The sequence below is a fragment of the Aeromicrobium sp. EU05-FHT14F07 genome (genome assembly GCF_058790455.1).
In genome coordinates this window covers 1-56,959 of record NZ_JBYTCR010000012.1, presented here as the reverse complement: position 1 = coordinate 56,959, position 56,959 = coordinate 1, and the positions used below count along the sequence as shown (strand labels likewise).

General features: G+C 71.8%; 52 protein-coding genes and 1 pseudogene. 30 read left to right on the top strand and 23 right to left on the bottom strand.

The window, feature by feature from the left end; translation table 11 throughout:
* Positions 1 to 159: 159 nt before the first annotated feature.
* Both AC3WRM_RS11775 and AC3WRM_RS11770 read right to left on the bottom strand, forming a co-directional pair.
* A complete protein-coding gene (locus AC3WRM_RS11775) occupies positions 160 to 1,650 on the bottom strand; it encodes a vWA domain-containing protein (RefSeq protein ID WP_492248611.1) in 1,491 nt (496 codons plus the stop codon).
* 8 nt (positions 1,651 to 1,658) lie between these two features.
* On the bottom strand, positions 1,659 to 2,534 hold the full coding sequence (locus AC3WRM_RS11770) for an AAA family ATPase (protein WP_492248612.1): 876 nt from the start codon (positions 2,532 to 2,534) through the stop codon (positions 1,659 to 1,661).
* Positions 2,535 to 2,570: 36 nt separating this feature from the next.
* Between AC3WRM_RS11770 and AC3WRM_RS11765 the strand changes: the two genes are divergently transcribed.
* Both AC3WRM_RS11765 and AC3WRM_RS11760 read left to right on the top strand, forming a co-directional pair.
* Complete coding sequence (locus AC3WRM_RS11765) at positions 2,571 to 2,969, top strand: SRPBCC family protein (protein ID WP_492248613.1); 399 nt, start codon at positions 2,571 to 2,573, stop codon at positions 2,967 to 2,969.
* 9 nt (positions 2,970 to 2,978) lie between these two features.
* Positions 2,979 to 4,289, top strand: coding sequence for a M20/M25/M40 family metallo-hydrolase (locus AC3WRM_RS11760; protein ID WP_492248614.1), 1,311 nt, complete (start codon positions 2,979 to 2,981; stop codon positions 4,287 to 4,289).
* A 26-nt stretch (positions 4,290 to 4,315) separates the two neighbouring features.
* On the opposite strand, the gene AC3WRM_RS11755 is transcribed toward AC3WRM_RS11760, so the two are convergent.
* Positions 4,316 to 4,513: a DUF5703 family protein gene (locus tag AC3WRM_RS11755; RefSeq protein WP_253024734.1), complete on the bottom strand. Its 198-nt coding sequence runs from the start codon at positions 4,511 to 4,513 to the stop codon at positions 4,316 to 4,318.
* 2 nt (positions 4,514 to 4,515) lie between these two features.
* A complete protein-coding gene (locus AC3WRM_RS11750; protein ID WP_492248615.1) occupies positions 4,516 to 5,481 on the bottom strand; it encodes an aldo/keto reductase in 966 nt (321 codons plus the stop codon).
* Positions 5,482 to 5,529: 48 nt separating this feature from the next.
* On the opposite strand from AC3WRM_RS11750, the gene AC3WRM_RS11745 reads away from it, so the two are divergent.
* A complete protein-coding gene (locus AC3WRM_RS11745) occupies positions 5,530 to 6,369 on the top strand; it encodes an undecaprenyl-diphosphate phosphatase (RefSeq protein ID WP_492248616.1) in 840 nt (279 codons plus the stop codon).
* 218 nt (positions 6,370 to 6,587) lie between these two features.
* Here AC3WRM_RS11745 and AC3WRM_RS11740 read toward each other — a convergent pair whose 3' ends face one another.
* The gene (locus AC3WRM_RS11740; protein ID WP_492248617.1) at positions 6,588 to 7,385 is read right to left on the bottom strand and encodes an AraC family transcriptional regulator; all 798 of its coding nucleotides are present in this window, start codon (positions 7,383 to 7,385) and stop codon (positions 6,588 to 6,590) included.
* A 74-nt stretch (positions 7,386 to 7,459) separates the two neighbouring features.
* On the opposite strand from AC3WRM_RS11740, the gene AC3WRM_RS11735 reads away from it, so the two are divergent.
* The 4 genes and pseudogenes from AC3WRM_RS11735 (at position 7,460) to AC3WRM_RS11720 (ending at position 10,270) form a co-directional block, all read left to right on the top strand.
* Complete coding sequence (locus AC3WRM_RS11735) at positions 7,460 to 7,981, top strand: VOC family protein (RefSeq protein ID WP_492248618.1); 522 nt, start codon at positions 7,460 to 7,462, stop codon at positions 7,979 to 7,981.
* Between the two features lie 126 nt (positions 7,982 to 8,107).
* Positions 8,108 to 8,512 (top strand): annotated as a pseudogene (locus AC3WRM_RS11730) (YdeI/OmpD-associated family protein); the annotation flags it as partial.
* Between the two features lie 130 nt (positions 8,513 to 8,642).
* Positions 8,643 to 8,879, top strand: a complete 237-nt coding sequence (locus AC3WRM_RS11725; RefSeq protein WP_492248664.1) for a hypothetical protein — start codon at positions 8,643 to 8,645, stop codon at positions 8,877 to 8,879.
* 698 nt (positions 8,880 to 9,577) lie between these two features.
* A complete protein-coding gene (locus AC3WRM_RS11720; RefSeq protein ID WP_492248619.1) occupies positions 9,578 to 10,270 on the top strand; it encodes an SDR family oxidoreductase in 693 nt (230 codons plus the stop codon).
* 618 nt (positions 10,271 to 10,888) lie between these two features.
* Here AC3WRM_RS11720 and corA read toward each other — a convergent pair.
* On the bottom strand, positions 10,889 to 11,848 hold the full coding sequence (corA, locus tag AC3WRM_RS11715) for a magnesium/cobalt transporter CorA (protein WP_492248620.1): 960 nt from the start codon (positions 11,846 to 11,848) through the stop codon (positions 10,889 to 10,891).
* Between the two features lie 106 nt (positions 11,849 to 11,954).
* On the opposite strand from corA, the gene mshC reads away from it, so the two are divergent.
* Positions 11,955 to 13,169: a cysteine--1-D-myo-inosityl 2-amino-2-deoxy-alpha-D-glucopyranoside ligase gene (gene mshC / locus AC3WRM_RS11710; RefSeq protein ID WP_492248621.1), complete on the top strand. Its 1,215-nt coding sequence runs from the start codon at positions 11,955 to 11,957 to the stop codon at positions 13,167 to 13,169.
* Between the two features lie 19 nt (positions 13,170 to 13,188).
* Here mshC and AC3WRM_RS11705 read toward each other — a convergent pair whose 3' ends face one another.
* The 4 genes from AC3WRM_RS11705 to AC3WRM_RS11690 all read right to left on the bottom strand — a co-directional run bounded on the left by AC3WRM_RS11705 (position 13,189) and on the right by AC3WRM_RS11690 (position 20,083).
* A complete protein-coding gene (locus AC3WRM_RS11705; protein ID WP_492248622.1) occupies positions 13,189 to 13,890 on the bottom strand; it encodes a DUF2786 domain-containing protein in 702 nt (233 codons plus the stop codon).
* Positions 13,887 to 14,732 (bottom strand): PAC2 family protein, encoded by an 846-nt coding sequence (locus tag AC3WRM_RS11700; protein ID WP_492248623.1) that lies wholly within the window; start codon positions 14,730 to 14,732, stop codon positions 13,887 to 13,889. Before AC3WRM_RS11700 ends, AC3WRM_RS11705 begins: the two co-directional genes overlap by 4 nt.
* Positions 14,733 to 14,845: 113 nt before the next feature.
* The gene (metH, locus tag AC3WRM_RS11695) at positions 14,846 to 18,514 is read right to left on the bottom strand and encodes a methionine synthase (RefSeq protein ID WP_492248661.1); all 3,669 of its coding nucleotides are present in this window, start codon (positions 18,512 to 18,514) and stop codon (positions 14,846 to 14,848) included.
* Between the two features lie 273 nt (positions 18,515 to 18,787).
* Positions 18,788 to 20,083, bottom strand: a complete 1,296-nt coding sequence (locus AC3WRM_RS11690; protein WP_492248624.1) for an MFS transporter — start codon at positions 20,081 to 20,083, stop codon at positions 18,788 to 18,790.
* A gap of 74 nt (positions 20,084 to 20,157) precedes the next feature.
* On the opposite strand from AC3WRM_RS11690, the gene AC3WRM_RS11685 reads away from it, so the two are divergent.
* The 5 genes from AC3WRM_RS11685 (at position 20,158) to AC3WRM_RS11665 (ending at position 25,090) form a co-directional block, all read left to right on the top strand.
* Positions 20,158 to 20,805: an HAD family hydrolase gene (locus AC3WRM_RS11685; protein ID WP_492248625.1), complete on the top strand. Its 648-nt coding sequence runs from the start codon at positions 20,158 to 20,160 to the stop codon at positions 20,803 to 20,805.
* A 37-nt stretch (positions 20,806 to 20,842) separates the two neighbouring features.
* On the top strand, positions 20,843 to 21,796 hold the full coding sequence (locus AC3WRM_RS11680; protein ID WP_492248626.1) for a site-2 protease family protein: 954 nt from the start codon (positions 20,843 to 20,845) through the stop codon (positions 21,794 to 21,796).
* Complete coding sequence (locus AC3WRM_RS11675) at positions 21,793 to 22,680, top strand: tRNA (adenine-N1)-methyltransferase (protein ID WP_492248627.1); 888 nt, start codon at positions 21,793 to 21,795, stop codon at positions 22,678 to 22,680. The genes AC3WRM_RS11680 and AC3WRM_RS11675 overlap by 4 nt, the downstream gene beginning before the upstream one ends.
* A gap of 173 nt (positions 22,681 to 22,853) precedes the next feature.
* A complete protein-coding gene (gene arc / locus AC3WRM_RS11670) occupies positions 22,854 to 24,566 on the top strand; it encodes a proteasome ATPase (RefSeq protein WP_492248628.1) in 1,713 nt (570 codons plus the stop codon).
* A gap of 95 nt (positions 24,567 to 24,661) precedes the next feature.
* Entirely contained in the window at positions 24,662 to 25,090 is a 429-nt protein-coding gene (locus AC3WRM_RS11665) for a GNAT family N-acetyltransferase (RefSeq protein ID WP_492248629.1), read from the top strand.
* Between the two features lie 24 nt (positions 25,091 to 25,114).
* On the opposite strand, the gene AC3WRM_RS11660 is transcribed toward AC3WRM_RS11665, so the two are convergent.
* A complete protein-coding gene (locus AC3WRM_RS11660) occupies positions 25,115 to 26,290 on the bottom strand; it encodes a glycosyltransferase family 4 protein (protein ID WP_492248630.1) in 1,176 nt (391 codons plus the stop codon).
* Between the two features lie 141 nt (positions 26,291 to 26,431).
* Between AC3WRM_RS11660 and dop the strand changes: the two genes are divergently transcribed.
* From dop to prcA, 4 genes are all read left to right on the top strand, one after another.
* Complete coding sequence (gene dop / locus AC3WRM_RS11655; protein ID WP_492248631.1) at positions 26,432 to 27,934, top strand: depupylase/deamidase Dop; 1,503 nt, start codon at positions 26,432 to 26,434, stop codon at positions 27,932 to 27,934.
* Positions 27,935 to 28,862: 928 nt separating this feature from the next.
* Positions 28,863 to 29,063 carry a ubiquitin-like protein Pup gene (locus tag AC3WRM_RS11650; protein ID WP_492248632.1) on the top strand — a complete coding sequence of 67 codons (201 nt, stop codon included), beginning with the start codon at positions 28,863 to 28,865 and terminating at the stop codon, positions 29,061 to 29,063.
* Positions 29,064 to 29,074: 11 nt separating this feature from the next.
* A complete protein-coding gene (prcB, locus tag AC3WRM_RS11645; RefSeq protein ID WP_492248662.1) occupies positions 29,075 to 29,890 on the top strand; it encodes a proteasome subunit beta in 816 nt (271 codons plus the stop codon).
* 11 nt (positions 29,891 to 29,901) lie between these two features.
* Complete coding sequence (gene prcA, locus AC3WRM_RS11640; RefSeq protein ID WP_492248633.1) at positions 29,902 to 30,597, top strand: proteasome subunit alpha; 696 nt, start codon at positions 29,902 to 29,904, stop codon at positions 30,595 to 30,597.
* Positions 30,598 to 30,625: 28 nt separating this feature from the next.
* Here prcA and AC3WRM_RS11635 read toward each other — a convergent pair whose 3' ends face one another.
* Positions 30,626 to 31,606, bottom strand: coding sequence for an aldo/keto reductase (locus tag AC3WRM_RS11635; RefSeq protein WP_492248634.1), 981 nt, complete (start codon positions 31,604 to 31,606; stop codon positions 30,626 to 30,628).
* Positions 31,607 to 31,683: 77 nt separating this feature from the next.
* Here AC3WRM_RS11635 and pafA point away from each other — a divergent pair, with 77 nt between their 5' ends.
* The 8 genes from pafA to AC3WRM_RS11595 all read left to right on the top strand — a co-directional run bounded on the left by pafA (position 31,684) and on the right by AC3WRM_RS11595 (position 40,881).
* A complete protein-coding gene (gene pafA / locus AC3WRM_RS11630; protein ID WP_492248635.1) occupies positions 31,684 to 33,045 on the top strand; it encodes a Pup--protein ligase in 1,362 nt (453 codons plus the stop codon).
* A 108-nt stretch (positions 33,046 to 33,153) separates the two neighbouring features.
* Positions 33,154 to 34,077, top strand: coding sequence for an FKBP-type peptidyl-prolyl cis-trans isomerase (locus tag AC3WRM_RS11625; protein ID WP_492248636.1), 924 nt, complete (start codon positions 33,154 to 33,156; stop codon positions 34,075 to 34,077).
* Positions 34,078 to 34,097: 20 nt separating this feature from the next.
* The gene (locus tag AC3WRM_RS11620; protein ID WP_492248637.1) at positions 34,098 to 35,069 is read left to right on the top strand and encodes a helix-turn-helix transcriptional regulator; all 972 of its coding nucleotides are present in this window, start codon (positions 34,098 to 34,100) and stop codon (positions 35,067 to 35,069) included.
* Positions 35,066 to 36,031, top strand: a complete 966-nt coding sequence (locus tag AC3WRM_RS11615; protein WP_492248638.1) for a helix-turn-helix transcriptional regulator — start codon at positions 35,066 to 35,068, stop codon at positions 36,029 to 36,031. Before AC3WRM_RS11620 ends, AC3WRM_RS11615 begins: the two co-directional genes overlap by 4 nt.
* Before the next feature lie 25 nt (positions 36,032 to 36,056).
* Positions 36,057 to 36,320, top strand: a complete 264-nt coding sequence (gene tatA / locus AC3WRM_RS11610; RefSeq protein ID WP_492248639.1) for a twin-arginine translocase TatA/TatE family subunit — start codon at positions 36,057 to 36,059, stop codon at positions 36,318 to 36,320.
* Between the two features lie 3 nt (positions 36,321 to 36,323).
* Positions 36,324 to 37,181 (top strand): twin-arginine translocase subunit TatC, encoded by an 858-nt coding sequence (gene tatC, locus AC3WRM_RS11605; RefSeq protein WP_492248640.1) that lies wholly within the window; start codon positions 36,324 to 36,326, stop codon positions 37,179 to 37,181.
* 33 nt (positions 37,182 to 37,214) lie between these two features.
* A complete protein-coding gene (locus tag AC3WRM_RS11600; protein WP_492248641.1) occupies positions 37,215 to 38,084 on the top strand; it encodes a YegS/Rv2252/BmrU family lipid kinase in 870 nt (289 codons plus the stop codon).
* 19 nt (positions 38,085 to 38,103) lie between these two features.
* Entirely contained in the window at positions 38,104 to 40,881 is a 2,778-nt protein-coding gene (locus tag AC3WRM_RS11595) for a DEAD/DEAH box helicase (RefSeq protein ID WP_492248642.1), read from the top strand.
* On the opposite strand, the gene AC3WRM_RS11590 is transcribed toward AC3WRM_RS11595, so the two are convergent.
* Together AC3WRM_RS11590 and AC3WRM_RS11585 are read right to left on the bottom strand one after the other, a co-directional pair.
* Positions 40,871 to 41,818, bottom strand: a complete 948-nt coding sequence (locus AC3WRM_RS11590; protein ID WP_492248643.1) for a 5'-3' exonuclease — start codon at positions 41,816 to 41,818, stop codon at positions 40,871 to 40,873. The genes AC3WRM_RS11595 and AC3WRM_RS11590 overlap by 11 nt on opposite strands.
* An 89-nt stretch (positions 41,819 to 41,907) precedes the next feature.
* Entirely contained in the window at positions 41,908 to 43,461 is a 1,554-nt protein-coding gene (locus tag AC3WRM_RS11585; RefSeq protein WP_492248644.1) for a M20/M25/M40 family metallo-hydrolase, read from the bottom strand.
* Between the two features lie 106 nt (positions 43,462 to 43,567).
* Between AC3WRM_RS11585 and AC3WRM_RS11580 the strand changes: the two genes are divergently transcribed.
* From AC3WRM_RS11580 to AC3WRM_RS11570, 3 genes are read left to right on the top strand one after another with little or no spacing between them, the layout of a single operon-like run.
* On the top strand, positions 43,568 to 44,644 hold the full coding sequence (locus tag AC3WRM_RS11580) for a M24 family metallopeptidase (protein ID WP_492248645.1): 1,077 nt from the start codon (positions 43,568 to 43,570) through the stop codon (positions 44,642 to 44,644).
* 13 nt (positions 44,645 to 44,657) lie between these two features.
* On the top strand, positions 44,658 to 46,157 hold the full coding sequence (lnt, locus tag AC3WRM_RS11575; RefSeq protein WP_492248646.1) for an apolipoprotein N-acyltransferase: 1,500 nt from the start codon (positions 44,658 to 44,660) through the stop codon (positions 46,155 to 46,157).
* A 14-nt stretch (positions 46,158 to 46,171) separates the two neighbouring features.
* On the top strand, positions 46,172 to 46,963 hold the full coding sequence (locus AC3WRM_RS11570; RefSeq protein WP_492248663.1) for a polyprenol monophosphomannose synthase: 792 nt from the start codon (positions 46,172 to 46,174) through the stop codon (positions 46,961 to 46,963).
* 1 nt (position 46,964) lies between these two features.
* On the opposite strand, the gene AC3WRM_RS11565 is transcribed toward AC3WRM_RS11570, so the two are convergent.
* From AC3WRM_RS11565 to AC3WRM_RS11540, 6 genes are all read right to left on the bottom strand, one after another.
* Complete coding sequence (locus tag AC3WRM_RS11565; RefSeq protein WP_067857424.1) at positions 46,965 to 47,339, bottom strand: RNA polymerase-binding protein RbpA; 375 nt, start codon at positions 47,337 to 47,339, stop codon at positions 46,965 to 46,967.
* 62 nt (positions 47,340 to 47,401) lie between these two features.
* Positions 47,402 to 48,727: an MFS transporter gene (locus AC3WRM_RS11560; protein ID WP_492248647.1), complete on the bottom strand. Its 1,326-nt coding sequence runs from the start codon at positions 48,725 to 48,727 to the stop codon at positions 47,402 to 47,404.
* Positions 48,714 to 49,499 carry a glycerophosphodiester phosphodiesterase family protein gene (locus AC3WRM_RS11555; RefSeq protein WP_492248648.1) on the bottom strand — a complete coding sequence of 262 codons (786 nt, stop codon included), beginning with the start codon at positions 49,497 to 49,499 and terminating at the stop codon, positions 48,714 to 48,716. Before AC3WRM_RS11555 ends, AC3WRM_RS11560 begins: the two co-directional genes overlap by 14 nt.
* A 64-nt stretch (positions 49,500 to 49,563) precedes the next feature.
* Positions 49,564 to 51,099: a UDP-N-acetylglucosamine 1-carboxyvinyltransferase gene (locus AC3WRM_RS11550; RefSeq protein WP_492248649.1), complete on the bottom strand. Its 1,536-nt coding sequence runs from the start codon at positions 51,097 to 51,099 to the stop codon at positions 49,564 to 49,566.
* Between the two features lie 38 nt (positions 51,100 to 51,137).
* Entirely contained in the window at positions 51,138 to 52,106 is a 969-nt protein-coding gene (locus AC3WRM_RS11545) for a DMT family transporter (protein ID WP_492248650.1), read from the bottom strand.
* Between the two features lies 1 nt (position 52,107).
* Positions 52,108 to 52,767 (bottom strand): MBL fold metallo-hydrolase, encoded by a 660-nt coding sequence (locus AC3WRM_RS11540; protein ID WP_492248651.1) that lies wholly within the window; start codon positions 52,765 to 52,767, stop codon positions 52,108 to 52,110.
* Positions 52,768 to 52,834: 67 nt separating this feature from the next.
* Between AC3WRM_RS11540 and AC3WRM_RS11535 the strand changes: the two genes are divergently transcribed.
* Both AC3WRM_RS11535 and AC3WRM_RS11530 read left to right on the top strand, forming a co-directional pair.
* Positions 52,835 to 53,728: an alpha/beta hydrolase gene (locus AC3WRM_RS11535; protein ID WP_492248652.1), complete on the top strand. Its 894-nt coding sequence runs from the start codon at positions 52,835 to 52,837 to the stop codon at positions 53,726 to 53,728.
* A 41-nt stretch (positions 53,729 to 53,769) separates the two neighbouring features.
* A complete protein-coding gene (locus tag AC3WRM_RS11530; protein WP_492248653.1) occupies positions 53,770 to 54,564 on the top strand; it encodes an alpha/beta fold hydrolase in 795 nt (264 codons plus the stop codon).
* 19 nt (positions 54,565 to 54,583) lie between these two features.
* Here AC3WRM_RS11530 and AC3WRM_RS11525 read toward each other — a convergent pair whose 3' ends face one another.
* Genes AC3WRM_RS11525 through AC3WRM_RS11515 form a run of 3 tightly spaced genes read right to left on the bottom strand, consistent with a single transcriptional unit; the run spans position 54,584 to position 56,562 of the window.
* Positions 54,584 to 54,970 carry a low affinity iron permease family protein gene (locus tag AC3WRM_RS11525; RefSeq protein WP_492248654.1) on the bottom strand — a complete coding sequence of 129 codons (387 nt, stop codon included), beginning with the start codon at positions 54,968 to 54,970 and terminating at the stop codon, positions 54,584 to 54,586.
* A 9-nt stretch (positions 54,971 to 54,979) separates the two neighbouring features.
* On the bottom strand, positions 54,980 to 56,143 hold the full coding sequence (locus tag AC3WRM_RS11520) for an MFS transporter (RefSeq protein ID WP_492248655.1): 1,164 nt from the start codon (positions 56,141 to 56,143) through the stop codon (positions 54,980 to 54,982).
* Positions 56,140 to 56,562, bottom strand: a complete 423-nt coding sequence (locus AC3WRM_RS11515; protein WP_492248656.1) for a DoxX family protein — start codon at positions 56,560 to 56,562, stop codon at positions 56,140 to 56,142. Before AC3WRM_RS11515 ends, AC3WRM_RS11520 begins: the two co-directional genes overlap by 4 nt.
* Between the last annotated feature and the right edge of the window lie 397 nt (positions 56,563 to 56,959).

Here is a 56,959-nt window from a genome sequence, read left to right as displayed (position 1 = left end):
CTTCTCCCTGGCACAGCACGCGGTCTCCCGTCCGCGATGCTGCTCGTGGGACGAACTCAACCACAGGTTGGGACTTTGGTCCTGATTTAAATTGAGAATCTTTGGGACAACGTCCTGGCCCGGACCGGGATCGCGGCAGGACCCCTCCGGGACCGGCGGTCAGGCGGGCAGCAGACGGCCGACGAAGGCCTCGAGCTGGGCGATGGTGCTGCACGCGTGCATCGGCACCACCTGCGCGTACTCCGGCGCGACGGAGTCGCCGAGGCCCCACCGGGTCGGGTGCTCGGGGTTGAGCCAGAACGTGCGACGTGCGCGGTCCGCCACCGCCGCCAGCGCGGGCAGGCCGAGAGGCTGGTTGTTGTTCCGGGCGTCGCCCAGCACCAGCACGCTCGTCCGGGGCCCCACGGCGTCGAGGTGGTGCTCCGCGAAGTCCGCGAAGGCCTCGCCGTAGTCGCTCGAGGTGTGCCAGGAGGTCACGCGCGCCTCGGCCGCGATGCGCTCCGCCAGGTCGCCACCGTCCTTGACGATGTCGGTCACCTCCGCGGTGGCGTTGACGAAGGCGAACACGCGCACCTTGCTGAACTGGTCGCTGAGTGCACGGACGAGCAGCATCGTGAACGCCGAGAAGCCCGCGACCGACCCCGACACGTCGCACAGCAGCACCAGCTCGGGCCGGCCGGGGTGGGGGCGGGCGTGGACGGGCACGATCGGGACGCCGCCGGTCGACAACGCCCTGCGCATGGTCCGGCGCACGTCGATCCGACCGCGCTGCGAGGCGCGTCGCCGTGCCGACAGCCGGGTCGCGAGCCGTCGCGAGAGGGGTCCGACCGCCACCCGCAGCTCCTCGAGCTGCTGACGGTTCGCGCTCAGGAAGTCGACGTGCTCGTTCGTGCTCCGCACCGCGTGGCGCAGGATCACGTCGCGTCCGCGCGACTCCGCCGTCCGCCGCCTTGCCTCGGACGCCACCATCTGGCGGAAGGCCTCCACGAGCCGACGGATCTCGTCCCGCTCGAGACGGTCCGTGAAGGGGGTGTCGGCATCTCCGTCTCCGGCTCCGCCGACTGCTGGGGCGGCGGCACTCCGCCCCCCGCCGGGTGCTCGACCCGACCCCGACCCGCCGCGGCCCTGGCCCGCCGCCCCGTCACCCCCGGCTCCTCGCAGCGCGAGGGCGCCGGCGATCGCCGTCTGCGGTGCCATCCGGTCGAGGGTCTGGAACGCCGACCAGCCCGTGCTGCCGGTGCCGGGCGTCCCCACCGTGCCCAGGGCGTCGACCGCCAGCTCGGCGATCTGCTCGAGCGTGCGCAGGTCGCCGTCCGCGAGTGCCATGACCAGCAGGTCGCGCAGGTCCTCGGTGTCGAGGGGCCCGTCGTGCTCGGCGACGCTCGCCGAGGCGCCGACGCCGGAGGGGAAGAACAGGTCGAAGGTCATGTCGAAGACCTCCCGCTGACCACCGCGGCGCACCAGCGCTGCGGCCAGGCCCTCGCGCAGGAGGGTCCGGTCCTCGAGGCCGAGCACGGTCGCCACCTGTCCCGCGTCGACGACCTCGCTGGTGCCCACGCGCATCCCTTTGGAGCGCAGGGCGGTCGCGAACGCGACGAGCCGGCCGGCGAGGTCCTCGCCGGTCGCAGCCTGCCCGCTGTCGTCGTCCACGGAGCCGCTCAGACCTCGAGCGCGGCGCCGACGTCGAGCGTCTCGCGGGCCTTCGTGATGTCCTCGTGGTGCTTCAGCACGACGCCCAGCGTCTGCTGCACGGCGTCGTCGTCGAGCCTGCCGCCGAGGGCGAGCAGCGTCTGCGCCCAGTCGATGGTCTCCGAGACCGAGGGCGTCTTGCGCAGGGGCATCGCGCGCAGCGCGTTCACGACGCGCACCAGCGACGCCGAGACCGCGTCGTCGAGGCCCGGCGCCTTGAGCTCCACGATGCGTCGCTCCAGCTCGGGGTCGGGGAAGTCGAGGTGCAGGAACAGGCAGCGCCGACGCAGCGCCTCGGACAGCTCACGCGTGGCGTTCGACGTGAGCACGACGAACGGCCGCCGGGTGGCACGGATCGTCCCGAGCTCCGGGACCGTCACCTGGAAGTCGCCGAGCACCTCGAGCAGCAGACCCTCGATCTCGACGTCGGCCTTGTCGGTCTCGTCGACGAGCAGCACGGTGGGCCCCGTCCGACGGATGGCCGTGAGGAGGGGACGGGGGAGCAGGAACTCCTCGCTGAAGACGTCGGTGCGGGCCTCGTCCCACGACTCGTCGCGCCCGGCCGTGATGCGCAGCAGCTGCTTGGCGTGGTTCCACTCGTAGAGCGCCCGCGCCTCGTCCACGCCCTCGTAGCACTGGAGCCGCACCAGCTCGGCGTCCTGCGACGCCGCGACGGCGCGGGCGAGGTCCGTCTTGCCGGTCCCGGCGGGACCCTCGACGAGCAGCGGCTTGCCGAGCACCGAGGCCAGGTAGACGGTGGTGGCGATCGCGTCGGACGCGAGGTAGCCCTGCTCCGCCAGGCGTTCCTTGACGTCCTGCACCGAGCTGAAGTTGGTCGTGGCCATCGTGCCCCTTCCGGCGATCGTGCCTACCATCGTGCCGTGGGAGCTTTCGAGGTCGTCCGCGAGGTGCCGATGGAGCCCACCGAGGTCTTCGCCAGGCTCACCGACTGGGAGCGGCACGGAGAGGCCGTGCCCCTGACGCGGATCCGTCGGACGGAGACCGGCTTCGTGGCACGCACCGCGTTCGGCCCGGTCGGCTTCGACGACGTCATGGACGTCGTCGCCTGGGACCCGCCCCGCTCGTGCCGCATCGAGAAGCGCGGCCGGGTCGTGAAGGGCTGGGCCGAGGTGCACGTGCACCCCACGCCGCACGGCTCGCGCGTGGTGTGGCGCGAGGTCGCGCACACGGTGGGCGTCCCGCGCTTCGCGGCGCGTCTGGAGGAGGCTGCGGGCCGGCGGCTGTTCGGCCGCGTGGTCGACCACCTGCTGCGCACCTAGACTGCCCGCATGGGGACCAGCGAGCAGTCGTACACCGCCGAGGCCGAGGCCCTGGAGATCTGCCGTGACCTGATCCGGCTCGACACCTCCAACTACGGCGACGGCAAGGGACCGGGGGAGCGCAAGGCGGCCGAGCACGTCGCCGCGCTGCTGGCCGAGGTCGGCATCGAGTCCGAGATCGTCGAGGCCGCACCCGGCCGGGCGAGCGTGGTGGCCCGCTGGGGCGACCAGACCTCCAGCCGCGACGGCCTCCTCGTGCACGGTCACCTCGACGTCGTCCCGGCGCAGGCCGACGACTGGACGGTCGACCCCTTCGCCGGTGAGGTCGAGGACGGCTACCTGTGGGGTCGCGGCGCGGTCGACATGAAGGACTTCGACGCCATGCTGCTGTCGGTCGTGCGCGCGCGTCAGCGCGTCGGCGCCGTGCCGGAGCGCCCCGCCACGCTCGTGTTCACCTCCGATGAGGAGGCCGGCGGACGCGAGGGCGCCCACTGGCTCGTCGAGCACCGCCCCGACCTGTTCGAGGGGTGCACCGAGGCGATCGGCGAGGTCGGCGGCTTCTCGCTCGAGGTCGGGGGACAGCGGCTGTACCTGATCGAGTCCGGCGAGAAGGGCATCAGCTGGATGCGGCTACGGGCGCGCGGTACGGCGGGGCACGGCTCCATGCGTCAGAGCGACAACGCGATCACGCACCTGGCGCAGGCCCTGGTGGCCATCGGCGAGCACGCCTGGCCGGCGACGCCGGGGCCGTCGATGCAGCTCCTCCTGGCCAAGATCGCCGAGCTCACCGGTGACGACGCACAGGACCCCGACGCGCTCCTCGAGCACGTCGGCCCGGCGATCCGCATGCTCGGTGCGGGTCTGCGCAACTCCACCAACGCGACGATGCTCGAGGCCGGCTACAAGCACAACGTCGTGCCCGGGGAGGCCGTCGCGTACGTCGACGGCCGCTACCTGCCGGGGCACACCGACTCCTTCCTGCCTGCCGTGCAGGAGCTCGTCGGCGACCGGGTCGACGTCGAGCCGTACATCGTCGACCGCGCGCTCGAGTACCCGTTCCGGGGCGACCTCGTCGACGCGATGACCGTGGCGCTGCACGCCGAGGACCCCGACGCGCACGTCGCCCCGTACCTGATGTCCGGCGGCACGGACGCCAAGGCGTGGGACAAGCTCGGCATCACGTCGTACGGCTTCACGCCGCTTCGGCTGCCCGGCGACCTCGACTTCACCGCGCTGTTCCACGGGGTCGACGAGCGCGTGCCGGTCGACGCCCTGGAGTTCGGCGCACGGGTCTTCGACCGGTTCCTCGACCTCGCCTGAGCGCGGGGATCCCGGCGAAAGATCGTCTAGAGCGTCGCGCGGACGCGGATGATCTTTCGTCGCAGCCGCACGGTGCGGTGGCCCGAGCGGTCCTTGCGGAGCCGGTCGATCTCCCAGCCCTGGAACTCCGCGGCGTCGGTGAGGAGCCGGCAGACGGCGTTGCGCGACTGGGTGCGCGGGATCGAGAAGTCCCAGAACTCGTACTCCACGGCGCCTCGTCGCATGCTCACCTCTCGTCCTCCCAGGTGTGGGGCGCGGACACGTCGTCCAGCGCCGCGATGATCTCCGTCGGCAGCTCCAGGGCGTCCGAGCCCAGAGCGGTGCGCAGCTGTGCGGTGGTGCGGGCGCCGACCAGCGTGGAGGCCACGGTGGGCCGGTCGCGGACCCAGGCGAGGGCGACGTGCGCCGGTGCGGCGTCGAGACCCTCGGCAGCCCGCACGACGGCCTCCACGACGGGCGCCTGGTCGGGGCCGAGGTAGGGGGCGACGAAGCCGCTCCACTGGTTCGAGGCGGCTCGTGAGTCCGCCGGGGTGCCGGTACGGTACTTCCCGGTCAGCACGCCGCGGGCCAGCGGTGACCACGCGAGGTGCCCCAGCCCCAGGTGCTCGGCGGCCGGGACGAGCTCCTCCTCGACGGTGCGGTTGAGCAGCGAGTACTCGACCTGGTGGGCGACGAGGAGCGGCCCGAGGGCGCGCGCCGCGGTCGCCGCGGCCAGCCCGACCTGCCAGCCGGCGAAGTTGGACAGGCCGACGTAGCGGACGCGACCGCTCGTCACGGCGTGCTCCAGGGCGGAGAGCGTCTCCTCCCACGGCGTCAGCCGGTCCCAGGCGTGGAGCTGCCACAGGTCGAGGTGGTCGGTGCGCAGCGCGCGCAGCGACGCGTCGAGCTGGGCGAGCAGGTGACCGCGTGAGGCGTCCGTGACGGCGTGGCCCCGACGGAACCCGACCACGCCCTTCCCGGCCAGGACGACCTGGTCCCTGACGCCGCGCTTGGCGACCAGGTCGCCGACCAGCGCCTCGGCCCGACCCTCGCCGTAGACGGGCGCGGTGTCGAGGAGGGTGCCGCCGGCGTCGAGGAAGGCGTCGAGCTGCTCCTCGGCCTCGACCTCGTCGACCTGGGAGCCGAAGGTCATCGTGCCGAGGCCGAGCCGCGAGACCCGCAGCCCCGAGTGACCGACCTGACGCTCCTGCATGCCAGCACCCTAGACCGCAGGTCCACGCCGGAGGTCTAGGCTCGCAGGGTGGATGTCCTGCGATCAGTCGTGCTCGGCCTCGTCCAGGGGCTGACGGAGTTCCTGCCCATCTCCAGCAGCGCGCACCTGGCGATCGTGCCCCGCTTCCTCGGCTGGGACGACCCGGGCGCCGCCTACACGGCCGTCGTGCAGATCGGCACCGAGCTCGCCGTGGTGCTGTACTTCTGGAAGGACATCTGGCGGATCGGCACCGGCTGGCTGCGCGGCCTCGTCTCGTCGGACGCCCGAGCCCTCCCGGAGTGGCGGATGGGCTGGTTCGTCATCATCGGCTCGATGCCGATCGTGCTGCTCGGGCTCGCGCTCGAGAGCCTGATCGACCGACAATTCCGCAACCTCTGGGTCATCGCGACGATGCTGGTCGTGCTCGGCGTCGTCCTCGGCGTCGCGGAGCGGGTCGGACGACGTACGCGCCCGATCGAGCAGCTGACCTGGACCCACGCGGTGGCGCTCGGCCTCGCGCAGGCGGCCGCGGTCGTCCCCGGTGTCTCGCGCTCGGGCGCGACCATCAGCATGGGTCTGCTGCTGGGCTACGAGCGGGCCGCGGCGACGCGTTTCGCGTTCCTGCTCGCCATCCCCGCGGTCGTCGGAGCGGGGCTCTATAAACTCAAGGACGTGCCCGGCGGCGAGAACGCCTACGGCTGGGGCCCGACGCTGATCGGCACGGTCGTGTCGTTCGTCGTGGGCCTCGCCGTCATCCACTGGCTGCTGCAGTACGTGAGCAAGCACTCGTACGCGCCGTTCGTCGTCTACCGCATCGTGCTGGGCACGCTCGTGCTCGCACTGCTGGCGTTCGGCGTGATCGGCGCGGGCGTGTCCGCCTCCGTGTAGCGTCCACGCTCCGGCAGGCTGCGACGTCACGGTCGCCGTCCATCGAGCAGAAGCCGGGGCTTCGAAGCCATGACTCCCATGGGGCGGTGTCGCGCGGGCGACGGCGCGGACATGCGGTCCTCTCCATCGCCCAGCAGGCGGCCATCGTCATCGACGACGTCGTGGCGAGCGTTCTGCTCTCGACACCGCATCCTTGGCCGAGAGCGAAACGTGAGTTCTCAGGCGCCGTGGGTGGGCTGTCGGCGGTAGGAGCGCGGCGTGAGGCCGAGGACGCGGCGGAAGTCCTTGGTGAGATGGGCGTGGTCGGCGTAGCCGAGGTCGGCGGCGACCTGGGTGATCGTGAGGGTCGGCTCTTCGCGCAGAAGCTGGGCGGCTTCCTGGAGGCGGTATCGGCGGATGATGGTCAGGGGCGGGAGGCCGACGTAGCGTTGCGCGAGGCGCTGCACTGCCCGGATCGAGATGCCCAGGCGCTCGGCGAGCTGATCGACGCGGATGACGGTGCGGTCGGAGGAGATGAGGTCTTCCATCGCGTTGGCCAGCAGGCCGCCCTCCTCCGGTGGAACCAGATGCTCCTCGAGCCAGGCCGTGGAGGCGCCGATGGCACGATCACGGCCCGTCGTCTCGTCGTCGTGACACATCGCGGCCGAGACGGCCTGGTGCAGCTCGGGGGCGTCGAAGGGCACCTCGAGGTCGTGGATGGCACCGGGATCGGGGTGGAGGGCGGCGATACCTGCCGGCCGGAGCAGCACCCCGACCGCCCAGCCCCGACCGCGAAGATCACGATGCGAGGCGCCGGTGGTGGGGCCGGCCAGTCTCACGCCGTCAGGTTCGATGACCAGGTTGGAGGCTGGGAATGGCAGGAGCTCCTGTCGAGAGGTCCGCCCCGGCGGGAGATTCCAGCGGGGTATCCAGAACCAGCGGGCCAGTGCACGCAGCTCCTCGGGCGCGGGCTCTCGGTGGAAAGTTGGCAGCGTGGCGGGGTAGAGGACGCCGCGGCCATCGGCCAGCTCAGCCATCGTGCCCCTCCCTGGTCGCGGGGTCGTCGCGAATCTTCAAGCCACACCGACGGAGCCGCCCGTACGGTCGTCCCATGGACGAACACGACGCACGCCCACGCGGGGTGACCGGTGAGCACACCACCGACGGCATCCCGCACGGCTCCACCAGCCTCACCCCGTTCCTGTCGATCGAGGGTGCAGCGGACGCCATCGAATTCTACCGCTCGGTGCTCGACGCCCGCGTAGTCGACGTCACCGAGATCGGCGGCACCGTGGTCCACGCCGAGCTGGACTTCGGCAACGGCCGACTCCAGCTCGGCGAACCCAGCCCCGACTACGGGCTCGTGCCCGCACCCTCGGGAGACGGCGACTGCTACTCGATCGGCCTGTACTGCGCCGACGTCGACGCGATCGTCCAACGCGCAGAGCAGGCAGGCGCCACCATCCGCGAGCCCGTCAGCACGTTCGTCTCCGGGGACCGGTTCGCCTCCATTCGTGACCCTTTCGGGGTGCGCTGGTCGATCATGTCCCGCGTCGAAGACCTCTCCGAGGCCGAGAGCGCTCACCGAGTCGCCACATGGGCAGCCGAGCAGGAGACGACGAACGCCACATGAGCAGCACACACCCACCCGACCGGTCCCCACCAGCCACCGAGAACGTCCGGCCACTCGTGCTGCCCGACGTGCGAGCGTGGCGGGCCTGGCTCGACGAGCACGAACACCTGTGACGGAGTCTGGCTGATGGTGGCGAAGAAGGGCGTCACGACGCCGACATCGCTGACCTACGCTCAGGCGCTCGACGAAGCGCTGTGCAGCGGATGGATCGACGGCCAGTCCAAGACCATCGACTCCGCCACCTACCGGCAACGTTTCACCCCGCGTCGACAGCGCAGCCTCTGGTCGGCTCGCAACGTCACCCACGTGGCCCGCCTCGTCGAGCAAGGACGGATGCGCCCCCGCGGGCTCGACGAGATCGAACGCGCCCGAGCCGACGGGCGCTGGGACGCCGCTTACGCCGGGCCAGCGACGATCGACGTGCCCGACGACCTTGCTGCTGCCCTCAGCGCGAACGCATCCGCTCAGAAGACGTTTCAAGCCTTGAACGCGCAGAACCGCTACGCCGTCCTGCACCAAGTGACCACCGCACGCACCCCGCAGACCCGCCGACGCCGAATCGACCGGCTCATCGACATGCTCGCTCGCGGCAGGACGCCGCACCGCAACGCTCGCGCGCACTCTGCGGATCCGGAACTTCCAGCCCGGCTCCGAGGTGACGATGCGCCTCTACGACCCCGCGAACAGGGAACAGGATCTGGGAGCGTTCGCTTCGCGCCCGGTCGACGAGCAGGGCAGTGCCGACACCCAGCCTGGCTACTACCTGTGGGAGTACGAGCCCGGTGAGCTCGAGGGAAAGTACCAGCTGGACGTGCTCGGCATCGACGGGTCGGGGCGAAGGGTGAAGGCCGTTGCGTCGGAGTTCATGGTGATCGCGAGGTATACGGGCGTCCCCTGACCTCTCGAGCCGAATCGACGTCGACTTTGGCTGGTCGACCAGATCGTGGGGCGGTCGCGGACAGCCTCTCGAGCGCTGCCGCGAGGCTGGCTGGTGGCCACGAGAGCGTGGGTGGGAGATGCCCGCGTGGCATCGCGTACTCAGCCGCGGCGGATGGAGTGCATGCGCCAGCCCGCCGGGAGCTGGCCTGGTCGTTGGTCGACCGCAGTCTCGTCGTCATCGACTTCGGAGGAGATCACTGCGCGGGGCATGTGGACGTCCGTCCGTGCGGGCACAGATGTCTCATCGGTCTCGGCGGTGAAGCGCATCAGGGGACCGGCCAGTCTGGCTCGTTCATCGCTCAGCGCCGCGTCCTCGGACGGAGGAATGTGCCGATGAGTAGACCTTGCGACAGGCAGGAACGGCCGCTCCGACTCCGGCTCGAGATTGCGTTGTGGTTCGGTGGGACTTTCACCCTGCTCGCGATCGGCACTCCCGGCGTAGCCCTCCTGCGCGGAGATACGCTCCCTTCGGCCCCGCACCATCCCGCACGGCCCGTGTGAGTTGGCTCGCACAGAGACCCCACTCGCAGCGACGCTAGGCGGCGTCCCCTGACTCGATTCCTCCGACAGTGGACGACGCCACTCAGTCATCGCGGGAGTACCCCGACCCGTCTGGGGTGATGAACGTCCCTGCCGAGTACACCTAGGGTCGGGACCATGACTCGCCCCACCGCACTCGTCACCGGAGCCACGCGAGGGATCGGCCGCGCCCTGGCCGAGGACCTCGCCCGCACGCACGACGTCGTCCTCGTCGGGCGCGACGCCGAGGAGCTCGACGCGGTCGCGTCGGGGCTCGACGGGTCCAGCGTCCTCGTCCTCGACGTGGCCGACGCCGACGCGGTCGACACGGCGCCGCTGCCGGCCCGGCTCGACGTGCTCGTGCACGCCGCGGGGGTGGCCGTCAACGGAACGGTCGGGGAGGTCACGCGCGACGACTGGCGCTCGGTGTTCGAGGTCAACGTCTTCGGCGTCGCCCACCTGACGTCGCGGCTGCTCCCGACGCTGCGCGACGGGGGAGCGACCGTCGTGCTCGTGAACTCCGGCGCCGGTCTGTTTTCGACGCCCGGCAACGCGGTGTACTCGGGCAGCAAGTTCGCGCTGCGCACCTTCGGCGACTGCCTGCGCGAGGAGGAGCGCGAGCACGGCGTGCGCGTCGTGTCGGTGCACCCGGGCATCGTCGACACCGCCATGGGTCGCCAGGTGCTGGAGCGCGGCGAGGGCGGCCACCCGGAGCGGATGATCCAGCCGGCCACCGTCGCCGCGGCGGTGCGCGTCGCGGTCGACGCCCCGCCCGAGGCGCAGTTCGAGACCATCTCCGTCCGCCCGACGCTGGACCCGAAGGGCGACTGAGGCACGGGGGACCGGGCGGTGGCCTTGCTCGTGCGCTGCCTCGCCTCACGCTGGGTGTCGTCTCCGCGAGGGCCTCGACCGGGCAGCTGGGCGCGACCCGGTCCGGGCTCTCGGGCTGCTGGTGGGCCCTCGAGGACGCAAGAATCTGCGTTGACGTGGACGGGCCCGACGATGCTGCGTTCGTGACGGGATCCGGACACGTACGCAGCATCGATCCGTCCTGGGCGCACGAAGGAAGAAGCTTGGCGTCCCTCCAAGGCAACGGTGACCGAGCGGGTCGAGGATTCTCCCTTCGCGTGGCACGGTCCACGAGAAGGAAGAATCCCCACCCGCCGCAGGGCGGGTGGCGGTGGATTCTCCACCTCATGAGCGCTCAGAAGGTGGCAGATCCACCGCCCGCACGCGGCATGGGAGCATCCTGGACGGATGACGCGAAGAGGAAGAATCTCGGGTCAGCTCGCGGACCGACTCGCTGCCCGAGATCCTGGAGCAGCGCCCCACCCAGCTGCCCGGTCGAGGCCGTCTCGCAGGCCACGTCCAGCGCGACCACAGGCCGCGCACCAGCAAGCCCAGACCTTCGCAGGCAGCGCACCAGCAAGGCCGCGCCTCCCGACCGCCCTACAGCCAGCCCGACCGCTTGAAGCGGCGGTAGATGTAGAAGCACAGGCCGGCGATCACGGCGAGGCAGGCGGGGTAGCCGAGGTGCCAGGAGAGCTCGGGCATGTAGCGGAAGTTCATGCCGTAGATGCCCGCGATCGCGGTCGGGACGGCGAAGATCGTCGCGCCCGCGGTCAGCTTGCGCATGTCCTCGTTCTGCTGGACCGAGAGCTGTGCGAGGTGCGCGTTGAGCGCGTTGTCGAGCAGGTGGTCGATCGCGTCGATCGCCTCGGACGCGCGGGCGAGGTGGTCGGCGATGTCGCGGAAGTAGGGCCGCGCCTCCTCCGGCACCGCGACCGTGGCGAACCGCTGCACCGGCTCGCGCAGCGGCAGCACCGCGCGCCGGAACTCCAGCGTCTCGCGCTTGAGCCGGTAGATGCGCGTCGAGTCGCTCGTGCGCTCGGTGGAGAACACCGACGTCTCGACCTCCTCCACGTCCTGCTCCAGCTCACGTGCGACGTCCTCGTAGTGGTCGACGATCGTGTCGATCACCGCGTGGAAGGCCGCCGTGGGACCGTGCGACATCGCTCCGTCGACCGACTCCGCGCGCCGCCGGGCCTCCCGCAGCGACTCCCCGCCGTGCCGGACGGTCAGCAGGAACTTCTCGCCGAGGAAGACGTTGACCTCGTGCGTGCGGATGTCGTCGTCGCTGTAGGTGACGCTGCGCAGCGACGCGAACAGGTGGTCGGAGTAGCGCTCGACCTTCGGCCGCTGGTGCGCCTCGAGCGCGTCCTCGACGGCGAGCGGGTGGAGGGACAGGGCCGACGCGACACGGGTCAGCTCGTCCACCTTGGGATTCGCCATGCCGATCCAGAGGAACTCGTGGTCCTCGAGGGCGTCCAACGCCGAGCGCAGCGACTGCTCGTCGTGGGCGGTGTCCTGGCGGACGCCGTCGCGGTAGGTGGCGCAGTCGACGATCACGCACACATTCTGGACCACCGGCGCGCGGCGCACGCGCGACGCGCCCCGCGGCGGACGCCCTGACGCGCCGGGTGCGCCGTCGCGGCCGACGGATACGCTCGGACCCATGCGCGCCTGGACGGGTCCCGAGGTCCCCACGATCGAGCTCTCCGGGGTCGCCGTCCCGCCGCTGCGGATCCACGACACCCGCGCGGCGGGCCTCGTCGAGTCGGCCCCCGAGCACGTGGCGCGGCTCTACGTCTGCGGCATCACGCCCTACGACGCCACCCACCTCGGGCACGCCTCGACCTACCTCACCTTCGACCTGCTGCAGCGTCAGTGGCTCGCGCGAGGACTCGACGTCTCCTACACGCAGAACGTCACCGACGTCGACGACCCGCTGCTCGAGCGGGCCACCGCGACCGGGATCGACTGGCAGGAGCTCGCCGAGCGCGAGACCGAGCTGTTCCGCACCGACATGACCGCCCTGCGCGTCCTGGCGCCCCAGCACTACGTCGGTGCGGTCGAGTCCATCGACCTCGTCACCACGCTCGTCCAGCGCCTCGGCGACGCCGTCTACCGCGTCGACGACGACCTCTACTTCGACGTGCACGCCGACGCCGCGTTCGGGTCGGTGTCCGGGCTGGACGACGAGACGATGCGCCGCGTCTTCGGCGAGCGTGGGGGCGACCCCGACCGGCCCGGCAAGCGGCACCCGCTCGACTGCCTCGTGTGGCAGGCGCCCCGCGAGGGGGAGCCGTCGTGGGAGTCGCCGCTGGGTCCCGGGCGCCCCGGCTGGCACGTGGAGTGCGCGGCGATCGCCCTGGAGCACCTGGGCACCGACTTCGACGTGCAGGGGGGCGGCTCGGACCTCGCGTTCCCGCACCACGAGATGTCCGCCTCGGAGGCGCGCGTCGCCACCGGCGAGGAGTTCGCCCGCGCGTTCGTGCACGCCGGCATGGTCGGCTTCGAGGGCGAGAAGATGTCGAAGAGCAAGGGCAACCTCGTCCTCGTGTCGCGGCTGCGCGAGTCCGGGACCGACCCGATGGCCATCCGGCTCGCCCTGCTCGCCCACCACTACCGCAGCGACTGGGAGTGGTTCGACGCCGACCTGACCGACGCCGAGGAGCGTCTGGCGCGCTGGCGCGCCGCCGTCGAGCGCCCCACGACGGCACCGGCCGACCAGGTCGTCGGTGACGTGCTGGCGGCCCTCTCCGACGACCTCGACGCGCCTCGCGCCCTCGCGGCCGTCGACGCCTGGGCCGCCGCCGACGGGTCCGACGCCGCCGCACCGGCGCGCGTGCGCGCCGCCCTCGACCTCCTGCTCGGCGTCCTGCTCTGAGCGGCCGGCGAGGTCGTCCTCAGCGCTGCAGCGACGTGCCGCGTCCGAGGTCGGCACGCTCTCCGCTGGCGTAGCCGTCGGCCAGCCCGCCGCCGCTGAGCCTGCGACGCGGCGCACGCCGCAGGTCGCCGTACCGGGCGTGCATCGCGGACTCGACCTCCGCGCTGCGGTCGGCCAGGACGATCTCCACCGACGGATCCGCCTCGGACCGCTCAGCCTGCGCGTCGGCGCGGGCGTCGTCCTCGACGCTGCGCAGCCTGACGTAGACCGCCTGCGCGAAGCCCTGCCACCAGGAGCGGCGGAAGGCCGCGGCATGCTGACCGGGCGGCACCGTGACCCGCGCCAGCTCGTGCGCCGCCTGCACCAGCAGGCTCGTCACGAGGATCTCGGTGCTGCGGACGTCGGCCTCGAAGCCGAAGACGTGCACCGTCGTCGTCCGCTCGCCACCCACCAGCACCGACTGGCAGCGCAGCGCGTGGGCGACGTGCACCGCGAGCGTCGCCTTGTCGCGCAGGTAGGGCGCGTCGAGCCGCAGGTAGGCGTCGACGACCCCGCTCGTCGGGTGCCCGTCGGCGGCGAGCAGCGCGGCGTCGATGCCGTAGCGGGCCATCAGGGCCTCGGCCTTGTCGCGGCACGCCTGCGCCTCGGCAGGGGTCGCCCCCGGGTCGTCGGCGAGCACGAGCAGCTGCCGGACCCGACGCAGGGTGGCGTCGTCGCTCACGGACCGCCGTCGACGTTGCGCCGACGGAGGTAGCGCTCGAACTCGCGCGCGATCGCGTCGCCGCTGGCCTCGGGCAGCTCGTCGGTGGTGTGCTCCTCCTCGAGCTCCGCCACGTACTCGGCGATCTCGGGGTCCTGCGCCATGAGGTCGTCGGCGCCGTGCTGCCAGGCCTGGGCCATCTCCTCCAGCGCGCCCTGGGGGAGAGGCACGCCCACGGCGTCCTCCAGTGCGCCGAGGAGCGCGAGCGTGGCCTTCGGGCACGGTGGCTCGGCCACGTAGTGCGGCACGGCGGCCCACAGCGAGATGGCGGGCAGACCGTCCGCCGACGCAACCTCGCCGAGCACCGCGTTGATGCCGACGGGTCCCACGTAGCTCGAGGGTCGCAGGGAGAGCCGCTCGGCGAGCGTGGGGTCGCTGGTGGAGCCGCTGACCGGCACGGGCCGCGTGTGCGGCGTGTCCGCGAGCAGGGCTCCCAGGGTGACCACCTCGGTGACCCCGGCGAGCCTCGCGAGCCCCAGCACCGTGGAGCAGAAGTGCTTCCAGCGGAAGTTCGGCTCCGGCGCCTTGAACAGCAGCACGTCGCGCTCGGAGGAGCGCGGACGTGCGTGCCAGAGCGTCGGCGTCGGCCAGTGCAGCACCCGCGCGCCGTCCTCGTCGGGGTGGACGATCGGCCGGGTCACCTGGAAGTCGTAGTAGTCCTCCGGGTCGAGCTCGGCGAGCACCTGGGCGTCCCACTCCTCGACGAGGTGGTCGACGACGGACGACGCTGCGTCGCCGGCGTCGTTCCAGCCCTCGAACGCGGCCACCATCCAGGGGTCGTTCAACGGGGGGATCGACTGCACGTCCACCACCCTACGGGGAAGGTCGGTGCGCCGGCGGGGGTGCTGGGCACCGGGCGGCGAACGGCACCGGCGGGGGTGCCGGGCACCGGGCGGCGAGGTGGCACTGCGGCTCCCTACTCGCTGTCAGGGCGGTACCCGAGGTTGGGGGACAGCCAGCGCTCCGCCTCGGCGACGCTCCAGCCCTTGCGCTCGGCGTAGTCGGCGACCTGGTCGCGGCCGAGCCGGCCCACCACCATGTACTGCGACTGCGGGTGGGAGAAGTACCAGCCGCTCACCGACGCTCCGGGCCACATCGCCATGCTCTCGGTGAGCTCGATGCCGGTGTGCTTCTCGACGTCGAGCAGCTCCCACAGCGTCTGCTTCTCGGTGTGCTCCGGGCACGCCGGGTAGCCCGGTGCCGGCCGGATGCCGACGTACTTCTCGGCGATGAGCTGCTCGTTGTCGAGCGACTCCTCCGGCTGGTAGCCCCAGATCTCGCGGCGGACACGCTCGTGCAGCCGCTCGGCGAAGGCCTCCGCGAGCCGGTCGGCGAGCGCCTCCAGCAGGATGGCGCTGTAGTCGTCGAGCTGCTCCTTGAACTCGGCGATGCGCTCGGCGCTGCCCAGGCCCGCGGTCACGGCGAACGCCCCCACGTGGTCGGGCAGGCCGGTCTCGAGCGGGGCGACGAAGTCGGCGAGGCTCTTGTGGGCGACGCCCTTGCGGTGCTCGGTCTGCTGGCGCAGGTGGTGCAGCACGGCCACGGACTCCTCGCGCGCCTCGTCGGCGAAGACGATGGTGTCGTCGCCGCGTCCGTTGGCGGGGAAGATGCCGACGACGCCCCTCGCCGTCAGCCAGCGTTCGGCGACGATGCGGTCGAGCATCTCCTGGGCGTCGGCGTAGAGCTTGGAGGCCGCCTCACCGGTGGCGGGGTTGTGCAGGATGTCGGGGAAGCGTCCCTTCATCTCCCACGCGTTGAAGAACGGCTGCCAGTCGATGTACTGGCGCAGCTCGTCGAGGGGATAGTCCTCCAGCACGTGGGGGACACCCACCTCCCACTGCGGCTGCGGCGGCGCGTAGCCGTCCCAGTCGATCGGGGTCGCGTCGGCGCGCGCCTCCTCGATCGGCAGCAGCTTGCGCGTGTCCTGGCGGGCGGCGTGCCGCTCGCGCAGCCCGTCGTAGTCGTCCTTGAGCGCCTCGAGGAACTGCGGCTTCTGCGCGTCGGACAGCAGCGACGCGACCACCGGGACCGACCGCGACGCGTCCTTCACCCACACCACCGGGCCGTGGTAGCGCTCGTCGACCTTGACGGCCGTGTGCGCCCGCGACGTCGTCGCGCCACCGATCAGGAGCGGGACGTCGAAGCCCTGGCGCTCCATCTCCCCGGCGACGGTCACCATCTCGTCGAGCGAGGGCGTGATGAGACCCGACAGCCCGATCACGTCGGCGCCGTGCTCCTTCGCCGCGTCGAGGATCTTCTGCGGCGGGACCATGACGCCGAGGTCGATCACGTCGTAGTTGTTGCACTGCAGCACCACGCCGACGATGTTCTTGCCGATGTCGTGCACGTCGCCCTTGACCGTGGCCATGATGACGGTGCCGTTGCTGCGGCCCTTGTCGGACTCGTCCTTCGTGGCCTCGATGTACGGGATGAGGTAGGCGACGGCCTTCTTCATGACGCGCGCCGACTTCACCACCTGGGGGAGGAACATCTTGCCCGCACCGAACAGGTCGCCGACGACGTTCATGCCGTCCATGAGCGGACCCTCGATGACCTCGATCGGCTTGCCGCCACGCTCCTCGATGAGCGCGCGCAGCTCCTCGGTGTCGTCCTCCACGTGGGCGTCGATGCCCTTCACGAGGGCGTGCGTGATGCGCTCGCCGATCGGGAGGGAGCGCCACTCCTCGCTCGCGGCCTCGGCCTTCTCGCCGGTGCCCGCGAACTCGGTCGCGATGTCGAGCAGCCGCTCCGTGGCGTCGGGACGACGGTTGAGGATCACGTCCTCGATGCGCTCGCGGAGCCGCTCGTCGACCTGGTCGTAGACCACCAGCGCTCCGGCGTTGACGATGCCCATGTCCATGCCCGCGCGGATGGCGTGGAAGAGGAACACGGCGTGGATCGCCTCGCGCACCGGGTTGTTGCCGCGGAAGGAGAACGAGACGTTCGAGACGCCGCCCGAGACGAGCGCGTGCGGCAGGTTCTGCTTGATCCAGCGCGTGCCCTCGATGAAGTCGATGCCGTACTCGGCGTGCTCCTCGATGCCGGTCGCCACCGCGAAGACGTTCGGGTCGAAGATGATGTCCTCGGCCGGGAAGCCGACCTCGTCGACGAGGATCCGGTAGGCGCGCTCGCAGATCTCCTTGCGCCGCTCCAGCGTGTCGGCCTGGCCGTCCTCGTCGAAGGCCATGACGACGACGGCTGCGCCGTACTTGCGGCAGAGGCGCGCGTGCTCGACGAACGGCTCGACGCCCTCCTTCAGGGAGATGGAGTTGACGATCGACTTGCCCTGCAGCACCCGCAGGCCGGCCTCGATGACGTCCCACTTCGAGGAGTCGACCATGACCGGGACACGGCAGATGTCGGGCTCGGCCGCGACGAGCTTGAGGAAGCGGTCCATCGCGGCGACGCCGTCGATCATGCCCTCGTCCATGTTGACGTCGATGACCTGCGCGCCGTTCTCGACCTGCTGGAGGGCGACGGCGAGCGCGGTGTCGTAGTCGCCGTCGCGGATGAGGTTGCGGAAGCGGGCCGAGCCGGTGATGTTGGTGCGCTCGCCGACGTTGACGAACAGCGAGTCGGCGTCGACCACGAGCGGCTCGAGGCCCGAGAGGCGCAGCGCGGGCTCGACGGTGGCGGGCACCCTCGGCGGGAGGCCCTCGACGACCTGGGCGATGTGCCCGATGTGGTCGGGCGTCGTGCCGCAGCAGCCGCCGACGAGGTTGTACAGGCCGGCCTCGGCGAACTCGCGCAGCACGGCCGCCGTCTGGTCTGGAGCCTCGTCGTACTCGCCGAACGCGTTGGGCAGACCGGCGTTGGGGTAGCAGGACACGAAGCAGTCGGCCAGGCGCGACAGTTCCGCGACGTAGGGCCGCATCTCCTCGGCGCCCAGTGCGCAGTTCAGGCCCACCAGGAGCGGCTTCGCGTGCCGCACCGAGTACCAGAAGGCCTCGGTGGTCTGGCCCGACAGCGTGCGCCCGGAGGCGTCGGTGATCGTGCCGGAGATGACGATCGGCCAGCGACGCCCGTACTCCTCGAACACCGTCTCGACGGCGAAGATCGCGGCGCGGGCGTTCAGCGTGTCGAAGATGGTCTCGATGAAGATCAGGTCGGCCCCGCCGTCGAGGAGCGCCCGGGTGGCCTCGGCGTAGGCGTCGACGAGCTCGGTGTACGAGACGTTGCGAGCGCCCGGGTCGTTGACGTCCGGGGAGATCGAGGCGGTGCGGGTGGTCGGGCCGAGCGCGCCGGCGACGTAGCGCGGACGGTCCGGCGTCTGCTCGGTGACCGCGTCGGCCTCGCGGCGGGCGAGAGCGGCGGCCTCGTAGTTGAGCTCGTACGCGAGCTCGACCATGTCGTAGTCGCGCAGGGAGACGGCGTTGGCGTTGAACGTGTTGGTCTCGATGACGTCGGCGCCGGCCTCGAGGTACTCGCGGTGGATGCCCGCGATGATGTCGGGCTGGGTGAGGGTCAGCAGGTCGTTGTTGCCGACGACGTCGCTCGGCCAGTCCTTGAAGCGCTCGCCGCGGTAGCCGGCCTCGTCGGGGCGGTCACGCTGGATCGCGGTGCCCATGGCGCCGTCGAGCACCATGATGCGCTCCGAGAGTCGGGCCGTCAGGTCCTCGGTGGCGTCGGGACGCCACACCTGGGGTCGGGTCACACGCTGCTCCACGGTCGCCTCAGTCCTCCACGATCGACACGAACGGACGACGTCCTCCGGCCTGGTGCACGGAGCGCTGACGTCCTGGTGATGGTGGGAACCCCCAGCCGGCGGCGGGCTCGCGTGGACCTTCGCGGAGATTCGTGCACCATCATCCCACGAGAACGCAAGGTGACGCGGGAGGTCACGCCCACGAGGTCACGCTCACAGGGGGTGTGCGACCTCGTCGGCCGGCATCCGCGCCCACACGATGGCGAGGACCGCCACGACCACCGGGACCACCGAGGCGACGAGGAACACCTCTCGCACGCCCACCAGCTCACCGGCCGGACCGGCGAGAGCGACGGACGCCGGCACTAGCAGCAGCGAGACGAAGAAGTCGAGGCTCGAGGCGCGACCGAGGAGCTCCGGCGGCACGCGACGCTGCAGCAGCGTGCCCCAGATCACCATCGGTGCGGAGAGCAGGACGCCCACCACGAAGAGGGCCACGGCGATCGCGGGCACCGACGACGTGAAGCCGACGACCACGAACGGCAGGCACCCGACGCCCCACATCAGGACCATGGCGGTGAGGTAGCGCCGGGGCATCCGCAGCATGCTCATGCCGAGCGAGGCGAGGGCGCTGCCGGCGCCGTACGCGGCCAGGATCCAGGCGTGGCCCGTCGCGTCGCCGCCGCCGTCCTTGACGACGAAGGGGATGAGCACGTCCATCGGACCGACGACGAGCAGCAGCATGAGGCAGGCGAAGAGCAACGTCGCGAGGAACCACGGCGTCCGGACCATGTAGCGCACCCCGCCGCGCAGGTCGTCGATCGCACCGCGCAGGGGGTGGTCGCCGAGTGCTGCGGCGTCGCGGCGCAGCGGCACCGGCCGCAGGAGCAGCAGGGTGAGCAGGCAGCACAGCTGGCAGACGGCGACGAGCAGGAGCGCCCAGGCCGGTGAGGCTAGGGCGACCACGAGGCTCCCGAGCGCAGGGCCACCGGCGTGCTGGAGCGTCGGCCGCAGGAACCCCTCGACGCCGTTGGCGGCGAGGAGGTCGTCGGCGTCGACGATCGACGGCAGCAGCGCGCTGTAGGCCGGGAAGTAGAAGCCGACCGCCATGCCGAGGACGGCGCCGCCGACGGTGAGGTGCCAGATCTCCAGGCCTCCTGCGAGCGCGAGCGCCGCGACCACCGCGAGGACGACCATCCGGGCGGTCGCGGTGGCCATGAGGATGCGCCGCTGCGGCACCCGGTCGGCGGCGACACCACCGACGAGCACCGTGGCGACCATGCCGAGCGCGTAGCCCGTGACGGCGAGGGAGAGCGCCCCGGGACCGCCGCCGAGGGCGATCACCTGCCACACCACGGCGATGACCCAGACACCCTCCCCGAGCAGCTCGAAGGCCGCCGCGCCGATCAGCGGGCGGTACTGGGGGTGGCGGAACGGGCGCAGCGGTCCGCGGGCCCACCCCCGGACCGGCAGCGCACCGGCACCGGGACGGGGCGTGAGCTCGGTCATGTCGGTCCCAACCTAGGCGTCACCACCGACAGGCCGTGTCCGAGGGCCGGCGGGGGATCTCCTAGGCTCGTGCGGTGACCACACCCGCCGCCGTCCTCTGGGACCTCGACGGCACGATCGTCGACACCGAGCCGCTCTGGATGGCCGCCGAGACCGCGCTCGCCGCGCAGCACGGCGCGACGTGGACGGAGGAGGACGGGCTCGGTCTCGTCGGCAACGACCTCATGGAGTCCGCGCGCATCATCGAGGCGCGGATCGACTCGGGCCTCGCGCCGGAGCAGATCGTCGCCCACCTCGTCGACGAGATCGCGGTCGCGATGCGCCGCGACCTCCCGTGGCGGCCCGGTGCGCGAGAGCTCGTGCACGCGCTGGCCGAGGCCGGCGTGCCCCAGGCCCTCGTGACGATGTCGTACCGCGAGATCGCGCAGCCCGTCGTCGACGTCCTGCCCTTCGACGCCGTCGTCACGGGCGACAGCGTCACCCACGGCAAGCCGCACCCCGAGCCCTACCTCGCCGCCGCGCGGGCGCTCGGCGTCGATCCCGGCTCCTGCCTCGCGATCGAGGACTCCGCCACCGGCGCGGCCTCGGCCGACGCCGCCGGGTGCGTCGTGCTGGCCGTGCCGCACATGGTGCGCGTGCCCGACGGCCCGCGTCGGCGGCTGCGCACCACCCTCGCCGGTCTCGACCCCGCAGGTGTCGCGGCACTGTGGTCGGGCGCCTGAGCACGCCGTCGCGGCCCACACCGCTAGGTTGGACGGCGTGAGCGTCCCGTCGAACCCGCCGCCGCGTGGCACGATCCGCTTCGGCCGGCTGGGCGGCGCGGACCTGCTCGCGCGTCCGTCGCTGCTGGTGATGGGTGTCGTCCTCGTCGTGCTGTTCGCTCCGCGCTTCCAGGCCGAGGCCAGGACGAGCGCCTACCTGCTGGCGGCCACCTTCGTGCTCGCCCTCTACGTGTCGGTGCTCGTGCACGAGCTCGCGCACCTGGGCGTGGCGCGCGCGTTCGGCATGCGCGTCCCTTCGGTCACCCTGCACCTGCTTGGCGGCGAGACCGCGATCGAGGGCGAGAGCCGAACCCCGTGGCAGGAGCTGCTGACCTCGGTGGTCGGCCCCCTGGCCTCGCTCGGCATCGGTCTCCTGGCGCACGCGCTCGCCGACGGCAGCGACGGCGTGGCGCGCGACCTGTGGTGGTCCATCGGGTGGGTGAACCTGCTCGTCGCGGCCTTCAACATGCTGCCCGGCCTGCCGCTCGACGGTGGCCGGGTGCTGCGCGCGCTCATCTGGATGGCCACCCGCTCCGAGCGGCTCGGCGTCGTCGTGACCGCGTGGATCGGGCGTCTCGCGGCCGTCGGGATCAGCGCCTTCGTCCTCTGGCGTGCCGCGCAGGGCGAGACGTGGAGCGCGCGCTGGTGGCTCGACGTCGTCCTCGTCGCGTTCGTCGCCTCGTTCCTCTGGGTCGGCGCCACCGGTGCCCTGCGCGGTGCCGACCGAGGCACGCGCATGAACGGCCTGCGCGCCGACGAGCTCGGGCGTGCGCTCACCGACGACGTCTCGCCCCACTGGCCCCGCCTCAGCGTGCGGACCAGGGGCACGGCCCTGCTGCGCGCGATGACCGCACGCCCGGCCGAGGTGTACCTGCTCGTCGACGACGAGGAGCGGCCGGTGGGCGTCCTCCTGGCGTCGGACGTCGACGCCGCCTACCGAAGGGAATCATGACCACCTGGATGCGCAGCGGACCGTTCGTCGAGGGCGAGTGGGTCCGGCTCTCCGACGCCAAGGGTCGCAAGCACAACATCCGGCTCGAGGTCGGGCGCGAGTTCTCCACGAAGAAGGGGCAGCTCCGCCACGACGACATCATCGGTGAGCCCGAGGGCATCATCGTCACCTCCACGCTCGAGGGGCGGTACCAGGTGTTCCGGCCGCTGCTGTCGGAGTACGTCGTCTCGATGCCCCGCGGTGCGGCGATCATCTACCCGAAGGACGCCGCGCACATCGTCACGATGGCCGACATCTACCCCGGTGCGCGGGTCGTCGAGGCCGGTGCGGGATCGGGCAGCCTGACGGCCTACCTCCTGCGCGCCGTCGGGCCGGACGGCCACCTCGGGTCCTACGAGATCCGCGAGGAGTTCGCCGAGACGGCGCGCCGGAACGTCGAGCAGCTCGTCGGCACCGACCACCCGGAGTGGACCCTCACCGTCGGGGACGTCCGCGAGGTGATGGCGGAGCCGGAGATCGACCGGCTCGTCCTCGACATGGTCGACCCGTGGTCGTGCGTGCCGCTCGCGGCGGAGCGTCTCGTGCCCGGCGGCATCGTCTGCGCGTACGTCGCGACGACGACCCAGCTGTCGCGGTTCGTCGAGACGTTGCGTGCCGACGGCGGCTTCACCGAGCCGCACGCCTGGGAGACCATGCAGCGGTCCTGGCACCTCGAGGGCCTCGCCGTGCGCCCCGACCACAAGATGGTCGGTCACACGGCGTTCCTCGTCACCGCACGCCGCATGGCGCCGGGCCACCCGGCCCTCGAGAAGACCCGCCGCCCCGCACCGGGCGCCTACGGACCGGACTACACCGGGCCCCGTCCCGCCGGCACCGACCTCTGACCCCCGCCCGGCGGGGGTTCCGGGCCGTGGGCGGAGGACAGCCCGGCGGGGGTTCCGGGCCGTGGGCGGAGGACAGCCCCGCAACACGATCGTCATCCGACGCGCGCTGAGACGACCTTTCGTGCAACCTGATCTCCGTTAGGGTCGAACTCGACGAGCAGGAGGTGGCGATCGTGAACGAGAACCCCCGTGGCGCCGACCACGAGCTGGCATATCTGCGCGCCGAGGTCGAGCACCTCAGGCGACGCCTGGGCTCGGAGGGGTCGCTCGACTCCCGGCTCTCCGACCTGGAGGGGCGGCTGGCCTCGACGACGGCGCAGAACGAGCGGCTGAGCACCACGCTGCGCGACGCGCGCGACCAGATCGTCGCCCTCAAGGAGGAGGTCGACCGCCTGGCGCAGCCGCCGACGGGCTTCGGCACGTTCCTGCAGCGCAACGACGACGACACGGTCGACGTGTTCACCGGCGGGCGCAAGCTGCGGGTCACGGTCAGCCCGGCCGTCGCCCGCGACGAGCTGCGCCGGGGCCAGGAGGTCATCCTCAACGAGGCGATGAACGTCGTCGCCGCCCTCGACTTCGAGACCACCGGCGAGGTGGTGATGCTCAAGGAGATCCTGGCCGACGGCGAGCGCGCCCTGGTGCTGGGCAACACGGACGACGAGAAGGTCGTCAAGCTGGCCGACTCCCTGGTCGGGCTGAAGCTGCGTGCCGGCGACTCCCTGCTGCTCGACAGCCGTGCCGGCTGGGTCTACGAGCGCATCCCGAAGAGCGAGGTCGAGGAGCTGGTCCTGGAGGAGGTGCCCGACGTCGACTACGAGTCGATCGGTGGCCTCCGCGGGCAGATCGACTCCATCAAGGACGCCGTCGAGCTGCCCTACCTGCACCCCGACGTGTTCGTCGAGCACGAGCTCAAGCCGCCGAAGGGCGTCCTGCTCTACGGCCCACCCGGCTGCGGCAAGACGATGATCGCCAAGGCGGTCGCGGCGAGCCTGGCCAAGAAGGTCTCCGAACGCACCGGCGAGGAGGGCCGCTCCTACTTCCTCAACATCAAGGGCCCGGAGCTGCTCAACAAGTACGTCGGCGAGACCGAGCGGCACATCCGGCTCGTGTTCCAGCGGGCGCGCGAGAAGGCCAGCGAGGGCACGCCGGTCATCGTGTTCTTCGACGAGATGGACTCGCTGTTCCGCACGCGTGGCTCGGGCGTGTCCTCCGACGTCGAGAACACGATCGTGCCGCAGTTGCTGAGCGAGATCGACGGCGTCGAGGGCCTCGAGAACGTCCTCGTCATCGGTGCCTCCAACCGCGAGGACATGATCGACCCGGCCATCCTGCGTCCCGGTCGCCTCGACGTGAAGATCAAGATCGAGCGCCCCGACGCGGAGTCGGCGCGCGACATCTTCAGCAAGTACCTGACGCCGACGCTGCCGCTGCACCCCGACGACCTCGCGGAGTGGGGTGGTGACCGGACCGCGACGACGCAGGGCATGATCCAGCGCACCGTCGAGGCGATGTACACCGAGTCCGAGGACAACCAGTTCCTCGAGGTCACGTACGCCAACGGCGACAAGGAGGTCCTGTACTTCAAGGACTTCAACTCCGGCGCGATGATCCAGAACATCGTCGACCGCGCCAAGAAGATGGCGATCAAGGACCTCCTGGAGACCGGGCAGAAGGGTCTGCGGGTGCAGCACATGCTGCAGGCGTGCCTCGACGAGTTCAAGGAGAACGAGGACCTGCCGAACACGACCAACCCCGACGACTGGGCGCGGATCTCGGGCAAGAAGGGCGAGCGGATCGTCTTCATCCGCACGCTCATCACCGGCAAGGGCGGCAACGAGCCCGGCCGCTCGATCGACACGGTCGCGAACACGGGGCAGTACCTCTGAGCGGCGACCTCACCGCGAGCCCGTCAGGTGCGGCCGTCCCCTCGGGGCGGCCGCACCTGCGAGTCGCGCGCTACGACGACCCCGAGGTGGTCGCCATGACGGCTGAGGTGCAGGCCGAGTACGGCCGACGCTACGGCGGAGAGGGCGACGTCTCGCCGATCGACGCGGAGGAGTTCGTGCCACCGCGGGGGCTGTTCGTCGTGCTCGAGGTCAACGGGCAGCCCGCCGCGATGGGCGGGTGGCGTCGCGGTGGACCGCAGGGCGCGTCGGACGCCGAGATCAAGCGGATGTTCGTCCGCGAGACGCACCGGCGTCTCGGACTCGCCCGGCTGGTGCTCGCGGAGCTCGAGCGCACCGCCGCCGAGGCCGGCGTCCGTCGCCTCGTGCTCGAGACGGGTGACCAGCAGCCCGAGGCCATCGCGCTCTACACGTCCAGCGGCTACGCCGACGTGCCCGCGTTCGGCTTCTACGCCGGCTACGACGACAGCGTGCACCTCGCGAAGAGCATCGCCGGGGAGGAGTGAGCCGGGCAGCCCGCCCGGCCGCACTCAGCCCTTGACCATGCGGCGCGTCGTCCAGTGCAGCAGGCCGATGTCCTGCGGTCCGACGCCCGCGTGCCGCTCGATCGCCGTCGCGTAGTGGCCGACGAGCTGGGAGCACACGGCCTGCCAGCCGCGCCCGTCGACGGCGCGGCGGGCGGCGCGGCCGAACGCGGCCCGCTTGGCCTCGTCGCCCGTCAGGTCGCGCACCCACGCGGTCATCGCCGCCAGGTCACCGGCCGGGTAGAGCCAGCCGGTGCGGCTGTGGTCGACGAGGTCGACCGGCCCGCCCACCCCGGCCGCCACGACCGGCACGCCGCTCGCGAGCCCCTCCTGGACGACCTGGCAGAACGTCTCCGTCTCGCTCGTGCTCACCATCACGTCGAGGCTCGCCATCGCCGTCGCGAGCTCCGTCCCGTGCAGCATGCCGGTGAAGTGGGCACCGGGCAGCAGCCGCTCGAGCCGGGCCCGCTCCGGACCGTCGCCCACGACCACCAGGCGCGTGCCCGGCACGTCGGCGAGGGCCGCGAGGTCCTGCACCTGCTTCTCCGGCGCGAGGCGCCCGACGTACCCGACGAGCCGCTCCCCGTCGGCTGCCACGGCACGTCGCCAGGCGTCGTCACGGCGGGCGGGGGAGAAGCGCTCCGTGTCGACGCCGCGCCTCCACAGGACGAGCCGCTCCACGCCCTGCGCCTGGAGCGTGTCCAGGGTGGACGTGGAGGGGACGAGGTTGAGGTCGGCGCGACCGTGCACGTCGCGCACCCGCTTCCACAGCAGGTTCTCGACGCCACGGATGCCGTAGCGGCCCGCGTAGGTGGGGACGTCGGTCTGGTAGACGGCCACCACGGGGATGTCGAGCGCGTTCGCCGCGAGCGCGGCACGCCAGCCGAGCGCGAACGGCGACGCGAGGTGCACGACGTCGGGGTCGAAGTCGCGCAGGATCGCGGTCACGGGGGAGACCCGCCCGGTCGCGACCCTCACGTCGGGGTACCCCGGGAAGGCCCAGGCCGGCATGGTCACGACCCGCGCGCCGGCGACCTCGTGCGGCACCTCGGTGGCCGCGTCCGGCACGACGACCAGCACCTCGTCACCCCGGGACGCCAGGTGGTCGAGGACCCGCAGCACCGAGTGCACGACACCGTTGGTCTGGGGGAGGAAGGACTCTGCGACGATCACGATCCTCATGCGCCCAGCGTCGCGGCCGCCGACGTCCGGGGGGCCACGTCCAGGTGACCTCGCGGCGAAGTCGGCGTGACGCGCCGGCGCCCGGCCTCGTCGCGACGCGGTGGGCCGACGCGGCGAGGACGTCACCCCTACGCTGGGCCCATGACGGTGCGTCGGGTCCAGGGCAGCGAGGTCGAGTACGGCATCGCCGTGCAGGGGCAGCCGAGCGCGAACCCCATGGTGGCGTCGACGCACGTCGTCAACAGCTACGCCGCCGCGCACGGCCTCACCCGTCGGGCCCGCTGGGACTTCGAGGAGGAGAGCCCGCTGCGCGACGCGCGGGGATTCGACCTCAGCCGCGACCACGCCGACCCGACGCAGCTCACCGACGAGGACCTCGGGCTCGCGAACATCATCCTCACCAACGGCGCCCGGCTCTACGTCGACCACGCCCACCCCGAGTACTCCTCGCCCGAGGTGACGTCGCCCCGTGACGTCGTCGTCTGGGAGAAGGCCGGAGAACACGTCATGCGCCGCGGAGCCGAGCTCGCCGCCCAGGTGCCGGGCGCTGGCTCGATCGTGCTCTACAAGAACAACATCGACAACAAGGGCGCGTCGTACGGGTCGCACGAGAACTACCTCGTCGACCGCGCCGTCCCCTTCGACGCGATCGTCGCGCAGCTGACCCCGTTCTTCGTCTCCCGGCCCGTCATGTGCGGTGCCGGCCGGGTCGGGCAGGGGCAGGACGGCAGCGTGCACGCGTTCCAGCTGTCGCAGCGTGCCGACTACATGGAGGTCGGCGTCGGGCTCGAGACCACGCTGAAGCGGCCCATCGTGAACACCCGCGACGAGCCGCACGCCGACCCCAAGAAGTACCGGCGGCTGCACGTCATCGTCGGCGACGCGAACCTCGCCGAGACGTCGATCTACCTCAAGCACGGCACCACGTCGCTCGTGCTCGCGATGCTCGAGGCCGGCTTCCTGTCGTCGGCGCCGGCCCTCGCGCAGCCCGTCGTCGCGCTGCACACCATCTCGCACGACCCGACCCTCACGGCGCTCGTCGAGCTGCAGGACGGCAGCACGATGACGGGTCTGGACCTGCAGTGGCACTACCTCGAGCAGGCCCGCGCGTTCGTCGCCCGGGAGGGGACCGACGAGCAGACCGACGACATCCTCGCCCGCTGGGAGAGCGTGCTCACCCGCCTCGGTCGCGACCCGATGGAGTGCGTGCGCGAGCTCGACTGGGTCGCGAAGCTGTCGCTGCTCGAGTCCTACCGCGACCGCGACGGCCTCGACTGGGACCACGCCAAGCTGCACCTCGTCGACCTGCAGTACCACGACGTCCGCCCCGAGCGCGGCATCTACCACCGCCTCGTCCACTCCGGCCGCATCGACCGGCTCGTCGACGAGGCCGAGGTGCTCCGCGCCATCGAGGAACCCCCGCACGACACCCGCGCCTACTTCCGCGGCCGCTGCCTCAGCACCTTCGCCGCCGAGGTCGCCGCCGCCTCCTGGGACTCCGTCATCCTCGACCTGCCCGGCTACGAGTCCTTGCAGCGCATCCCCACCATGGAGCCCCTGCGCGGCACCGCCGAGCACGTCGGCGCGCTCTTCGAGGACAGCGCCGACGCCACCGCCTTCTTCCGCACCATCACCGGGCGCTGACCTTTCTCTCGTGGTCGGGGGCGCTGGGGCGTTGCGGGTCTCGTCGGGCCGGTGCGCTGCCTGCGGGGGTCTGTGGTTGCTGGTGCGCTGCCGCAGGGGGTCTGTGCTTGATGCTGCGCTGCCGTGGGCGGTCTCGTCGTGCTGCTGCGCTGCCGTAGGGGGTCTGTGGTTGCTGGTGCGCTGCCTCGGCCTTCGCTGTGTCTGGTCTCCGAAAGGGCCTCGACCGGGCGGGTGGCAGGCGCGCTGGTCTGGGGTCTCGGGCTGTGGCCCGCGCGGCACGCAAGATTCTGCGTTCGTGCGCTGGGACTCGAAGGCTTCTGCGTTTGCTACGGGATCCCGTCGTAAACGCAGAAGCGTTCCGATCTCAACGCGCGAAGGCAGCATCTTGGTTGCCCTTTGCGTTGGGGGGACGAAGGATTCTTCTTTCTCGTGGACCGTTCCACGAGAAAGAAGAATCCTTCACACCCCTCGCCCCCTCGTCGGTGGATCTGCCACCTGTAAAGCGCTCAGAAGGTGGCAGATCCACCGCCGGACCACGTAAACGCAGAATCTTGGACGGATCTCGCGTAAAGGAAGAATCCTGCGTCACCTGAGGCCCAGACCGGACCCCGAGACCCGAAGCCACCCCCGGACCCGCTGCCGGTCGAGGCCCTTTCGGAGACCACCCCCAGCGCCAGCCGAGGCAGCGCACCAGTAACCACAGACTTCCTACGGCAGCGCACCACCAAGCACAGACCCCCGCGGGCAGCGCACCAGCACGTCGAGACCCCCGCAGGCAGCGCACCAGCACGTCGAGACCGCTGCAGGCAGCGCAGCATCAAGCACAGACGCCCGCAGGCTGCGCACCAGCGAGCACGCACCTGCGCAACGCCGGCGCATGACGCGGAACCCGAGCGGCGCATGCGTCCCAGGGGGCTAGGGTGAACCCATGGCCGAGCAGCAGCACAGGACGCCCCGCAGGTCCGACGAGGAGCAGGCGGAGACCGCCGAGGTCGAGACGCCCCAGGACACCGAGCGCAAGGAGAAGCTCGACGACGACGTCGACGCGATCCTCGGCGACATCGACGACGTCCTCGAGGAGAACGCCGAGGAGTTCGTCCGCAGCTTCGTGCAGAAGGGCGGCCAGTGAACGGCCCAGCGATGCTGCCCGACGGCTACCGCTCGGTGGGCGGCTCGTCGTTCGCCGACCTCCTCGCCTCGCAGGCGCCCGAGATGATGCCCGGTGCCTCCGGCGCCGCCACCGGTGAGCTCGCCGGTGTCGCGCACGGCACGACGATCGTGGCCGCCACGTTCGCCGACGGCGTCGTCATGGCGGGCGACCGGCGGGCGACGATGGGCAACGTCATCGCGCAGCGCGACATCCAGAAGGTCTTCCCGACCGACGAGTACTCGTGCGTCGGCATCGCCGGGACCGCGGGCATCGCGATCGAGATGACCCGGCTCTTCCAGGTCGAGCTCGAGCACTACGAGAAGATCGAGGGCGCGACGCTGTCCACGGACGGCAAGGCCAACCGCCTCGCCACCCTGATCCGCGGCAACCTGGGCATGGCGATGCAGGGCCTGGCCGTCGTGCCGCTCTTCGCCGCCTACGACCTCGATCAGCAGTGCGGGCGCATCTTCGCCTTCGACGTCACCGGCAACAAGAACGAGGAGCGCACGTTCCACTCGGTCGGCTCCGGCTCGACGTTCGCGCGCGGCTCCCTCAAGAAGCTCTACGTCGAGGGCATGGACGAGCGCTCCGCCGTCACCGCCGTCATCCAGGCGCTCTATGACGCCGCCGACGACGACACCGCCACGGGCGGACCGGACCTCACCCGGCGGATCTTCCCGCTCGTCAGCGTCATCACCGCCGACGGCTACCGCGCGTGGGACGAGGCCGAGACCGCGGCCGTCGCCGACGCCGTGATCGGTGGCCGCATGACCCGTCCCGACGGGCCCTCGGCCCCCCTCACCTGAGGAGACCCAGCATGACCGCACCGTTCTACGTCTCGCCCGAGCAGCTCATGAAGGACCGGGCCGACTTCGCGCGCAAGGGCATCGGCCGCGGCCGCAGCGTCGTCGTGGTCCAGTACGCCGACGGCATCCTGCTCGTCGCCGAGAACCCCTCGCAGGCGCTGCACAAGATCAGCGAGATCTACGACCGCATCGGCTTCGCGGCCGTGGGCCGCTACAACGAGTTCGAGAACCTGCGGATCGCGGGCGTCCGGCTCGCCGACATGCGCGGCTACGCCTACGACCGGCGCGACGTCACCGGTCGTGGCCTCGCCAACGCCTACGCGCAGACGCTCGGCACGATCTTCTCCTCCGGCGGCGAGAAGCCCTACGAGGTGGAGATCTTCGTGGCCGAGGTGGGCGACGACGCCGCCCACGACCAGGTGTACCGGCTCACCTACGACGGCTCGGTCGCCGACGTCCGTGGCCACGGCGTGATGGGCGGGCAGAGCGAGCAGGTCGACGCCCACCTCACCGAGCACTACACGGAGGGGCTCGGCCTGCAGGAGGCGCTGCGTCTCGCGGCCGCCGCGCTCGGCCAGGACAGCACTCCAGCCCGAGAGATCTCCGCGGCGGACCTCGAGGTCGCCGTGCTCGACCGCACCCGCAGCCAGCCGCGCAAGTTCAAGCGGCTCGCCGACGCCGCGGTCGCGGACGCGCTCGCCGGCTGACCCGCCCACCCCACGGGGCAGGCGGCTCTCACCAGCGCGGGTGGACGGTCGCGCGCAGGTGCTCGTCGTAGATACGTCGCACGCCCGCCAGCACCTCGTCGTCGAGGACCACGTCGGCGGCCGCCGCGTTGCCGCGGGCCTGCTCCGGGTTGCGTGCCCCGGGGATGACGGTGCTCACGCCGTCCTGGGCGACCACCCAGGCGAGTGCCGCCTGCGCTGGCGTGACGCCCTCGGGCAGCAGGGCCGCGAACTCCTGCGCGGCCTGTACGCCGACCTCGAAGTCGACGCCCGAGAACGTCTCGCCCACGTCGAACGCCTCGCCGTGACGGTTGTACGTCCGGTGGTCGTCGTCGGCGAAGGTCGTCTCGCGCGTGTAGCGGCCGCTCAGCAGCCCGCTGGCGAGCGGCACGCGCGCGATGATGCCGACGCCCGCCTCCCGCGCGGCCGGGAGCACCGCGTCGAGCGGCTTCAGCCGGAACGCGTTCAGGATGATCTGCACCGACGCGACGTTCGGTCGGGCGATCGCCGCGAGGGCCTGGTCGCACGTCTCGACACTGACGCCGTACGCCGCGAGCACGCCCTCGTCGACCAGCGTGTCGAGCGCGTCGTACACCGCGTCGTCCTCCACGACGGCGGTGGGCGGGCAGTGCAGCTGCACGAGGTCGAGGGTGTCGACGTCGAGGTTGCGGCGCGACCGGTCGGTCCAGGCGCGGAAGTGCTCCATGACGTAGTTCTCGGGCACCTGGTCGAGCCGGCGGCCCATCTTGGTCGCCACCGTCAGGTCGAGGCCCGGGTGCGCACGCCGGAACGCGGCGATCGTCTGCTCGCTGCGACCGTCGCCGTACACGTCGGCCGTGTCCAGGAAGGTCACGCCGGACTCCACGGCCGCCTCGAGCACGGCGGCGGCGTCCTCGCTGCTCACCTCACCCCAGTCAGCCCCGAGCTGCCACGTGCCGAGACCGACGACCGACACGTCGCGGCCGGTCCTTCCGAGAGTCCTGTGCTCCATGGCGACGACCCTACGGCCGCGGTGCGCACGCGGCGCTTCGAACCCCATCGACTGGAGCTCGGGACTACGCTGACGACATGGACCGGCGGATCTTCGGGATCGAGAACGAGTACGGCGTCACCTGCTCGTTCAAGGGACAGCGTCGCCTGTCGCCCGACGAGGTCGCGCGGTACCTCTTCCGTCGCGTGGTGTCGTGGGGACGCAGCAGCAACGTCTTCCTGCGCAACGGTGCGCGGCTCTACCTCGACGTCGGCAGCCATCCCGAGTACGCGACGCCCGAGTGCGACGACCTCGTCGACCTCGTGACCCACGACCGGGCGGGGGAGCGGATCCTCGAGGGGCTCATGCTCGACGCCCAGCAGCGCCTCGCCGACGACGGCGTCGACGGCGACATCTATCTCTTCAAGAACAACACCGACTCCGCCGGCAACTCCTACGGCTGCCACGAGAACTACCTGGTCGGGCGCGGCGGCGAGTTCAACCGGATCGCCGACGTGCTCATCCCGTTCCTCGTGTCGCGGCAGATCATCTGCGGCGCGGGCAAGGTGCAGCAGACCCCGCGCGGCACGATCTTCTCGGTGAGCCAGCGCGCCGAGCACATCTGGGAGGGCGTCTCGAGCGCCACCACCCGCTCGCGGCCCATCATCAACACGCGCGACGAGCCGCACGCCGACGCCGAGCGGTTCCGCCGCCTGCACGTCATCGTCGGCGACTCCAACATGAGCGAGACGACCACGCTCCTCAAGGTCGCCACGACCGACCTCGTGCTGCGCATGATCGAGGCCGGCGTGGTCATGCGCGACATGACGCTGGAGAACCCGATCCGCGCGATCCGCGAGATCTCCCACGACATGACCGGTCGTCGCACCGTCCAGCTCGCCAACGGTCGCGAGCTGTCCGCCCTCGAGATCCAGGCCGAGTACTTCTCGAAGGCGGCCGAGTTCGTCGACCGCCACGGCCTGCACACGCCGACCATCGACCGCACGATGGACCTCTGGGAGCGCACGCTCAAGGCGGTCGAGTCCGAGGACCTCACGCTGGTCGAGCGCGAGATCGACTGGGTGATCAAGTTCCGCATGCTCGACCGCTACCGCACGGCGCACGGCCTCAGCTGGGCCGATCCCCGCATCGCGCAGCTCGACCTCGCGTACCACGACATCCGACGCGACCGCGGCATCTTCTACCTGCTGCAGAACCGCGGCGCGGTCGCGCGCGTGACGAACGACCGCGACGTGTTCGCCGCCAAGTCGGTGCCCCCGCAGACCACGCGGGCGAAGCTGCGCGGCGACTTCATCAAGCGGGCGCAGGAGCGTCGCCGCGACTTCACGGTCGACTGGGTGCACCTCAAGCTCAACGACCAGGCCCAGCGCACCGTGCTCTGCAAGGACCCGTTCCGCGCCGCCGACGACCGCGTGCAGCGGCTCATCGACGGCATGTGACCGGACGGACGGGCCGACGTCCGCAGGTCATTCTGGGCGGTCGTTCAGGCTGCTCTTGGTCGGTGCCGATAGCGTGACCGAGGCCATCACCTCGACGAAAGTGATTCCGTGCGTCGCAACCTCGCCCTCGCCCTGACCTCCGTCCTCGCGCTCGTGCTCGCCGGCTGCGGTGCCGGCTCCGGGGGACTCGACGACGTGAAGGTCAGCTCGGCCAAGAGCCCCTCTGTCACGGTCCCCGACGACTTCACCGCGTCGGCCACCGAGACGCGCGTGGTGAAGGAAGGCAGCGGCGCCGAGGTCAAGGACGGCGACACCGTCAAGCTCAACTACGTCGCGGTCAACGGGCGCACGGGCAAGCAGTTCGACAACTCCTTCAAGGCGGAGCGCCCGCTCACCACGAAGCTGTCGACGGAGAGCGTGCTGGCGGGCTTCGTCAAGGGGCTCACCGGCCAGAAGGTCGGCAGCCGCGTCCTCGTGGCCATCCCGCCGAAGGACGGCTTCAAGAACGGCCAGGCGCAGTCCCAGGCCGAGCAGACCCTCGGCGTCAAGAAGGACGACACGATGGTCTTCCTCTTCGACATCGTCGGCAAGGTCGGCACCGAGGCGAAGGGCACGGCCGAGAAGCTGCCCAGCAGCGTGCCGTCGATCGTGCTGAAGGACGGCCAGCCGAGCGGCTTCAAGGAAGGCAAGGACGTCACGAAGGACCCGAAGCGCCCCGCCGCGTACGTCGCGATCAAGGGCGACGGCGAGAAGGTGAAGAAGGGCGCGGAGATCACCGCGCAGTACGTCGGCCAGGTCTACCCCGACGGCAAGGTCTTCGACAGCAGCTGGGGCCGCGGCGCACCCGCGTCGTTCTCCCTCGACCAGGTCATCGCTTGCTGGAAGGACGAGCTCCCGGGCCAGACCATCGGCAGCCGCGTCGTCCTGGTCTGCCCCGCCGACAGCGCCTACGGCGACAAGCCGCCGGCCGGCAGCGACATCAAGGCGGGCGACACCCTGGCCTTCGCGATCGACATCCTGGACGCCTCCTGACCGTCTGACATGCTGGGGGCGTGGCCGACCGCAAGACCGAGAGGTTGATGAACCTCATCTTCACCCTGCTCGTCACCCGTCAGTACCTGTCGAAGGACCAGATCCGCCAGGCGATCGCCGACTACCGCGAGTCCAACCAGGTCGCGTTCGAGCGCAAGTTCGAGCGCGACAAGGAAGAGCTGCGCGAGCTGGGCATCGCGGTCGAGACCGGCACCAACGACAAGTACTTCGACGACGAGCCCGGCTACCGCATCCGGCGCGACACCGCCGAGCTGCCCGACCTCGACCTGACGCGCGAGGAGGCCGCGGTGCTCGGCCTGGCCGCGCAGGTGTGGGAGCACGCGGGCCTCGCCTCCAGCTCCACGTCGGCACTTGTGAAGCTGAAGGCCGCCGGGGTCGACGTCGACACCGACGTGCTCCGCATGGCGGAGCCGAAGCTGTCGGCGCACGAGCCGGCCTTCGAGGTGGCCCTCGACGCAGCGGCCCGGAGCGTCCCCGTGCGCTTCGCTTACCGTCGCCCCGGGGCCGACGAGCCGACGCAGCGCCACGTCGAGCCGTGGCGGATCCTCTCGTGGCGCGGTCGCTGGTACCTGGTGGGGCACGACGTCGACCGCGACGCGCCGCGCATGTTCCGGCTCTCGCGCGTCGTCGGCGACCTCGAGCTCGCCGGCGAGCCCGGGGCCTTCCGCCGTCCGCCCGAGGAGGTCGTCTCCGCCGCGGCCACCGCGCTCTTCCCGCGCCCGTCGGACCGCACGGCCCGGCTGAGCGTGGCCCCGCGGCGCGCCAACGCGCTGCGTCGCACCGCCACGCACGTCGAGACCGGCGACGACGGCCGCGACGTGCTGGTCGTCCCGTTCTCGACCGGGTGGGACCTCGCGGCGGAGATCGCGTCCTACGGCCCCGACGTCGTGGTGCTCGACCCGCCCGACCTGCGCGACCAGGTCGTCGCTCGGCTGCGCGCCGTCCTGGCTGACTCGGGAGTCGGCGCGTGACGCGGCCCGCGAACCGCTCCGCCCAGCAGGTGGTGCGGATGCTGGCACTCGTGCCGTACCTGCAGGGCAACGACGGCGTGCCGGTGCGTGAGGTGGCGCGCGAGTTCGGCGTGACGCCCAAGCAGATCCGCGACGACCTGCGCCTCCTCATGTTCACCGGCGTGGGGGAGTACGCCGGTGAGCTCATCGACGTCGACCTCGCGGCGCTGGAGGTCGACGACGTCATCCACATCCGCGACGCGGAGTTCCTCAGCCGGCCCCTCCGGCTGACCGCCGACGAGGGCGTCGCGCTCGTCGCCGCCCTGCGCACGCTCCGCGCCTCGGCGTCGGGGTCGCAGCTGCCGATCGTCGACGCCGCCCTCGCGAAGCTCGAGACGGCGGTGGCTGCCGAGGGCGCCGTCGAGGCGGTCGACGTGCACGTCGCCGACGTCGACCCTGCCGTGCGCGACACGGTGGCGGCGGCGCTCGCCGACGGGCGCCGGCTCGAGATCGACTACGCGACCGACTCCCGCGACGACGTCACCACCCGCCAGGTCGACCCGCAGCGACTCTTCACCCGCCAGGGCCACACGTACCTCGAGGCGTACTGCCTGCGGGCGGACGACGTGCGCTTCTTCCGCCTCGACCGGGTCGTGCGCGCCGCCGACACCGGCCGTCTCGCCGAGCGGCACGACACGACGTCACGCGACCTCGGCGACGACCTCTTCGAGGTCGGCGAGCAGACCCCCTCCGCGGTGCTCGACCTCGACCCCGCCGCGCACTGGCTCACCGAGTACTACACCGTCGAGGAGCTGGGCGACGTCGACGGTCGGCGTCGGGTGCGGCTGTACGGTGGCGACGAGGCCTGGCTGCGTCGACTGGTGCTCCGCAACGGCGGCACCGTGCACGTCGTCGAACCGCACGCACTGCGCGTACAGGTGCTGGACACCGCCCGTTCAGCACTTGCGGCGTACGATGGCTGAGACCGCACCCGACGAAAGAGACACCATGTTCAGGCAGATCGGCCCCACGGAGATCCTTCTCATCCTCGGCGTGGTCCTGCTCCTGTTCGGAGGTCGCAAGCTCCCCGAGCTCGCCCGCGGCTCCGGACGCGCGCTCCGCATCTTCAAGTCCGAGGTCAAGGAGCTCAAGGACGACGAGAAGTCGCCGAGCGAGCGCGACGACGCGACCATCGTCCACGAGGGCGAGGTCCGCCCGGACACGACCCTGCGCTCGGACCAGCGACGCGACGGCACGTCCGAGCAGGCGTAAGCCTTGGCGTCGCTGAGCGGCGCGCCGTCCGCCTCGGCCGGCGGCACCATGCCCCTCGTGGAGCACCTGAGGGAGCTCCGCACCCGCCTCACGCGCGCGGTCCTCGCGATCGCCGTCTTCACGATCCTCGGGCTGGTCTTCTACGCCCCGATCCTGAACTTCCTCACGCACCCGTACAACGAGATGCGCCCGCTGCTGGAGCGCGAGGGCATCGACACGCAACTGATCATCACCGGCGTCGGCGGTGCCTTCCAGTACCAGCTGAAGATCTCGCTGGTGTTCGGGCTGCTCGCGTCGAGCCCGTTCTGGCTGTGGCAGATCTGGGCCTTCGTGCTCCCTGCCCTGCACCGTCACGAGAAGCGCTGGGCGCTGCTGCTCGCCGGCACGGGTGCGCCGCTGTTCATCGGCGGAGCCGCGCTCGCCTACGTGGTGCTGCCGAAGGCCATGGAGATCCTCATCGGGTTCGTGCCCGACGGCTTCGGGTCCCTGGTCACCGGTGCCGAGTACTTCGACTTCATCGTCAAGATGATGCTGGTGTTCGGCGTCGCCGCCGAGATCCCGCTCGTGGTCGTGCTGCTCAACCGCCTGGGCCTCGTCTCGGCGAAGCAGCTCGCGTCGGCACGGCCGTGGACGATCATCGGCATCTTCGTGTTCGCGGCGATCGCCACGCCCACCACCGACCCGCTGACGATGCTGTTCCTCGCGGTGCCCATGACGATCCTGTACCTCATCTCCGAGGTGATCGCGAAGCTCACCGATCGCAGGCGCGGACGCGGGAGCGTCGACGCGACGGCGGACGACGACGCGTCGACGCTGGACGGGCCGTCCGAGCTCGAGGGCCCGTCGTCGATCGACGACTGAGCGACGGGCGGCGGACCCCCTAGGCTGTCCGCCATGCTCGTGACGCTGGTGGTCAACCCGGTCTCCGGCCGTCGGCACGGCGAGCGGATCGCCGCCGTCGCCACGGAACGGCTCACGACCGCGGGCCACCGGGTGACACGCGTCCACAGCGGCGACGGTGCGCAGGCTCGCGAGGCGGTCGCGCGCGAGGTCGCCGTGGGCAGCGAGCTCGTGCTGGTCGTCGGCGGTGACGGGCTGCTGCACGACGTGCTCCCGGCCGTGGCCGAGCGCGACGTGACCGTGGGCCTGCTGCCCGCCGGGACGGGCAACGACACCGCCCGTGCGCTGGGTCTGCCGGTCGGCGACCCCGAGGCCGCGCTCGACGTCGTGCTGCGCGGACGCACCCGCGCCGTCGACCTCGCGAGCACCGACCGTGGTCTCGTCGTCACGGTGGTGGCGTCCGGCTTCGACTCGAAGGTCAACGAGCGCGCCAACGCGATGACGTGGCCGCGGGGGAACCTGCGCTACAACGTCGCGATCCTCGCCGAGCTCAGGACCTTCCAGCCCCTGCCCTTCACCCTCGATCTCGACGGGACGCGCCTCGAGACCGAGGCGATGCTGGTCGCCGTCGGCAACGGGCCCTCGTTCGGTGGCGGCCTGCGCATCGCCGAGGGCGCCGTCATGGACGACGGGCTGCTCGACGTCTGCGTCATCCGACCGCTCAGCAAGCTGCGGCTCGTGCGCGTGTTCCCGCAGCTGTACCGCGGCACGCACGTCGACCTGCCGGAGTTCGAGCGGCACCGCGTGCGTGAGGTCCGCCTCGCGTGCCCCGACGTGGTCGCCTACGGGGACGGCGAGCGGCTGGGCCCGCTGCCGGTCACCGCGACGGTGCTCGAGCGCGCGTTGCGCGTGCTGGTGCCCTGAGGGTCCGTAGGCTGGGGGCATGACGAGCCCGGCCGAGAAGTTCGCCGAGGCCTCGGCCTCGAGACGCCACCCCCACCTCGCCGAGTTCCGTGGCCTCCACGGGTTCACGCTCGACCCCTTCCAGGTGCAGGCGTGCCGGGAGGTCGAGGAGGGGCGCGGCGTGCTCGTGGCGGCACCCACCGGGTCGGGCAAGACGATCGTGGGCGAGTTCGCGGTGCACCTCGCGCTCGCCACCGGCCGCAAGTGCTTCTACACCACGCCGATCAAGGCGCTCTCGAACCAGAAGTTCCACGACCTCGTCGAGCGCTACGGCGCCGACCGCGTGGGACTCCTGACCGGCGACAGCACCGTGAACGGCGAGGCGCCGGTGGTCGTCATGACGACCGAGGTGCTGCGCAACATGCTCTACGCGGGGTCGCGGACCCTCGACGGTCTCGGCTACGTCGTCATGGACGAGGTGCACTACCTCGCCGACCGCTTCCGCGGCGCCGTCTGGGAGGAGGTCATCATCGGCCTGCCCGAGTCGGTCAGCGTCGTCTCCCTGTCGGCGACGGTGTCCAACGCCGAGGAGTTCGGCGACTGGCTGAGCGAGGTGCGCGGGTCGACCACCACCATCGTCGAGGAGCGCAGGCCGGTGCCGCTGCACCAGCACGTGCTCGTGGGACGCAAGATGTTCCCGTTGTTCGAGGACGACGCGGCGGAGTCGGCGCCCGGGTCCGGGAACGAGGCGGTGCGGGTCAACCGGCAGCTCGAGAGCATGGCCCGCCAGGACTGGCAGCTCGACCGCGCCCGCAAGGGTGGCGGTCGTGGCCGGCCGCCCAAGGGCCACCGGCGACCGCAGAGCCGGCACCGGACGCCGAGCCGCGTCGAGGTGGTCGAGAAGCTCGAGGCCGAGGGTCTGCTCCCGGCCATCGTGTTCGTGTTCAGCCGAGCGGGCTGCGCGGCCGCCGTCCAGCAGCTCCTCGACGCCCGGGTCATGCTGACCACCCCCGACGAGCGTCGCGAGATCGAGGACCGCGTCGACGAGGCCTGCGCGCACCTGCCCGACGAGGACCTGCACGTCCTCGGCTTCCACGAGCTGCGCGAGGGCCTGGGCCGCGGGGTCGCTGCCCACCACGCCGGCATGCTGCCCGCCTTCAAGGAGGTCGTCGAGCAGCTGTTCAGCGACGGGCTCGTCAAGGTCGTGTTCGCGACCGAGACGCTGGCGCTCGGCATCAACATGCCCGCCCGGTCGGTCGTCATCGAGCGCCTGACCAAGTGGAACGGAGAGGCGCACGTCAACGTGACGCCGGGGGAGTACACCCAGCTCACGGGGCGCGCGGGACGCCGCGGCATCGACGTCGAGGGGCACGGCGTGGTGCTCTGGCAGCCGCAGCTCGACCCCAAGCAGGTCGCCGGTCTCGCCTCGACGCGCACCTACCCCCTCAACTCCTCGTTCCGACCCTCCTACAACATGGCGGTCAACCTCGTCGACCAGATGGGGCGCCAGCCCGCGCGCGAGCTGCTGGAGCAGTCGTTCGCCCAGTTCCAGGCCGACCGTGCCGTCGTCGGGATGGTGCGTCAGATCCGCAAGGCCGACGAGGCCCTCGAGGGGTACCGGGAGGCCGCGCAGTGCCACCTGGGCGACTTCCTGGAGTACGCCCGGCTGCGCCGTGAGCTGGGCGAGATCGAGTCGTCGGGCGCGCGCCAGCGCAAGGCCGACCGTCGTCAGGACGCGGTCGCGTCGATGGCCCGGCTGCGCACGGGCGACGTCATCAACGTGCCCGGCGGCAAGTTCGCGGGGCTCGCCGTGGTCCTCGACCCCGGCGTCGTGGGTGCGGCCGAGGCTCCGCGGCCGCTCGTGCTCACGGCCAGCCGTCACTCGCGTCGTCTGGGCCCGGTCGACTTCCCGGTGCCGGTCGAGCCGATCACGCGGATGCGGATCCCCAAGTCGTTCAACGCGCGCAACGCCCAGGCCCGCCGCGACCTCGCGTCGTCGCTGCGCAACCGGGCGGAGGGGCTGCGCTGGCAGACCGACACCCCCTACCGCCCCGACCGGCCGACCGAGCGGGTCACGGACGAGCGGACCGACCCGCGCGTGGCGGAGCTGAGGGCGGCGCTCAAGGCGCACCCGTGCCACGGCTGCCCCGACCGCGAGGCGCACGCGCGGTGGGCCGAGCGGTACACGAAGCTTGAGCGCGACACGGAGCAGCAGCGTCGGCGCATCGAGCAGCGCACGAACACCGTCGCCCGCCAGTTCGACCGCGTGTGCGACGTGCTGGACGAGCTCGGCTACCTCGACGGCGACACCGTCACCCAGGACGGTCGTCGCCTGCAGCGGCTGTACAGCGAGCTCGACCTGCTGGTCAGCGAGTGCCTGCGGCGTGGCGTGTGGGACGGGCTGGACCCTGCGCAGCTCGCTGCCGTCCTCTCGGGCCTGACGTTCGAGAGCCGCAAGGACGACCCGCCGGCACCGCGCTTCCCCGACCGCGCCACGCTCGACGTCTCCGAGGAGATGGCGCTGCTCTGCACCGACCTCCAGGCGCTCGAGCGCCAGCACCGGGTGAAGTTCCTCAGCACGCCCGACTTCGGGTTCGCGGAGACCGCCTCGGCCTGGGTGGGGGGCGCGTCGCTCGACGAGGTGCTGCGGACCACCGGCATGGCGGCCGGCGACTTCGTGCGGGCCATGAAGCAGCTCATCGACCTCGTCGCCCAGGTGGCCGACGCGGCGGGTCCCGGCCCGCTGCGCACCACCGCCCGTCAGAGCCTCGACGGGCTGCGGCGCGGCGTGGTGGCGTACTCCTCGCTCAGCGGCTGAGCGCCTTCGTCAGCCGCTCGACGACGCTGCCGAGGCCCCAGGTGGTGCCGAACGCCTCGAGCGCGTCGCGCTGCTCGGGCGAGAGGGGGGCGAGCGCGCGCACCACGTCGGTGCCGCACACGTCGTCGCGCACCCGCACCACCTGGCGCATGACGCCCACGAGCTCCTCGTTCTCGACCAGCGAGGCGCGGACGCGCGGCTTCACGGCCGAGCCCGGGTCGTGGGCGGCCGCGAGGATGCCGTCGAGGTCGCCGTGGGCGCTCAGCAGGGTCGCGGCGGTCTTCTCGCCGATCCCCGGCACGCCCGGGATGCCGTCGGACGTGTCACCCCTCATGGTCGCGAAGTCGGCGTACTGCTGCGGCTCGACGCCGTACTTGGCCCGGATCCACGCGGCGTCGACCACGTCGGCCGACGACACGCCGCGTGCCGTGTACAGCACCCGGACGCCGGCGTCGTCGTCGACGAGCTGGAACAGGTCGCGGTCGCCGGTGACGATGTCGACGGGGCCGTCCCACGCCTGCGCGAGGCTGCCGATCACGTCGTCGGCCTCCGCGCCCTCGCGGCCGACGACCGGGATCCCGAGGATGCCGAGCGCCTCGGCGATGAGCGGCACCTGCGGCGTGAGCAGCTCGGGCGACTCCTCGGCCGCGCCGTCGCTGCTCGCCTCGCCCAGGCCGTCCTCGCCGGCCTGGGCGACGCGGTGGGTCTTGTACGAGGGCAGCAGGTCGACCCGCCACTGCGGTCGCCAGTCGTCGTCCCAGCACGCCACGACCGCGTCGGGCCCGTGCTGGTCGACCAGGGTCGAGACGAAGTCGAGCAGACCACGCAGCGCGTTGACGACCGTCCCGTCCGGCGCCTTGAAGGAGTCGGGCACCCCGTAGAACGCGCGGAAGTAGAGGCTGGCGGAGTCGAGCAGGAGCAGGCGTCCGGTGGTCACGGGCTCAGGCTAGCGCCCGTTTCGGAACACCATCGCCCATCCGGCGCGGCCAGATGGGCGATGGTGTTCCGAAACGTGGGGACTGCTCGTCAGCGCTGGGCGGCGGGGCCCTCCGTGATCTTCGGGGCCTTCTTCACGGTGGCGTTCGTGCGCACCTTGGTGCGGGCGCCGTCGCCGTACAGACCCTTCTTGGACAGGCCGAGGGTGGCGACGGCGTGGGCCGCGCCGTCGGTGAGCTGGCCGAGCACCGTGGTGTTCACGCGCGTGATGTCGTCCTGCGGCGTGTGGTAGTTCGGGTCGAGGATCTCGCCCGCCGTACCGCCGTAGATGCTCGCCTGCCGCTCGGTCTTCACGTCGTCGGCGCCGCTGAACAGGCCGCCCGCCGGGATGCCGTACTGGATGAACGGACCGTAGTCGGAGCGACCGTCGAACTCGGTCGGGTCGGTGGCGAGGCGGGCCCGGCCGAAGTAGTCGGTGAAGACCTTCTCGATCTGGCCGGAGCCCGCGGGACCGGCGGTGCCGAACGACGAGCCGTCCCCGTCGTAGACCAGGCGCACGTAGTTCGGCGAGCCGAGCATGTCGAAGTTCAGGTTCGCGTAGATCTTCGAGCGGGCGGTGTCCGACAGCGAGTCGACGTAGTGCTGCGAGCCCAGCAGGCCCAGCTCCTCCGCGCCCCAGAACGCGAACCGCACCGGACGCTGCAGCTTCTTGGTGTAGCCCGTCTTCGCGAGCTGCTTCGCGACCTCCAGCGTGCCGGCCACGCCGGTGCCGTTGTCGTTGATCCCGGGGCCCTCGGGCACCGAGTCGAGGTGCGCGCCGACCACGACCACCTGGTCGTCGTGCTTCGTGCGACGCGGCCAGTCGGCGATGAGGTTGTGCGTCTCGCGCTCAAGGTCGGTGACCGTGTCGGTCGTGACCGTGGCGGTGGCACCACCGGCGCGGACGTCGTCGACGAGCGCCACGGCGTCGTCGTACGAGAGGCCCACGACGGGCAGGTCGACCGGCGTGCCGAGCGTGCCGGTGGTCAGCGCGGTGCGGTCGGGGTTGCCCTCGTTGAAGATGATCACGGCGTCGTACCCGGCGGCCTTGGCGTTCGAGGCCTTGAGGCCGAAGTCGCACGTGCCGCGCTGCACGAGCGCGACGGCGGGCTCGGCCGGTGCGGGCTCGAAGTCGGCAGCCTCGCAGCCCGACGTGCTGCTCGGCGTGGGCGAGGCCGGGATGACGACGTCCTTCGTCGGGACGACGGGGCCGGTGACCGAGCCGGAGCCGGAGTAGGTGAAGACGCCGGTCTCGAGGGTCTTCTCCTCCGGCGTGCGCTGCACCAGCGTCGCCGGGCTGTTCTCCGCGAAGAACGGGAAGGTGAAGGTCTGCTTGCGGACCCGGTAGCCGGCCGCGCGCAGCGTCGTGGCGACGTAGTCCGACGACGCCTCGTAGCCGGGCAGACCCGACGCGCGGTTGCCGTCGTTGCGGTTCGCGATGGTCTGCAGCTGACGCAGGTGCTGGAGCACCCCGTTGACCTGGACGGCCTGCGTCAGCCTCTTCGTGTCGACCTCCGGCTTCGAGCCACCGGCGACGGCCGGTGACGCGGAGACGAGACCTGCGGACAGGACGACCGCTGCGGTAGCAGCGACGATCGTGCGCATGGGATCCCCCGATCCACTCGTGATGTGATCCGTACACCCTAGGGAAGACGCGCCGCCACGGCACCTGTCGACGGCTGTGGCGGGCCCCACGACGTAGGCTCGACGCGTGACTTCCCGTTGGACCCGTGCCCAAGACCTCGCCCGTAACCGGTCCGTCGGGGCCCTGCTCATCACCCCCGGTGCCGACCTGCGCTACCTGACCGGCTACCACGCCAAGCCGTTGGAGCGGCTGACCTGCCTGGTCGTGCCCGCCGACGGCGACCCGGTGCTCGTCGCCCCCGCCCTGGAGCGCCCGGCCGCGGAGGCGTCCGGCGTCGAGGTCGAGATCGCGACGTTCGGCGAGACGGACGACCCCTACGCCCTCGTCGGCTCGCTGCTGCCCGCGGACTCCGTGGTCGCGGTCGACAACCAGATGTGGGCCGAGCGGGTGCTCGCCTTCCAGCGGCGCTTCGCCGACGTCCGGCTCGCCGGGCCGCTCCTCGCGGAGCTGCGCATGCGCAAGGACCCCCAGGAGGTGGCGGCCCTGCGCGACGCCGGCGCCGCGATCGACCGCGTGCACCAGCGCATGGGGGAGTGGCTGCGTCCTGGTCGCACGGAGCGCGAGGTCGGCGCCGACATCGGTCGCGCCATCCTCGAGGAGGGTCACGAGCAGGTCGACTTCGTCATCGTCGGCTCCGGCCCCAACGGCGCGTCGCCGCACCACGAGGTCTCCGACCGCGTGATCCAGGAGGGCGACCCGGTCGTCGTCGACATCGGCGGCACGAACGCGGCCGGCTACTGCTCGGACTGCACCCGCAACTACCTGGCCGGGGGCACCGCACCTGGTGAGTACCTCGAGGCCTACGCGGTGCTGGAGGAGGCGCAGCGGGTCCAGCGTGAGCACGCCCGGCCCGGTGTCACGGCCGAGTCGGTCGACGCCGTCGGACGACAGGTGCTGGTCGACGCCGGCCTCGGACACCTCTTCATCCACCGCACCGGCCACGGCATCGGCACCGAGACGCACGAGGAGCCGTACATCGTGGAGGGCAACGACCTCGTGCTCGAGCCCGGCATGGCATTCTCCATCGAGCCCGGCGTCTACCTCGAGGGCCGCTACGGCGCACGGATCGAGGACATCGCCGTCTGCACCGACGACGGGCTCGAGGTCCTGAACCTCACGCCTCGTTCGCTCACGGTCCTGTGACCCGGCACCGGCCGTGAGGTGGTGGCTGGCGGCGCCGTGCGCCGCGGTCGCGGGACTGCTCAGCGCGGCCGCGTTCGACCCGTGGTCGGTGCCCTACGCCATGATCGTCGGCGTCGCGCTCCTCGTGTGGGTGCTGCGCCGCCAGCGTGACGCGCGCGTCGCGGCGGTGCTGCTCTCAGGCGCGCTGTACGGCACGGCCTTCATGGGTCCGCTCATCTGGTGGATGAACGCGGTGAGCAGTGGCGCCTACGTCGCCCTGGTCGCGGCACAGGTCGTGATGCTCGCCGTCATCGCCGTGCCACTGCGAGCCGCCCTGCGGCTGCCGGGCTGGCCGCTCTGGGGTGCTGCTGCGTGGGTGCTCGGGGAGCAGGTCCGCAGCGGGTTCCCGTTCAGCGGGTTCCCCTGGGGCAGGCTCGCCCACACCGCGGTCGACACCCCGCTGGCCCCCTACGCGCGCCTCGTCGGCATGCCCGGCACGTCGGCGCTGCTCTTCCTGCTCTCGGCGATGCTCGTCGTGCTCGCCGGCGCCGGGATCGCCCGGCGCTCGCTGGCCGTCGGCGTCGTCGTGGCGGTGGTCGTGGCCGGCCTGTTCCTCCCGTCCGGTCTCGCCGGCGCCGGGCCGGAGCGCAGGATCGCGGCGATCCAGGGCGACACGCCCGGGGCCTTCCTCACCTGGCCGCGGGGCGAGATCGGTGCCCTGCACCTCGCCGAGACGCAGCGCTACGCCGACGCCGTGTCGGCCGGCACCGAGCGCGCCCCGGACCTCGTCGTCTGGCCCGAGAACGCGCTCGACGTCGACCCGTTCACCGACCCGGTCCTGGCCGGTCGGATCCAGTCACTCGTGCAGCAGCTCGGTGCGCCGATCCTCGTCGGCGCGATCCTCGACGGCCTCTCCGACCGCACCGCCTACAACGCTGGCATCGTCTGGGACGGCGACGGCCCCGGCGAGGTGTACGTGAAGCGCAAGCTGGTGCCGTACGGCGAGTACGTGCCGTTCCGGCGCGAGCTGGGCGACCTCGTGCCACGCGTCGACCGCGACATCCCGCGCGACATGCTGCCCGGTCGACGCGCCGGCGACCTGCGGGCCGGCTCGGTCGTCGTCGGCGACACCATCTGCTGGGACATCGCCTACGACGGCGTCGTGGAGCAGGCCGTGCGCGGCGGCGCCGAGGTGCTCGTCGTGCAGACCAGCAACGCGAGCTTCACCGGGACGTCGCAGCCCGACCAGCAGTTCAAGATCTCGCGCCTGCGGGCCATCGAGACCGGCCGCTGGGTGGTCGTGCCGTCCACGAACGGCATCAGCGGCATCATCGACGCGAGCGGCAGGGTCGTGGCGGAGGCGCCCCGGGAGCAGCCCGCGACGCTCGTGGCGGACGTCGGCACCGCGACCGGTCAGACGCCCGCGACGCGCGCCGGTCGCTGGCCGGCGGCCGCGCTGGTGACCCTCGGGCTCCTAGGCTGGGTCCTCGGAGCGCGTGACCTGCGCCGGTCGCGTCGGAGGGAGCACGGGTGAGGGTCCTGGTCGTCATGCCGACCTACGAGGAGGCGGACAGCCTCCCGGGGGTGCTGCAGCGTCTGCGCACGTCGGTGCCCGACGCCGACGTGCTCGTGGTCGACGACGCGTCGCCCGACGGCACGGGCGACCTCGCCGAGCAGGTGGCGGCGACGGACCCCGGGGTCCACGTGATGCACCGCAGCGGCAAGGCCGGCCTCGGCGTCGCGTACCGGGCCGGCTTCGCCTGGGGCCTGCAGCGCGGGTACGACGTGCTCGTCGAGATGGACGCCGATGGCTCCCACCTGCCGGAGGAGCTCGGCTCGCTCGTCGAGGCCGCCCGGACGGCCGACCTCGTCATCGGGTCGCGCTGGGTCGTCGGCGGCTCCGTCGTCAACTGGCCGTGGTACCGACGGCTGATCTCCCGTGGGGGCACGCTCTACGCACGGCTCGCGCTCGGGCTGCCCGTGCACGACGCGACGGCCGGGTTCCGCGCGTTCCGCGCCGACACGCTGCGTCGTATCGACGTCGCGGGTGTGGCGTCGCAGGGCTACTGCTTCCAGATCGACATGACCCGCCGCGTCCACGAGGCGGGCCTGCGGGTCGTGGAGGTGCCGGTGACGTTCGTCGAGCGAGAGCTCGGCACGTCGAAGATGAGCTCCTCGATCGTCCGGGAGGCGCTCTGGCGCGTCACGCTGTGGGGCCTGGCGCGGCTCGTCCCGGGCCACCGCCGCCGCGCACGCCGGATCGCCCCCGGACACGGCGAGACCCCGGCGCCGGGCCGGGGTCTCGGGTCGTCGACCGACGCGGGGCGCGAGCCCCGCTGAGTCAGGCGGACTTCTTCTTGCGGCGGTGCAGGTGGGGCGGGCCGATCTCGCCGGAGCGCAGCAGCTCCAGACGCTCGGTGAGGATCTCCTCCAGCTCGGTCTCCGAGCGGCGCTCCAGCAGCATGTCCCAGTGGGTGCGTGCTGCCTTCTCCTCCTTCTTCTCCGGCGCGGTGCCGTCGCGAAGGCGGCCGATGCGACCCGTCTTCGGGTCCTCCCACTCGTAGGGGATCTCGGCCTCGTCGGACATCACGACCAGGAAGCTGTGCCCGTCGTCGCAGACGTACTCGATCTCCTGACGAGGGGCCATCTCGACCCCGCGCTCGTCCTCGAAGCTCTGGGCGCCCAGCCGGGCCCCCCGCAGTGCTCGTTCAGCCATGGGTCACTCCTCTCGTAGGTGACAACGTAGGTCACCCCCTTGAGATTCCCCTGAGGAGCGGGTCAGCGCATCTCGAGTGCCTTGTCGCGCAGCTGGGCCGGCACGAGCAGCAGGGCGACGAGGCCCAGACCGAGCACGAGGATGAGCCCGAGGATGCCCCACCGGTCGTCCCCGCCGACGAAGGCGAAGAGACCGAAGAACGTCGGCGCGAGGAACGACGCCGCTCGGCCGGTCATCGCGTACAGACCGAAGTTCTGGCCCTCCTTGCCCGGGGCGGTGAGCCGTGCGAGGTAGGTGCGGGACGCCGACTGCGCCGGACCGACGAACAGGCACAGGAGCAGGCCGAAGACCCAGAACCCGGCCGTGCCGTGGACGAAGACGAGCACCACGCCGACCACGATCAGCGACACCAGCGAGAACACGATGACGCGGCGCGGGCCGAGCCGGTCGTCGAGCCGTCCCGCGACGATGGCACCGCCCGCCGCCGCGACGTTCGCGGCGATCGCGAAGTAGATGACGGTGTCGCTGGTGAACCCGTACACGGACACGGCGATCACGCCGCCGAAGGTGAACACGCCCGCCAGACCGTCGCGGAACAGGGCGCTCGCGAGCAGGAACTGCAGCGTCACGCGGTCGTCGCGCCACATGGCGCGCAGCTCGGCGAACAGCACCCGGTACGACTCCACGAAGCCCGCACGGGGGAGCGGGCTCGCCTCCGCCGGCAGCTCCGGGACGGCGAGCAGCACGGGGAGGGCGAAGACGAGGAACCAGGCGGCCGAGACGACCGCGACGACGCGGATGTTGAGTCCCTCGTCGGTCGACACGCCCAGCAGGCCGCCGTCACCGCTGATGAAGCCGAGGAACACCACGAGCAGGAGGACGATGCCCCCGAGGTAGCCGAACCCCCAGCCGATGCCGGAGACCCGGCCCACCGTCGCGGGCGTGGACACCTGCCGCAGCATCGCGAAGTACGGCACCTGCGCCAGCTCGAACAGCACCGTGCCGACCGCCAGGAGCAGCAGGCCCAGCCAGAGGTGGTGGTAGTCGTCCTTGACGAAGAACATCAGCGCCATGCAGGTGACGACGGCGCCGGTGAGCAGCGCGAGCGAGCGCTTGCGGCGCCCGCCGCCGTCGGAGCGTTGGCCGAGGACGGGCGCGAGCACGGCGATGACGAGCGACGCGGCGGCGATGGACCACGCGAGCCAGGTGCTCGGCGAGACCGGGCCCGGCAGGCCCTTGCCGACGCTGTCGGTGAGGTAGACCGAGAAGACGAACGTGACGATGACGGCGTTGAAGGCCGCCGACCCCCAGTCCCAGAGCGACCAGGCGACGACCTGTCCGGTCCGGGTGCGGTGGGCGACGGCGTCGCCCGGCTCAGCGATGCTCATCGGGCCAGCTTCCTCGTTCCTCCAGGACGTCGCGCAGGACGTCGGGCCGGTCGGTGACGATCCCGTCGACGCCGATCTCGAGCAACGTTCTCATCTCCGCGGGGTCATCGACGGTCCAGACGTGGACCTGCAGGCCGGTCTCGTGCGCGCGCCGGACGAAGCGCGGCGTGACGACGGTGACCGGTCCGCGTCGCACGGGCACCTGCACGCAGTGCACGCCGCGACGTGCCGCGAGCCGCCGGAGCCACCGGGTCGGGCCGAGCTTGAGCGCGGCGATCTCGAGCGGGCCGCCCGAACGGGCCGCGTCGGGGCACAGCGCGCGGAGCCGGCCGAGGCGGGCCCCGGAGAACGACGCCAGGCACACCCGCGCCTGCGCCCCGGCCTCCTGCACGACCCGCACGGTCGCCTCCACGGCTCCGTCGGCCTTGACGTCGATGTTGAACCGGGCGTCGGGCAGCGACGCGAGGAGGTCGGCGAGACGGGGCACCGGCTCGCGGCCGGCGATGGGCACGCGGTCGATCTCGGCCGACGTCAGCGCCGCGATCGGCGTCTCGACACCGGTCATACGCCCGAGGTGCTCGTCGTGGAACGCGTACACGACGCCGTCGGCCGAGACGTGGACGTCGGTCTCCAGGAAGACGTACCCGAGGCCCACGGCGTTGCGGAACGCCGTCAGGGTGTTCTCGATGCCGTCGTTCACCGGGAGTCCGGCGCCTCCGCGGTGCGCGAGCGCGAGGGGGAGAGGCGCGTCGAGGTAGGGGTGCGGGGACACGCCGACCACGCTAGCCCGCCACGGGGCCAGTGTCGGGTGCGCCGCGCGGCCCCGGCGACGACGGTCAGATGTCGCGGAAGGTCTCGATCTGGGCGCCCAGGGCGTTGAGGCGCTCGGCGAGGTCCTCGTAGCCGCGGTTGATCACGTAGACGCTGCGCAGCACCGACGTGCCCTTCGCCGCCAGCATGGCGAGCAGGATGACGACGGCGGGCCGCAGCGCGGGCGGGCACACGATCTCGGTGCCGCTCCAGTGCGTCGGACCGTCGACCAGCACGCGGTGGGGGTCGAGCAGCTTGACGCGGGCGCCGAGCTTGTTCAGCTCGGTCAGGTAGATCGCGCGGTTCTCGTAGACCCAGTCGTGCAGCAGCGTCTGGCCCTGTGCGGTCGCCGCGATGACGGCGAAGAACGGCAGGTTGTCGATGTTGAGCCCCGGGAAGGGCATCGGGTGCACCTTGTCGATGGGTGCCCGCAGCTCCGAGGGGTAGGTCGTGATGTCCACCAGACGGGTCTGGCCGTTCTCGGCCGCGTACTCGGTGCTGCGGTCGTAGCGGAAGCCCATCTCCTCCAGCAGCGCCAGCTCGATCTCCATGAACTCGATGGGCACGCGGCGCACCGTGATGCTCGACTGGGTGACGATGGCGGCGGCGATGAGGCTCATCGCCTCGATCGGGTCCTCGCTCGGCGCGTAGTCGACGTCGGTGTTGATCCGCGGCTTGCCGGTCACGCGCAGCGTCGTCGTGCCGATGCCCTCGATGCCGACGCCGAGCTTCTCGAGGAAGAAGCAGAGGTCCTGCACCATGTAGTTCGGGCTCGCGTTGCGGATGACGGTGACCCCGTCGTACCGCGCGGCCGCGAGCAGCGCGTTCTCGGTCACGGTGTCGCCGCGCTCGGTGAGCACGATCGGCCGCTCCGGACCGACGCCGCGGGCGGCGTCGACGTGGTAGCTGCCCTCGGTCGCGACGACCTTCAGCCCGAAGGGGCGCAGCGCCGTCATGTGCGGCTCGACGGTGCGGGTGCCGAGGTCGCAGCCTCCCGCGTAGGGCAGCTCGAACTGGTCGACCCGGTGCATCAGGGGGCCGAGGAACATGATGATGCTGCGGGTGCGTCGGGCCGCGGTCTCGTCCATGGCGGCGAGGTCGAGCTGGGCGGGGACGACCAGCTCGAGGTCGCCCTCGTCGCCGAGCCAGCGGGTGCGGACGCCGATAGACGACAGCACCTCGAGCAGCCGGTTGACCTCCTCGATCCGCGCGACCTTGCGCAGGATCGTGGTGCCCTCGTTCAGCAGCGAGGCGCACAGCAGCGCGACCCCGGCGTTCTTGCTCGACTTCACGTCGATCGCGCCCGACAGCTGCGTGCCGCCCTTGACCCGCAGGTGGCTGGGGCCGGACGTGCCGACGCTCACGATCTCGGAGTCGAGGGCGGTGCCGATCCGGGCGATCATCTCCAGCGTCAGGTTCTGCTGGCCCTTCTCGATGCGGTTCACCGCGCTCTGGCTGGTCCGCAGCTCCGTCGCCAGCTCTGACTGCGTCAGTCCACTGTGCTGACGGGCGTCGCGGATGAGGGTGCCGATACGGGCCAGGTAGTCGTCGCGTGCGCTCACCCGACCAGGCTATCTCACAAGTGAGATAGGACAAGCGGTCAGGTGCGGCGCCGTGTCGCGAGCGCGACGACCACGCCGACGACGGCCAGCAGACCGCCCAGCAGCCCCAGCCACGACACCTCGACGGAGGGGTCGAGCACCTCGATGACCTCCGCCGCGACGACCTGGCCGGCGATCGAGCAGAGCCCGAGCACCAGCACGCCGTGGATCTGCACCGTGACCGCGGAGATGGCGATGAAGCCGATGCCGAGTACACCGCCGACGTAGTACCACCACTGCGTGGGGAACCCGTCGACGTCCCCCGGCACGAGGAGGCTGACGAGGAGCAGCACGACGAGCGCCGACGTGCCGACCAGGAAGTTGTTCCAGGTGGTCACCAGCGGCCCGCCGATGGCGGAGATCTTGCCGTTGAAGGCCTGCTGCACCGCCTGGAGGCATCCCGCCACGAGGGCGAGCGAGGCGAGCAGCAGCGACAGCCCCAGGTGGCTGCCGTCGAGGTCGCCGAGGACCTTGACGGTGACGGCGGCCACCGCGAACAGGGCCGCCACGGCCCTCGGCCGCGACACGGGCTCGTGCCCGCCCGGACCGAGGCCCACGTGGTCGACCACGAGCGACGCCACCGACTGACCCGCCGTGAACGCGACGATGAACAGGGCCACGCCGATGACGCCGACGGCGATGCCCTGGGACGCCACGAAGAACGCCCCGCCCAGCCCGCCGAGCAGGTGCACGGGCCGCAGCCGCGGCCGGTCGCCGCCGGCGGCGGGGTCGCGCAGCGCGTCGAGGACGCGGCGCAGGCCGGCGCGGCGGCGTGGGTGCGACAGCACGACGACGCTCAGCAGGAGCAGCCCGCTGCCGAAGCTGACGACCGCGGCCAGGGCGCCCGCCCGCAGACCCTCCCCGAGCTGGCCGGCGAGCGATCCGTTGACCCGGGACTGCAGGGTGATGAGGGCGCCGACCAGCAGCATGAGCGGGACCGTCGCGGCCCGCAGGAGGGGGTGCTCCACCTCAGACGTCGAGGCTCTGGCCGGGCGTCAGCCGGTGGGCGCGGTCGGGATCGACCCCACCGAAGTTCACGACGTGGTTCCAGTACACGCCGTAGGCGACGTCGGAGATGGTCGCGTCGTGGATCGGCAGCAGGCTCGACGGCGCCACCGTCTGCAGGAACTCGACGGTGTCGGCGATCCGGGCCCACGGCGCGCTGAGGGGGAGGGCGAGGACGTCGACACCCTCGGGGATCGACGCGTAGGAGTCGCCGGGGTGGAACAGGCGCACGCGGCCCCCGTCGACCGACGGTCCCTCCACGAGCAGACCGACGTTCGCGACGACCGGCAGCGCCGGGAGGATGACGGCGTGCCGCTCGCCCACGCCGGTCAGCGTGAGGTCGCCGACCTCCGTCACGTGGCCCGCCCGGTGGCCCTGCCACGGCTCTCCCTGCTGCTCCGCCGTCTCGGGGTCGGCGACGAAGAGCGCCTGCGGGTTCGCCTCGACGACCTCGCGTGCGCGGTCCGGGTGCAGGTGGTCGGGGTGCTGGTGCGTGACGACGACGGCGTCCAAGTCGCGCGCGGTGAACGCGTCGTCGAGGCTGAAGGCGCCGGGGTCGACGAGCACGCGGGCCTGTTCGGTCTCCAGGAGCAGGGCGGCGTGCCCGAGTCGGGTGATCCTCACCCCTCCATCATGCCTGCGCCGCTCGCGGTCCGCCCATCCGTCCACCACCTGGCCACGAACGACGGTCATGGGCCTCTACGCCGACGCGACCGCGCTGCTGATGAACCTCACCGCCCCGATGACGGTGCGCTACGGCGACGCGCTGCAGCTCGTGCGCGACGAGGTCGACGACCCGACCACCTGGTCGGTGCCGACCCGTCACGGCCGCGTGCGGTGCTTCGTGTACCGACCTCGACCCGGCCGCAGGGCCACGCCGACCACGCCGGGGGCGTACGTGCACCTGCACGGCGGCGCGTTCCTCATGCGGCACGCCGCGATGGACGACTTCTTCGCCCGCTGGGTGGTCGCGACGACCGGCGCGGTCGTCGTGAACGTCGACTACGACGTGGCCCCGCGCCACCGCTACCCGGTGGCGCAGGAGCAGGCCCACGACGTGCTGCGATGGCTCCAGGAGCACGGTCACGAGCGGGACGTCGACGGCACGCGCGTCGTCGTCGGCGGGTTCAGCGCCGGCGGCAACCTGGCCGCGTCGGCCTGCCTGCAGGCACGTGACGCCGGCGAGCCGCCGGTGCGGCTGCAGCTGCTCGGCGTCCCGTCGCTCGACGTCTCGACCACGGTCAAGCCGGCGACGGTCCCGCGGCCCATGATCGACGAACGCCTCGTGGGGCTCGTCCGGGCGACGTACTTCAAGGACGCGGAGCGACGCACCGAGCCGTACGCTTCGCCGCTGCTCGCCGACGACCTGTCGGGCCTGCCGCCCGCGCTCGTGCTGACCGCCCAGCACGACGCGCTGCGCGCCGAGGGCGACGCCTACGCGCAGCGGCTGTCCGACGCGGGTGTCGCCGTCGAGCACCACGTCGTGCCGGGGCAGGACCACTACTTCCTCGACCCCCGCGACCTCGGCCAGGCGCGGCACTGGATGCAGGTGATGGCCGAGGCGGTCCTGCGCGCCCTGGCCTGACCCGCTCGGGGGCCCTACGGGCGCGGTCCTAGGCTGGTCACGTGAGCGACGCCATCTACGCCCGCGAGGTGGGGGAGAGCGGCGAGCGCGTCGCCTTCCTGCACGGGCTGTTCGGGCAGGGCCGCAACTTCACGCAGGCCGCCAAGGCGCTCCAGCCCGAGCTGCGCTCCCTGCTCGTCGACCTGCCGAACCACGGGCACTCGCGCTGGACCGACACCGTCGACTACGTCGACGTCGCCGACCGGGTCGCGGCGTTCCTGCGGGAGCGCTGGGTCGGTACCGGACGGACGCACGTCGTCGGCCACTCCATGGGCGGCAAGGTCGCGATGGTGCTGGCGCTGCGCCACCCGGAGCTCGTCGACCGCCTCGTCGTCGTCGACATCGCCCCCGACCGCAGCGAGGGCGCCGACGAGTTCGTGCACCTGCTCGACAGCCTCGCGTCCCTCGACCTCACGACCCTCGTGCGCCGCGGCGACGCCGACGAGCAGCTCCGCGAGCGCATCGACAACGACACCGTGCGTGGCTTCCTCCTGCAGAACCTGCGCAGCGTCCCCGCCGAGGAGGGTGGCGGCTTCCGGTGGCAGGCGAACCTCGACCTCCTGCGTCGCGATCTCGACGTGATCGGCGGGTTCCCCGAGATCGACGCGACCTTCGACCGTCCGGTGCTCTGGCTCGCGGGGGAGCGGTCGGCCTACGTCGGGCCGCAGCACGCCGAGCGCATGCGTCGACTCTTCCCCCGGACCCGGCTGGTCACGGTGAAGGGGGCAGGGCACTGGGTGCACTCCGAGCGCCCGGAGGCGTTCGTGTCGGCCCTGCGGACCTTCCTGCTCGCCTGACGCCGGTGCGCCGTCGGGTTCAGTGCCGGTCCTCGAGCCCGACGGCCTCCCGCAGCCGCGTGACCGACTCGGTCAGCCGCTCGTCGTCGCGAGCCCGCGACTCCATGAGGTCGGCGATCGCCGCGGCGAGCACGTTGAGCTTCTCCTGCGACGCCTCCTCGGCGCGGCGCCCGGCGTTCTCCAGGAGTGCGAGGAGGAACAGCGACTGCACGCTCGCCACGGTGTGGACCGCGACCTGCCACGCCTTGAGGTCGGCCCAGAACGGAACGCTCACCAGCCATGCCAGCACGATGCCGGAGCACAGCAGGAAGAACGGCCCCCGCGACACGAAGCTCTGAGTCGCCTCGACGAAGCGGTCGAACACGGAACGGTCGTCCTGGCCGCGTGCGGCCTCCTCGGTACCCATGACCGCACGCTAGGGCCGGCGAGCCTCGCGCGCAGCAGGGACGACCAGCGCCGACGGCACGAGGAGCAGCGCGACGACCAGCAGCGCGTCGAGCGTGCCGACGTGGTCGGCCACGAAGCCGATCAGCGGCGGACCGGCGAGGAACGCCGTGTAGCCGATGGTCGACACGACGCTCACGCGCGCAGCGGCGCGGCGCGGGTCGTCGGCGGCGGCACTCATCCCGACGGGGAAGCCGAGCGAGGCGCCGAGGCCCCACAGTGCCACCCCGACCATCGCCACGACGACGTTGCCCGCGAGCACGGTCAGCAGCACGCCGACTCCCGCGAGCGTCATCGTCGACCACAGGACCGCGACGCGTCCGTAGCGGTCGAGCACCGAGGTGCCGACGACGCGCCCGGCCGTCATGGCCGTCACGAACAGCCCGAAGCCGAGCGCACCCGCCCAGTCGGGCAGGTCGTACCCGTCGACGAGGGCGACGGTGAGCCAGTCGTTCGCCGTGCCCTCGGTGAGGGCGAGTGCCAGCACCATGAGCCCCACCAGCAGGGTGCGCGGCTCGAGCCACGCGGAGCCGGTCGTCGGCGCGTGGTCGTCCTTGTCCGGCTCCTCGCCGGGCAGGAACCCCCGGACGACCCAGACGACGACCACGACGGCAGGGACGGCGACCAGTCCCAGGTGCACCCAGAGCGGCAGGTCGGCTGCCGCCGCGGCAGCTCCGGCGCCGGCGCCCAGCACCGTGCCGAGGCTGAAGGCGGCGTGGAAGCGCGGCATGATCGTGCGGCCGAGGTCGTGCTCGACGCGGGCGCCGTGCAGGTTCATGGCGACGTCCCACGTGCCCACCCCGAAGCCGAAGACGACGAGCGCCGGCGCCACGGCCAGCGCGGTGGCGTGCTCGACCGCGAGCGCGCCGCACACCTGGGCCGCAGCGACGGCGACGACGCCCGCGGTGACCACGGCTCGCGCGCCGAAGCGCTCGGCGAGCCGTCCCGCCACCGGCAGACCCGTCAGCGACCCGAGCGACAGGGCGAGCAGGAGCAGGCCCAGGCGTCCGGGAGTCAGTCCGAGCTCGTCGCGCACGAGCGGCAGCCGCGACATCCACGACGCGACCATGAGGCCGTTCACCGCGAAGACGACCGCGACGGCGGTGCGTGCCCGGACGAGCGGCGTGCTCGTCATGCCCGTCCCTCCGCGTCGCGCCGGCGAGGCCAGGCGCCGGTGCTCCACAGCGCCCACAGGACCAGGAGGGGCTGGAAGAACAGCCGGGTGAGCCGTGCGCCGTCGGAGTCGAGCCCGAACGCGTCGACGCCCTCCACGTACTGCGCGACGTTCCCGGGGAAGACGACCACGAACAGGCCGGCGACGAGCCAGCCCACGAGCGGACGTCGGGCTCGAGGCGCCAGCAGCACCGCCGCTCCCAGCGCGACCTCGACCGCACCCGATGCGAGCACCGTCACGTCCGCGTCCACCGGGAACCACGACGGCACCTGGGCGTGGAACTCCTCCCGCGCCACCACGTGCGCCACCCCCGCCAGCACGAGGAACGCGCCGAGCAGCAGACGACCGACGAGGCGGGGGAGGGAGGCAGGTGCGGTCACCGGACGAGGATGTCAGGTGGGTGGGGGTGGACGTGCGCTGGATGGGGTGTCGCCCTGCTGTTGCGATACTCGCTCGGGTCTGTCGTTGCTGGTGCGCTGCCTGCGGGTGTCCCGTCCTTGCTGGTGCGCTACCGCCGGGGGTTTCGTCCTTGCTGGTGCACTGCCTCGGCCTTCGCTGGGGGTGGTCTCCGAAAGGGCCTCGACCGGCAGCGGGTCCGGGCGTGGCTTCGGGTCTCGGGGTCCGGTCTGGGCTCGTGGGCGACGCACGATTCTTCCTTTGCGCGGTCTCGGCCCAAGATTCTGCGTTTGCGTGGTCCGGCGGTGGGGGGGGGGGGGGGGGGGGGGGGGGGGGGGGGGGGGGGGGGGGGGGGGGGGGGGGGGGGGGGGGGGGGGGGGG

Coding starts and splice junctions, on each gene's coding strand:
- AC3WRM_RS11770 (WP_492248612.1), bottom strand. CDS start 2,534: ATGGCCACGACCAACTTCAGCTCGGTGCAGGACGTCAAGGAACGCCTG.
- AC3WRM_RS11760 (WP_492248614.1), top strand. CDS start 2,979: ATGGGGACCAGCGAGCAGTCGTACACCGCCGAGGCCGAGGCCCTGGAG.
- AC3WRM_RS11755 (WP_253024734.1), bottom strand. CDS start 4,513: ATGCGACGAGGCGCCGTGGAGTACGAGTTCTGGGACTTCTCGATCCCG.
- AC3WRM_RS11750 (WP_492248615.1), bottom strand. CDS start 5,481: ATGCAGGAGCGTCAGGTCGGTCACTCGGGGCTGCGGGTCTCGCGGCTC.
- AC3WRM_RS11740 (WP_492248617.1), bottom strand. CDS start 7,385: ATGGCTGAGCTGGCCGATGGCCGCGGCGTCCTCTACCCCGCCACGCTG.
- AC3WRM_RS11735 (WP_492248618.1), top strand. CDS start 7,460: ATGGACGAACACGACGCACGCCCACGCGGGGTGACCGGTGAGCACACC.
- AC3WRM_RS11725 (WP_492248664.1), top strand. CDS start 8,643: ATGCGCCTCTACGACCCCGCGAACAGGGAACAGGATCTGGGAGCGTTC.
- AC3WRM_RS11720 (WP_492248619.1), top strand. CDS start 9,578: ATGACTCGCCCCACCGCACTCGTCACCGGAGCCACGCGAGGGATCGGC.
- mshC (WP_492248621.1), top strand. CDS start 11,955: ATGCGCGCCTGGACGGGTCCCGAGGTCCCCACGATCGAGCTCTCCGGG.
- metH (WP_492248661.1), bottom strand. CDS start 18,514: ATGGTGCTCGACGGCGCCATGGGCACCGCGATCCAGCGTGACCGCCCC.
- AC3WRM_RS11690 (WP_492248624.1), bottom strand. CDS start 20,083: ATGACCGAGCTCACGCCCCGTCCCGGTGCCGGTGCGCTGCCGGTCCGG.
- AC3WRM_RS11675 (WP_492248627.1), top strand. CDS start 21,793: ATGACCACCTGGATGCGCAGCGGACCGTTCGTCGAGGGCGAGTGGGTC.
- AC3WRM_RS11665 (WP_492248629.1), top strand. CDS start 24,662: ATGACGGCTGAGGTGCAGGCCGAGTACGGCCGACGCTACGGCGGAGAG.
- AC3WRM_RS11660 (WP_492248630.1), bottom strand. CDS start 26,290: ATGAGGATCGTGATCGTCGCAGAGTCCTTCCTCCCCCAGACCAACGGT.
- dop (WP_492248631.1), top strand. CDS start 26,432: ATGACGGTGCGTCGGGTCCAGGGCAGCGAGGTCGAGTACGGCATCGCC.
- AC3WRM_RS11650 (WP_492248632.1), top strand. CDS start 28,863: ATGGCCGAGCAGCAGCACAGGACGCCCCGCAGGTCCGACGAGGAGCAG.
- prcB (WP_492248662.1), top strand. CDS start 29,075: ATGCTGCCCGACGGCTACCGCTCGGTGGGCGGCTCGTCGTTCGCCGAC.
- prcA (WP_492248633.1), top strand. CDS start 29,902: ATGACCGCACCGTTCTACGTCTCGCCCGAGCAGCTCATGAAGGACCGG.
- AC3WRM_RS11635 (WP_492248634.1), bottom strand. CDS start 31,606: ATGGAGCACAGGACTCTCGGAAGGACCGGCCGCGACGTGTCGGTCGTC.
- pafA (WP_492248635.1), top strand. CDS start 31,684: ATGGACCGGCGGATCTTCGGGATCGAGAACGAGTACGGCGTCACCTGC.
- tatA (WP_492248639.1), top strand. CDS start 36,057: ATGTTCAGGCAGATCGGCCCCACGGAGATCCTTCTCATCCTCGGCGTG.
- AC3WRM_RS11600 (WP_492248641.1), top strand. CDS start 37,215: ATGCTCGTGACGCTGGTGGTCAACCCGGTCTCCGGCCGTCGGCACGGC.
- AC3WRM_RS11595 (WP_492248642.1), top strand. CDS start 38,104: ATGACGAGCCCGGCCGAGAAGTTCGCCGAGGCCTCGGCCTCGAGACGC.
- AC3WRM_RS11585 (WP_492248644.1), bottom strand. CDS start 43,461: ATGCGCACGATCGTCGCTGCTACCGCAGCGGTCGTCCTGTCCGCAGGT.
- AC3WRM_RS11570 (WP_492248663.1), top strand. CDS start 46,172: ATGCCGACCTACGAGGAGGCGGACAGCCTCCCGGGGGTGCTGCAGCGT.
- AC3WRM_RS11565 (WP_067857424.1), bottom strand. CDS start 47,339: ATGGCTGAACGAGCACTGCGGGGGGCCCGGCTGGGCGCCCAGAGCTTC.
- AC3WRM_RS11560 (WP_492248647.1), bottom strand. CDS start 48,727: ATGAGCATCGCTGAGCCGGGCGACGCCGTCGCCCACCGCACCCGGACC.
- AC3WRM_RS11535 (WP_492248652.1), top strand. CDS start 52,835: ATGGGCCTCTACGCCGACGCGACCGCGCTGCTGATGAACCTCACCGCC.
- AC3WRM_RS11525 (WP_492248654.1), bottom strand. CDS start 54,970: ATGGGTACCGAGGAGGCCGCACGCGGCCAGGACGACCGTTCCGTGTTC.
- AC3WRM_RS11520 (WP_492248655.1), bottom strand. CDS start 56,143: ATGACGAGCACGCCGCTCGTCCGGGCACGCACCGCCGTCGCGGTCGTC.